Consider the following 55,468-nt stretch of genomic DNA (forward strand, 5'->3'; position numbering starts at 1 on the left):
CGCGCCCCGATCCTGAATCCACGAGAAGACGGCTGAGGAGATAAAGAAGATGTTCAAGAAGATCCTGATCGCCAACCGTGGTGCTCGCGCCGCAGGCGCGGTCGCGCCAGCGACAGATTGCATGGTGAACGGCGAAGCCGGGCACGCAGGCGAGTTCACCCCGGGAGCCCGCCATGTTTAAGAAGATCCTCATTGCCAACCGGGGTGAAATCGCATGCCGAGTGGCAGCGACTGCCCAGCGCCTCGGCATCGAGACGGTTGCCGTCTATTCCGACGCCGACCGCGACGCGCAACACGTGGCCGCCTGCGACGAGGCCGTGCACATCGGTGGGTCCGCGCCGCGCGACTCCTATCTGCAATGGGAGCGCATCCTTGACGCAGCCAAGCGAACCGGCGCGCAAGCTGTCCACCCCGGCTATGGCTTCCTGTCCGAGAACGAAGCCTTTGCCCAGGCCTGCGCCGATGCCGGCGTCGTCTTCATCGGCCCGCCGCCGAGCGCCATCCTGGCCATGGGCCTGAAGGCCGAGTCCAAGCGACTGATGGAAGCGGCCCAGGTGCCGCTGGTGCCGGGCTATCACGGCGCGGATCAGGACCCGACCCTGCTGAAAAAGGAAGCCGACCGCATCGGCTATCCCGTGCTGATCAAGGCCAGCGCCGGCGGTGGCGGCAAGGGCATGCGCGCGGTCTACAACGCCGGCGAGTTCGACGCGGCTCTGGCCTCGTGCAAGCGCGAGGCCACCAACAGCTTCGGCGACGACGCGGTGCTGATCGAGCGCTATGTGCAGAAACCCCGCCATATCGAGATCCAGGTCTTCGGCGATTCGCACGGCGACTGCGTCTACCTGTTCGAGCGCGACTGCTCGGTGCAGCGCCGCCACCAGAAGGTGCTGGAAGAGGCGCCTGCCCCGGGCATGACGCCCGAGCGCCGCGCCCAGATGGGCGAGGCCGCCGTGGCTGCGGCCAAGGCCGTCGGCTATGTCGGCGCCGGCACGGTGGAGTTCATCGCCGAGCAGGACGGCCGCTTCTACTTCATGGAAATGAACACGCGGCTGCAGGTCGAGCATCCGGTCACCGAGGCCATCACCGGCCAGGATCTGGTGGAGTGGCAGTTGCGCGTCGCCGCCGGCGAACCGCTGCCGCTCAAGCAATCGGAACTGCGCATGCACGGCCACGCCATCGAGGCCCGCATCTGCGCCGAGAACCCGGATGGCGGCTTCCTGCCTGCCACCGGCTCTCTGGACGTGGCGCGCTGGCCCGGCCATGTCGCCTTCCAGCGCGGCAATGTGCGCATCGACGCCGGCGTGCGCGAGGGCGATGCCATCAGCCCCTATTACGACTCGATGATCGCCAAGCTCATCGTCTGGGGCGAGGACCGCGCACAAGCGCTGGCTCGCCTGGACACCGCGCTGCGCGACACCCACATCGTCGGCCTGCACACCAATGTCGCCTTCCTGCGCCGCTGCGCAGCCACAGCCTCGTTCGCGGGCGCCGACCTCGACACCGGCCTGATCGAGCGCGAGAAGGCCGTGCTGTTCGACCAGCCGGGCCTGCCGCTGCGCGTCAGCGCCGCGGCCGTCGTCGCCCACACGCTGGCCGTGGAAGGCGCGACGCAGGGGACGGACCCGTGGAGCGCCCGCGACGGCTTCCGCCTGTTCGGCTCGGCCACGCGCCGCTTCGACCTGGAAGCCGGCGGCACGCATCACGAGGTGCTGCTGTCCCGCCATCACCGCGGCGGCATGACGCTGACGGTCGAAGGCGAGGCCATCGAGTTCGCCGTGCACAGCAGCGATGCCGAGACGCACGAGCTCTTCCTCGGCACCGATCGCATCCGCGTGAAGACCTATGCCCAGGGCGAGCGCGTCGCCGTCTTCGGCGCCGACGGCTCGGCCGTGCTGACCGAGGTCGACGTCATCGCCCATGCCGGCGACGGCCCGGCCGAGGGTGGCCGCCTGACCGCCCCCATGCCTGGCAAGCTGGTGGCCTTCCTCGCGAAGGCCGGCGACACCGTCACCAAGGGCCAGCCCCTGGCCGTCATGGAGGCGATGAAGATGGAGCACACCATCTCCTCGCCGCGCGACGGCAAGGTGGCCGAGCTGCTGTTCGCTGTCGGCGACCAGGTCGGCGATGGCGCCGAGTTGCTGAAACTGGAGGCCTGACCATGGCCCTGCCCTCGCACGTCAAGATCCTCGACGTCGGCCCGCGCGACGGGTTGCAGAACGAGAAGGAAAACGTCGCCACCGAGCACAAGGCGACGCTGGTCGCCATGCTGCAGGACGCCGGGCTGAAGGAGATCGAGGTCACCAGCTTCGTCAGCCCGAAATGGGTGCCGCAGATGGGCGACAACACCGCCGTCATGGCCGCCATCGAGCGCCGCGCCGGCGTGCGCTACTCGGTCCTCGTGCCCAACACCAAGGGCCTGGAGCCGGCGCTGGCAACGAAGCCCGACGAGATCCTGGTCTTCACGGCGGCCAGCGAAGCCTTCACGCAGAAGAACATCAACTGCTCCATCGCCGAGAGCCTGGAGCGCTTCGCCCCCGTCATCGCCGGCGCGCATGCCGCGGGCGTGAAGGTGCGCGCGGCCCTGTCCTGCTCACTGGGCTGCCCGTACGAAGGCGAGATCACGGCCGACCAGGTCGAGGCCGTCGTCAGGCCGCTGCGCGAGCTGGGCGTGGACGCCATCGACATCGCCGACACCATCGGCGTCGGCACGCCGCGCAAGGTGCAGGCCGCCATGGAGCGCGCGCTGAAGCACTTTCCACTGGCCGAGGTCTCGGGCCATTTCCACGACACCTATGGCCAGGCGCTGACCAATATCTACGCGAGCATGGAGCTGGGCGTGCACAGCTTCCACGCCAGCGTGGCCGGCCTGGGCGGCTGCCCTTATGCCAAGGGCGCGACCGGCAATGTGGCGACGGAGGACGTCGTCTTCATGCTCAATGGCCTGGGCATCGCGACCGGCATAGCCCTCGACAAGCTCGTCGATGCCGGCGCCTTCATCTCGAACGTGCTGGGCCGCCCGCCGGTGTCGCGCGTTGCGCGGGCGGTGCTCGCCAAGCGATCCGGTTAAAACTGAAACAGGCTTTCACCCCGATGGCAACGGGCCTGGCGGCCCGTGACCTTCGTTTACACGGGCGCTCCCGTGTCGGTTGTCACATCCCGCCTTACTGAAAACTGACCCGAGCGCGGCCGACCCCGGCTGTAATCCGCCCCGTCACACATAACAAGGACGTTGGGTTGGCCGGGGCGCATTGGAGACAACGATGCGGGCCACTCGCGGTAGGCCATGAACTTTCAGCCGCTGAGTCTGCACAAGACCCGCTTCCATGCGGGCAAGCCCACGCCGTTCGGCATCTTCGATGTCGGCGGACGTCTGCTGCTGGCACGCGGCCATCAGTTCGAGAGCAGCGAGCAGCTCGAGAAGCTGATCGAGCGCGAAGCGACGGTGGACGTGCGCGAGTTCGACGACACGGCACGCAAGATCGCCAACGCGCGGCGCGACCAGTTGCCCGCCTATTGGGACGAGAGCATGGGCGAAGTGGGCCGGCTGCTTCGCGCCAGCCCCAAGGGTGACTTCACCGAATCCCTGGACGAGGCTTCGCGGCCTCTGCTGGCCCTCATCGAACGCGACCCGGATCTCGCCATCCTGCAGGCGGTGCGCACCGAGGCTGTCGATGGCGGCCCGACGGCCTATGCCAGCCGCCATGCCGTGCACACGGCCACGGCGGCCTGCCTGGCGGCCACGCGCCTGGGCTGGTCGACGGCGCAGAAGCAATGCGTGCTGCGCACCGCGCTGACGATGAACATCTCGATGGCCGAGCTGCAGAACAAGCTCGTGACGCAGGTATCGCCGGTCACGACGATGCAGCGCGCCGAGATCCAGTCCCATCCCGAGCGCAGCGTCGCCATGCTGGAGATGGCCGGCGTGACGGACAGCGACTGGCTGGAGGCCGTGCGCCAGCATCACGAGGAGCACGACGGCAGCGGCTACCCGCTGCGGCCGGCCAAGATCAACGAAGTGGCCCAGCTGGTGCACAGCGCCGACTGCTTCACCGCCAAGCTCAGCCCGCGGCTGAAGCGGCCGCCCCTGCTGGCCGACGCGGCGGCACGGCTGCAGTACCAATGCGCCAAGGGCGACGCGCTGACGGCGGCCCTCATCAAGGAGTTCGGCCTCTACCCGCCGGGCTGCACGGTGCGGCTGAAGTCGGGTGAGGTGGGCATGGTGATGAAGCGCGGCGACAGCGCCAGCACGCCGGTCGTCGCCGTGCTGACGGACCGCCAGGGCAATCTGCGCATCGAACCCGCCAAGCGGGACACGGCAAAGCCCGAGTTCGGTATTGCAGCCGTGGTGCCGCTGGCCGGCCTGAAAGTTCGCGTCGGCCTGGAAAAACTCATCCAGGCCGTTCCGGACTAACTCCTCAGTTCCCAGAGCACGTTGACGATGCGCCAACGGCCATCCACCTGGGCCAGGTGCATGTAGTCGATCCAGGCCTCGGCATCGACGCGCACGCTGGCCGTGCGGCCGAAGACGTCGAGGATCTTCACGTCGGCGCGCTTGCCGGCTTCGGGCTTGCCGGCACGCGAGCGCGTGAACTGCACCAGGGTCATCGCGCCCATGTTCTGCAGCTCGCCGCGGCCGTCGGGCAGCCGCTTGACGATGCGCTTGGCCAGCTCGGGATGCAGCGACCGCTCCATGCGCGCGGCATCGCCGCCGTACCAGCCCTCGATGTAGTCGCGGGCACAGGCCTCGATGCCGGCGGCCTCGGGTTCGGGCGCCGCCGTCGCCGCGGTCGATGCGGCAGCCAGGGCCGCGCTGCTCATGAAGATGCGTCGTTGCAAGATGGGCTCCGTTCAGGCTGGAACGGCGCGCAGCATCGCAGCAAGGGCCAGGCGGCGGAAGTGACTTCCGGCTAGGTCAAGCGGTCCAGCGCGTTCTCGAGCTGGCCGCGCTCATGCTCGCCCATGCCGCGGCCGGCGCGGCGCAGGCGCTCGACGAGGCCGGCTTCGACGGGCTTGGCCGCGCTCATCTTCTGCGCCACGCGCAGCAGCACCTGCAGACGCTCGAAGTCGCCATCCATGCTCTCGGCGCTGGCCAGCACACGCTCCAGGCCCGCCATGCCCAGCCGGGGCCGGTCGAGCAGCTGGTTCAGGGCCTCGCGCCTCTCGAAGCCGCCGCCGATGCTGCCGGCGGCACGGGCATAGGCCTCGACCAGTTCGGCCTCATCGCCCTGCAGGCGGCGCGCGACGGCGCCCAGGGCCTCGCGCTTCTCGAAGTCGCCATGGATGCGGGCAGCGGCCTGGATGGCGGCCGCGAGCACGGCCGGCTGGGGCGTGGCCGACACCTGGGTGTCGATGGCCGTGCGCAGCTCGAAGTCGCCATCGATGCGGCCCAGGGCCTGGGTCCAGGCCGCCAGCACGGCCGGACTGTTGATGAGTCTGGGGGCAAGCGCGCCCAAGGCCTCGCGGCGCTCGAAGTCGCCGTCGATGCCGGCCGCGGCGTCCAGCCAGGCCAGCTGCTGGGGCTCGGCCAGCGGCTTGCGGGCGATGGCACTCAGGGCCTCGCGGCGCTCGAAGCCGCCCCGCAGACCGCTGGAGGCCGCGATGAGACGGTCCAGGGCCGCCGCTGGCAGCGGCGCATCCAGCTTGAGCGCCGCCTCGATGCGGCGGCGGCGCTGGAAGTCCTCCCGGGCACGCTCGACATCGGCCAGCACGGCATCCATGCCGCCCTTGGCGAACAGCTTGCGGGCGCGCACCAGCGGGTCGGTCAGGTTCTCGGCCATGCGCTGCACGGCCTGGGCCCACCACTGGCGGCCGGCCGCATCCAGGGCCTGGCTTTCATTGCCGACGCGGTACTCGCGCTCGATGCGGCCCTCGCCCATGGACTTCAGCACCATCTCGCGCAGCAGCCCGCCCTCGCGCTCCTTCACGGTGAGGGTGCCGGTCAGGGTCTGCACCTCGTCCTCGGCGTCGTTGAAGGCGACCTGGCCATCCAGCCTCACCGAGAAGCTGCCGCCGGGGTAGCGGCTGTACATGCGCGTGCCGCCACGCGAGGAGATGGACAGGTTGTCGGTCAGGCCGCCGAGGTCCAGGCGGTCGAGCAGGTTGCGCCCATCGGTGTGGCTGACGACGACGGCCGGCAGGGCCACCAGCGCAATCAGCATGACGCCGGCCAGGCCCCAGCGCAGGCCGCGGCGTTCGCGCGGGCCCTCGCCCTCGGGCCCGAGCAGGCGGCGCACGCGGGCCATCAGCGGTGAACCGGCGCTGGCGGCACCACAGGCCAGGGCCGGGCCGTGGCGGCCACCCTGGGTCTTCAAGGCCTCGGCGCAGCGCAGCAGGCTCTGGGCCAGGGCGAGGCGCTGGCTGGCGCGCTCGGCGGCGGCGGCATCGCAGGCCAGTTCGGCCAGCAGGTCCAGGCGCCGCAGCGCGATGCGGTTCAGGGCCTGCGGCCACAGCAGGGCCTTCATGGCGGCGGCCAGCAGGCGCCAGGCCGGGTCGCCGCGGCGCAGATGGGCCAGCTCATGGCCCAGCACGGCACGGGCCTCGTCGTCGGGCAGGTCCAGGCACCAGGCCGGCAGGCAGAGCACGCGGCCCGGCGCCAGCAGCGGGCTGGCCCAGCCGGCGCGCGCATGGCGCAGAGCCGGCAGCGGCACGGCCATGTCGGCGGCGAGCTGGGCGGCCAGGGCCTGCCAGCGCGCATCCGCCAGCTCGGGCAGGCGCCGCACGGCACGGCGCAGCCAGGCCCATTGCAGGGCCAGGCCTGCCAGCATCGGCAGGGCGCCCGCCAGCCAGACCGCCACGAAGCCGACGGCGAGGTCATGGGCCTCGGGCACCAGCGAGGTCGCGATCGGCAGGGCGCCCAGTTGCGCGCTGGGCAGGGCGACCACGGGTGCCTCGATGAGGAGGGGCTGGACGTCGGCCGGCGCGGCCGCGGCTTCCTGGACGATGGGCGCAGGGCTGGCCCTGTCGGCCGGCAGGACCGCGGGCGCGGACAGCAGCGGCAGGCTGGCGCTGACCAGGCCGCCCAGCAGGGCCAGGCGCCACAGCGTCTCCTGCGTCGCCGTGGACATGCCGGCCAGCCAGCCCACGCGCTCGGCCGCCCACAGGCCGACTATCAACAGGCTGCTGTGCAGCAGATAGCTGCACAGCCAGGTCAGCAGCACATCGGTCATCGCATTCATCGTGCTTCTCCCTTGCGTTGCTTCAGCAGCGCCTGCAGTTCGGCCAGTTCCTTGGCGTCGACGCCGCGCGCATCCAGCAGATGGCTGACGAGGGCGCTGGCGCGGCCGGCGAACAGGCTGTCGACCAGGCTGCCCACCATGGAGCGCTGCACCTCGCTCTCGCTGACCAGCGGCGTGTACAGCAGGGCCCGGCCCTCGCGGCGGCTGGCCAGCAGGCCGCGCTTTTCCAGCCGGGTCAGCAGCGTCGCCACCGTCGTGTGAGCCAGGTCGCGCTCGCCGCGCAGGCCCTCGGCGACTTCGGCCGTGCTGGCCTCGCCCCGCGCCCACAGCACCCGCATCAGGCCGAGCTGCAACTCGCTCAGCGACACGTCCCCACCACTACCGGTGTCCTCGTCCATGACGATCTTCTACAGTTGTCGTACTACAAATGTAGAAGATTCTTTCGGCCGTCGGCAAGTGCCTTTTGGCAGGGGTCAGGGCGGGTTCCTGAGCCGCTGGCTGAACCACCACAGAGGGCCGTCGGGTCGACGCAGCCAGCCGGGTGGGGTGGGTTTGGCGAAACCAAGGGTTTTCATCGCGGTCTCGCTGGAGCTGGGGTGGGGTTCAATGCTCGCATCCGGACTGCCACGCCGCCACACCATGAAGCTGCTTGCCGCCTGCGCCCTCGCCCTGCTCGCCGCCCTGTCCGCCCACGCCCAGGAGGCGCCCGCCGCCTACGACGCCGCCAAGGCCCAGGCCTGGGGGGCCAATGACCAGGGCCTGCGCTCCTATGTCTTCGTGCTGCTGAAGACCGGGCCGAAGAAGATGCCCGACGGCCCCGAGCGCGACGCGATGTTCAAGGGCCATTTCGCCAACATGGAGCGCCTGGCCAAGGAGGGGCTGCTCGTCTACGCGGGCCCGCTGGACGGCCAGAACGGCCTGCGCGGCCTCTTCATCTTCGCCACCAAGGACCTGGAGGTGGCCCGCAAGGCCGTCGAGACCGACCCCGTCATCGTCAATGGCGAGATGGTGGCCGACGTGCACCGCCATTTCGGCTCGGCGGCCCTGCTGTCGGTCAATGAGTGGCATCCCAAGCTGATCAAGCCCAAGCCCTAGCCTCGGGAAGGTCCCAGCCCCACAGCGCGGGGGCCCGCCCCGGATCGCGGCTGCCGAGCCGCTAAGCTGCCGCCCGTATTCAAGGGAGGCTTCCAACATGATCCTGGGCATCGACCTGGGCACCACGCACAGCGCGGCCGCCGTTTTTCGCGATGGCGCGCCGGTGCTGATCCCCAACGCCCACGGGGACTTCCTGACGCCTTCGGCCGTCAGCCTGGACGAGGAGGGCCACACGCTGGTGGGCCTGGCCGCGCGCGAGCGCGCCGGCCTGCATGCCCAGTCCACGGCCCTGGCCTTCAAGCGCTGGATGGGCAGCGACAAGCGCATCCAGCTTCGCACCGGCAGGCACGAGAAGTCGCTGCGCGCCGAAGAGCTGTCGGCCCTCGTGCTGCAGTCGCTGAAGGCCGATGCCGAAGCCTTCCTGGGCGAGCCGGTCACCGAGGCCGTCATCACCGTGCCGGCCTATTTCAACGAGGCCCAGCGCCGCGCCACGCGCACGGCGGGCGAACTCGCCGGCCTCAAGGTCGAACGCCTGCTGAACGAGCCCACGGCGGCCGGCCTGGCCTACGGCCTGCAGCAGCGCCCCGAGCACAGCAGCTTCCTGATCTTCGACCTCGGCGGCGGCACCTTCGATGTGTCGGTGCTGGAGTACTTCGAGGGCGTCGTCGAGGTGCGCGCCAGTGCCGGCGACACGCGCCTGGGCGGCGAGGACTTCAGCCGCGCGATCGCCCAGCTCTTCGCCCGGCAGGCCGAAGGGCTGAGCAGCGCCGAGCGCCAGGCCTGGCTGGAAAGCGAGACCTGGTGGCGGCTTGCCGAGCAGGCCAAGCGCGACCTGGGCGAGAGCGACAGTGCCGAGATGCGCACCCTCTGGCGCGACCGCCCCCTCGCCGCCACGCTGAGCCGCGCCGACTTCGAGGCCGGCTCCCAGGAGCTGCTGCAACGCCTGCGCCGCCCCATCGAGCGCGCCCTGGCCGATGCCCAGCTCGACCCAAGAAGCCTGGCAGAGGTCGTGCTGGTGGGCGGGGCCACGCGCATGCCCATGGTGCGCCAGCTCGTCACCCGCCTGTTCCAGCGCCTGCCGCTGCGCAACCTCGACCCCGACCTCGCCATCGCCATGGGCGCCGCCGTGCAGGCCGGCCTGAAGGCGCGCGACGCGGCCCTGGACGATGTCGTGCTGACCGACGTCATGCCCTACTCGCTGGGCATCATCGCGGCCACGGCCATCGGCGGCCGCATGGTCAACGACCGCTTCTCGCCCATCATCGAACGCAACACGCCGGTGCCGGTCTCGCGCGTGGAGCAGTACCGCACGCTGGGCGACCAGCAAAAGCACATCCTGATTGACGTGCGCCAGGGCGAGTCGCCGGTGGGATCCGAGAACCTGTCCCTGGGCAAGCTCGAGATCGCCGTCGCGCCCGCGCCCGCCGGCGAGGCCGGCGTGGACGTGCGCTTCACCTACGACGCCAACGGCCTGCTCGAGGTCGAGGCCCACGACTTCCCCGGCGGCAAGCGCCACGAGCTCATCATCGAGAGCCAGGGCGCGCGCCTGAGCCCGGCGGAGATCGCCACGACCCGCGAGCGCCTGCAGGCCTTAAAGCGCCATCCCCGCGACGAGCAGGACAACCGCTACCAGATCGAGCGCGCCAAGCGCCTGTTCGAGGACCGCCTCGGCAACGACCGCGTCATGCTGCAGGACTGGCTGGCCCAGTTCGAACTCGTGCTGCAGACCCAGGACCCGCGCGCCATCCGCGCGGCCCGGCAGCAGTTCAAGGAAGCGCTGGACAGCATCGACACCAGCTTCCGGTTCTGAGCCATGTGGGAGCAGGACTGGGCCCTGCTGGGCATCGCGCCGACAACCGATCTCGCCGCGATCAAGAAGGCCTATGCGCTGAAGCTGCGCGTGACGCGGCCGGATGACGATGCCGAGGCCTACCAGGCCCTGCGCGCCGCCTACGAGCGCGCGCAACAGTGGGCTCGCTGGCAGGCACTGGAGCCGCAGCAGGCCGGCGGGATCGAAATGCCGGCGGCGCCTGCCCCTGTCACCGCCCCCGAGCCGTCACCCGCCGCCGAAGCCGCGCCCCAGCCTGAAGCAGCCGCCCAGGCCGAAGAGCCTGCGCCGCCCGATGTCGAGCCCGAGGACCTGGTGGCCGAGGCGGACGCCCTGTGGCGCGATCATGGCATTGAGGCCCTGCATGCGGCCTGGCCGGACCTGAGCCGGCGCCTGGACGACATCCCGCTGGCGCGCCGCGCCGAGTTCTCGGCGGCGCTGGCGCATTGGGTGCTGAACCAGCCCGGGCTGCCCGATGAGCTGGTGTCGGCCCTGAACCAGCAGTTCGGCTGGCTCGACGACTTCCGCGCGGAGCGGCAGATCGGGCCGGAGCTGGTGCAGGCCCTGCACCACGCCCTCGACGGGCGCCTGCTCGGCCAGGTCGCCGGGCCGGAACTGCGCGGCCATGCCGCGCCGCTGCTGCATCTCTACCAGGTGCTGGACCGCTGGTGGGGCGCGGCCGCCCCGCTGCTGGCCGCCCTCATCGGCCCCGGGCTGCAGCGGCTGTACCGCGGCCTCGACGAGGGCAGCCTGCGCCGGCTCGGCCTGCGCCAGCGCGAGCAGCAGGCCCTGACGACGGCACTGGACATCTCCGCCGTGCTGCGCCTCGGGCTGTGCCTGCCGCCGCTGGCCCTGCTGGCCTGGATGCATCACGGCCAGGCCGAGAAACTGGGCTGGCCGGCCCTGGCCTGGCTGGTCTGCGGCCTGTGCGGCATGGGCTTCGCGTGGGGCGCCGCCGCCGCGCTGCGGCAGGGCCTGCTGCCCCAGCGCCTGGCGGGCCGCTACCACGCCGGGCTGCAGCGGCTGCGCCAGCGCCCCTGGGCGCCCTGGCTCGGGCTGGCCCTGCTGGCTGCCGCCGCCTGGCTGGCCTGGGCGCGCTATGGCGGCCATCACGCCTTGAGCAACGCCGAGAGCGTGCCCCTCACGCAAGCCATCGAGGGCGTGCAATCCATGCGGCTCATCGGGACGGACACGCTGCGCACCGGTTACTGGCTGGACCTGCTGGGCCCGCTGGCTCTCGGGCTGGCGGGCCTGGTCATCGCCTGGCCGCTGGCGGCCCTCAGTGGCCAGGTGCTGGCGGGGCAGGTGTTGCTGCTGACCTATCTGGTCCAGGTGGCCCTCGAAGGCGCCGACAACGGCCCCCTGCGCGGCCTGACCGGCCCTGACCTGCTGGACCTGGTGCAGGGCAATACGCCCGTCATCACGACCTGGTTCGGCTGCTGGGCCTGGCTCGTGCTGGGCGGCCTCGTCCACGAACAGCGTATCGCGGGAGTCGGCTGGCTGGGCTGGCTGCTGCGGCCGGCCACCAATGTGCTGGGCCTGGGCGAGCGCTGGGGCCTGCATCTGGCCGTCACGCCGGCCTTCGCGATGTGCGGCGTCGTCCTGCTGCTGAACCCCGAGATGCGACTGGCCACGGCGCTGTTCGCCTGGGCCATGCTCATCCTGCTGATCGGCCATCTGCAGGCGGCGCTGGAGAGCCGCGGCCTGCGCTGGCTGGCCCGCCTCGCCGGCAACGGCTGACGCCATGTGGGAACAGGACTGGACCCTGCTGGGCATCGCGCCGACGACCGAGCTGGCGGCGATCAAGAAGGCCTATGCGCTGAAGCTGCGCGTCACGCGGCCCGACGACGATGCCGCGGCCTACCAGGCGCTGCGCGCTGCCTACGAGAGAGCGCAGCAGTGGGTGAAATGGCGGCTCGAAGCGCCGCCGGCCGAAGCCCAGGATCTGCCCGCCCTCGCCGTCGAGCCCGCGCCCGCACCTGCTGCCGTCCCGGCGCAAGCGTCCGACGACGCCGCGCCCGCCGACCCGCAGGCCTGGGTCGATGAACTGCATGCACGCTGGCAGCAGCAGGGCGATGCCGCGGCGTTGGCCCACTGGCCGCGGATCCGGGCCTTGCTGGAAGACCAGCCGCTGTCGCAGCGCGGCGCCAGCTCCATCCGCTTCGCGCAATGGGTGCTGCAGCATCACACCCTGCCGGACGCGCTGGTGACCGAGCTGCTCACCTACTTCGGCTGGCTGGGCGACTTCCGCGTCGAACGGCAGCTGGGGTCCGCGCTGGCCCAGGCCCTGCAGCTGACCCTGCACGAACGCCTGGTGATCGCCAGGCCGCCCTCACCGGAAGAAGTGGACCGGGCGGAACCCCTGCTGCAGTTCAAGCGGCTGCGCCAGCAAGGACGCGGCAGCTTGGCCCTGCTGCTCGGCCTGGCCCTGCAGCCCCGGCTGTCAGCCCTGCTGGCCAGCTTCGGCCCCCGCACGCTGGGCCAGCTCGGCCTGGACCTCTACGACCGACGTCAGTTCGACCAGCTGACCACCGTGGCCTGGCTGGTCCGCGCGGCAGCTTTCCTGGCCGTCATTGGAGTCGTCTTCGGCTTGCGCTCGCCCCATCTGCCCGAGCCCGGCGCACTGGCCTTCTTCTGGGGGCTGGGCGCTGTCGTGTGGCTGGGCGCGGCCTTCTGCCTGAGCCTGTTCATGAACTACGGCTTCAGCATGCTGGGCCAGGGGCAGGCACCGCTGGCCGGGCCGCTGGCCCGCTGGCGCCGGCGTCGCAGCCAGCCTGTCGCCGGCCTGGTCCTCCTCGCCGTGGCCGCCCTGCTGGGCATGGCCGGCGATCGCCTCGAAGAGGCCACGACAGGGCTCACCACGTCACCCCACCTGCAGGCCCTGCTCGTCTGGGCGGCGTCGATGGCGCCCTGGCTGCTGGGTCTGGTCGCGGCGCTGCTCGCCTGGCCCCTGAAGCCCGTCGCGGGCACCCTCTGCATGGGGCTGGTGCTGCCCTTCTTCATCGGCGCGGTGTACACGGGCCTGGCGCCCGGCTCAACCTGCCTGGCCGCCAGCCTGCTCTATGTGCTGGTGGGCGCGGCGCTCTTCGAGGGCCGGCTGGCGGCCGGCGACGTCATCACGTCGAGCTTCAGGCCCGTGATCAACACGCTGACCATCGGCGTGCGCTGGGGCTGGCGCTTCGGCCTGCTGCCCGGCCTGCTGGCGCTGGCCTGCGTCTGCGGGCGCAGCGATGCGGTAGCCTGGGCCTTCGCGCTGCCGATCTGGATCGCGGCCACGCTGGTGCTGGGCTTTGGCCAGCAGCGGCTCGAGGCCTGGGCCCTGGCCCGCCTCAGCCGCGCTTGAGCACCTTGGGCACGGCGTTCGGCCTCAGCCGGTAGGCGTCCGGCATGCCCGAGCCCAGCAGCGGGCGCAGATAGAGGCGGAAGGCGTCGGTGACGTCGGTGCCGGCCTCGTTGATGAACTCGTCTTCCATGGTGCGCGTCTTGCCGGCCACGTCGGTGAGCGGGATCAGTTCGTAGTTCACCGAGTAATAGCCCACGCGCTTGATGGCGACCGAGCCGTCGCGGTCGCCGTGGAAGGCGTATTGCACGGCCTTCTCGCCGACCTCCCTGGCCTCGCGCTGGTCCACATCGCTCACGCAGCCGAGGAAGCTGCGCTGCAGATAGCCGAAGGTGTCGCCGCGCACGCGCTTGATGCCGAGCTTGGACTTGATCTCCTCGCACAGCAGGTCGGCCAGGGCGCCGGTGCCGCTGAGCTGCACATTGCCATGGGCGTCGCGCTCCAGCTCGCCCGCCAGCTTGGACAGCATGGGCGTGCCGGAGGCGTCGTGGATGCCTTCGCTGACGGCGATGACGCAGCGGCCGAAACGCTCGTAAGTGGCCTTCACGTCGCGCAGGAACTGCTCGGTGTCGAAGCTGCGCTCGGGCAGGTAGATGAGGTGGGGGCCGTCGTCATCGAACTTCTTGCCCAGGGCCGCGGCAGCCGTCAGGAAGCCGGCATGGCGGCCCATGACGACGCCGACATAGACGCCCGGCAGGGCGGCGTTGTCGAGGTTGGCGCCGGCAAAGGCCTGGGCCACGAAGCGCGCCGCCGAAGCAAAGCCGGGCGTGTGGTCGTTGCCGACCAGGTCGTTGTCGATGGTCTTGGGAATGTGGACGCAGCGCAGCGGATAGCCGGCCGCCTGGGCCTCCTCCGACACGATGCGCACGGTGTCGGAAGAGTCGTTGCCACCGATGTAGAAGAAGTGCGTGATCTCGTGCGCCTGCAGCACCGTGAAGATCTCGCGGCAGTAGGCCGCATCGGGCTTGTCGCGCGTCGAGCCCAGGGCCGAGGCGGGCGTGCCGGCGACCAGCTCGAGGTTGTGGCTGGTTTCCTGCAGCAGGTCGACGAAATCCTCGTTGACGATGCCGCGCACGCCATGCCGCGCGCCGTAGACGGCCGCCACGCCGGCCTGGCGTCGCGCCTCCAGCACGACGCCGACGAGGCTCTGGTTGATGACGGCGGTGGGGCCGCCACCTTGGGCGACGAGGATCTTCTTCGCGAGACTCATGAGCGCTCCTGGGCTGTCGACGAGGACGGCGCAGTTTAGGGGCGCGGGAGTTTCATCGCGGTTTCAAGCGCGCAGCGCGGCCACCTCGGCGCGATGCCTTTCGCCCCAGTCGCGCAGGCTCAGCAGCACGGGCTTGAGACTCTCGCCGAAGGGCGTGAGGCGGTACTCGACGCGCGGCGGCACCTCGGCGTAGACGGTGCGCTCGACGATGCCGTCGGCCTCGAGCTCGCGCAGCTGCATCGTCAGCACACGCTGGGTGATGCTGCCGAGCTCGCGCTGCAGTTCGTTGAAGCGGCGCATGCCGTGCAGCAGGTGGAAGAGGATGACGGCCTTCCAGCGGCCGCCGATGACCTCCAGCGTGGTCGACACGGTGCAGGCGCGCCAGGCCGGCGCGGCGTCTTCGAGCGAGGCGTCCAAGGTGTCCTCCGTGATACCGAGGCAGAAGATTGTGCGTACTTCACAGCGACGGCGCCGCGTGGGAGGCTGACGGCCTTTCTTGAGGAGTGCCCAATGAGTTCCGAACTGCCGACGATGCGCGCCATCCGCTATGAGCGCACCGGCCCTGCCCGCGAGGTGCTGCGCCTGGAGGCCGTGCCCCTGCCCGAACCCGGCCCCAGCGAGGTGCGCGTGCGCGTCCATGCCTCGGGCGTCAATCCGTCGGACGTGAAGAGCCGGCGCGCCCCGCAGATGCGCCACCCGCAGGTGACACCGCACAGCGATGGCGCCGGCGTCATCGAGGCCGTGGGCGCAGGCGTGCCGGCCGGCCGCGTGGGCGAGCGCGTGTGGCTGTTCAACGGGCAATGGAAGCGCCCCTTCGGCACGGCCGCCGAATACGTCGTGCTGCCGGACCGGCTGGCCGTCCCCCTGCCCGAGGGCGTGGGCTTCGAGATCGCCGCCTGCCTGGGCATCCCGGCGCTGACGGCCTGGGAGGCCGTGCATGGCGAGGACGCCGTGGACGGCGAGACCCTGCTGATCCAGGGCGGCGCCGGCGCGGTGGGCCATCTGGCCGTGCAATTCGCGGCGCGGGCCGGCAAGCGCGTCATCGCCAGCGTCAGCTCGGCCGACAAGGCCGCGCTGGCCCTGGCAGCGGGGGCTGAGGCCGCCATCGACTACCGCGGCGAGGACGTCGCAGACCGGATCGCCGAGCTGACGGGCGGGCGCGGCGTGGACCGCGTCATCGAGGTCAATCTCTCGGCCAATGCCGCGCTGTACACGCGCATCGTCCGCCCCGGCGGCCGCATCACGGTCTATGGCTCGGACAACTGGCAGGCCGTGCTGCCGCTGGTGGACTACCTGGTCCACGGCCTGGCGCTGCGCTTTTTCATCGTCTACGAGCTGAACGCGCGGCAACTGGCCGCGGGCATCACAGGTGTGCATGCGGCGCTGGCCGCAGGGCTGGACGTGAAGATCGCCGCGCGCTTTGGCCTGGCCGACACGGCCGCAGCCCACGAGATGGTGGAGGCCGGCCGTCAGGTCGGCAACGTCGTCGTGCTGCCTGGCACCTGAGCGCTCAGCGGCTGGTGTGATTTGCGGGCCGAGCGTCGGGCCGCCCCTAGCCGGCCCGCGTTGGGCGATGTGCTTGCCGGCCAATCCGGCAAGCATCGCCGTCCCCTCGGGGGCTGAGGCCGGACTCAAGAGGCCCAGTGGGCCTCTTGTGCCTGCCGAAGGGCTGCGGCACTGCCGCAGCGCGGTCTGCAAGACCGACCAGACTTGCCCGCGTTCAGCGCGGCAAGCTGGGCGGGGGGCTCATTTCGGCATCCAGGTTTCCAGCTGCTCCGCGGGCATGGGCCGGGCAAACAGCCAGCCCTGGCCTTCATGGCAGCCCAGTCCGATCAGGTACTGGCGCTGCTCCTCGGTCTCGATGCCCTCGGCGATGACGGTCAGGCCCAGGCCGCGGCCCAGGTTGATGACCATCTGCGCGATGGTGGAGCCGGCGGACGAGGCCTGCGCCTCCTGCACGAAGGCGCGGTCGATCTTGAGCCGGTCGACCTGCAGCTGGCGCAGCTGGCTCAGGGACGAGAAGCCGGTGCCGAAGTCGTCGATGGCGACGCTGAAGCCGAGCTGCTTGATGTCGGCCAGCACGCGCAGCACGAGGTCGGCGTCCTCCATGGCCATGGACTCGGTGATCTCGAGCTCGATGTGCTGGCCGTTGACGCCGCAGTCGCCCAGCGAGCGGCGCAGCATGTCGATGAAGCCGGGGTGGCGGAACTGGGCCATGGACACGTTGACGGCCATGCGGAAATCGGCGTGGCCCAAGGCCTGCAGCCTCTTCAGCTGAGCACAGGCGGTGCGCATGACGAACTCGCCGATGGGGATGATGAGTCCGCTCTGCTCGGCCAGCGGGATGAACTGGTCGGGCGGGATGAAGCGGCCGTCCAGCGTCTTCCAGCGCAGCAGGGCTTCGGCACCGATGACGCGGCCAGTCTCGAGGCTGACCTGGGGCTGGTAGACGACGAAGAGCTGGCTTTCCTCGAAGCCGGTGCGCAGGCCCTTGAGCAGCTTGAAGCGCTCGCGGGCGTCGCTGCCCATGGCCGCGGAGAAGTATCGGGATGAGCCGCGCTGCTGCTGCTTGGCGCGCTTGAGCGCGATCTGGGCATCGAGCAGCAGCTCGGACCCGACCGCCGTGGATTCACCCAGGCGCACCAGGCCGGTGGTGGCGGACAGCTGAAGGCGCTCGCCGGCGACGACGAAGGGGTCGGCGAAGACGCCGCTGACGGTCTCGGGGCAGACCTTGGCATGCTCGCCGAGCACGCCGAAGGTGTCGGCACCGACGCGGGCCATGGCCGTGTTCAGGCCCAGCATCTCGCTCATGCGGTGCACGACCGCCTGCAGGACCTGGTCGCCGAAATGGTGGCCGAAGGCGTCGTTGATGTCCGAGAAATCGTCGATGTCGATCAGCGCGAGCGTGACACCGGATGGGTCCTTCAGGTTCTTGTCGAGCAGCTCGACGAAGCGGTTGCGGTTGGGCAGGCGCAGCAGCGGGTCGTTGTAGGCCTGGTCCAGCAGCTGGCTGTACAGCACGACGTTCTCGAAGCCGACGGCAATGTTGGAGCAGAAGGCGCGCAGCAGCTGCTGGTCGAGATCGTCGAGCTCGCGGCCGACGTCGACCAGGGCGGCCATCGCGCGGCCCTGGCCCATGCCGAAGTACAGGACGGTGCCGTCGTCGTAGAGGTTGCGCTCCTCCTGCAGGCAGCGCTCCAGGCGGTCGCGCACGGTGGCGATCTTGACCTGGGCCAGCGGCCGGTCGATCAGGCCGCTGTACTGGCCGGCGGCCGCGACGATGCGGACCTCGTCGCCGGTCTCGCCGCCCACCTGGGCGCAGACCAGGCCCTCCGGCAGGATGCCCAGCAGGGCGCAGAGCTGGGTGACGACGCCTTCGGCGAAGCGGCTCAGGCCGCGCATGCGCGACAGCGACGTGCTGCTGTCGACGATCATCTCCAGGCCGCGGCGGTTGGCCTCCAGCGCGCAGATCTGGCGGTAGGAGCGCACGGCTGCGGTCAGCACCGTGTACAGCCGCGTGCGGGTCAGCTCCGACTTGGTCTTGTAGTCGTTGATGTCATAGGCCTGCACCGTCTCGATCTCGGGCGCATAGCCGGGCTGGCCGGTGCGCAGCACGATGCGCACGGCGTTGAGGCGCAGCTCGTCGCGGATGTGGCGCACCAGCTGCAGGCCGGCGTCCTCGCTCTCCATGACGACGTCCAGCAGCACGACGGCGAGGTCGTCCTCGCTGGCGAGCAGCTGGCGGGCCTGGGCCGCCGAGGAGGCGTGCAGGAAGATGAGGGGCTGGCCTTCGACGGTCAGGCCCTGCATGGCCAGCTCGGTGGCCTTGTGAACGTCGCCGTCGTCGTCGACGATGAGGATGCGCCAGGGCCGGTCGTGCGGGCGGTGATCCGCTTCGGCATGCTCGGGTTCATCGAGCAGCTCGAGCAGGTCGTCGTCTACGGCTGGCGTTTCTTGCATGGGGGGCGAGGGCTCCGGGCGCGGGCGAGGGCCACGTGAGCGGCAGCCTCGTCGATCAAGAGCCGCAAGCGTAGTGCATCCGCGCAGCAGCCGCCACGAAAAGCGCGGGCAAATGTCCCGCTGCTCGCCTTATCGCTTACCGGGTTTGCCCGGACGCGACGGGCTGTTACGAGCTGCGCCCGTCACCCGCGGCGGCAGGCCGGTGTGCTGGGTCAAGAGCTGCCCCTTGCGAGGCGTGGCCGCTTTCATCGGGGCTTTTGCCGCCGGCTTGGCCGTGGTGGAGTTCTTGCGCCGGGCGCTTTCGTAGCTGCCATCCGTGACCGGCTGATAGCTCGGGATCAGGTGGTGCTTGCCGTTGCCGATCAGGTCGGACCGGCCCATGGCCTTGAGGGCCTCGCGCAGCAGCGGCCAGTTGTTGGCGTCGTGGTAGCGCAGGAAGGCCTTGTGCAGGCGGCGGCGGCGCTCGCCACGCACGATGTCCACGCTCTCGCCGCGTGTCTCGTCACGGCTGATGCCCTTCAGCGGGTTCTTGCCGGAGTGGTACATCGCCGTGGCCGTGGCCATCGGGCTCGGGTAGAAGGTCTGGACCTGGTCGGCGCGGAAGCCGTTCTTCTTCAGCCAGACGGCGAGGTTCATCATGTCCTCGTCGCTGGTGCCGGGGTGGGCGGCGATGAAGTAGGGAATCAGGTACTGCTTCTTGCCGGCGGCCGCGCTGGCAGCCTCGAACATTTGCTTGAAGCGGTCGTAGCTGCCGATGCCCGGCTTCATCATCTTGGACAGCGGGCCGTTCTCGGTGTGCTCCGGCGCGATCTTCAGATAGCCGCCCACATGATGCGTCACCAGTTCCTTCACGTACTCGGGCGATTGCACGGCCAGGTCGTAGCGCAGGCCGGAGCCGATGAGGATCTTCTTGACGCCCGGCAGCGCACGCGCGCGGCGGTACATCTTGATCAGCGGGTCGTGGCTGGTGTTCAGGTTCGGGCAGATGCCCGGGTAGACGCAACTGGGCTTGCGGCAGGCAGCCTCGATCTCGGGGCTCTTGCAGCCGATGCGGTACATGTTGGCCGTCGGGCCGCCCAGGTCCGAGACGATGCCGGTGAAGCCCTTGACCTTGTCGCGCATCTCCTCGATCTCGCGGATCACGGAGTCTTCCGAGCGGCTCTGGATGATGCGGCCCTCGTGCTCGGTGATGGAGCAGAAGGTGCAGCCGCCGAAGCAGCCGCGCATGATGTTGACGCTGAAGCGGATCATTTCCCAGGCCGGGATCTTGGTCGCGCCGTCATGGCTGCCGGTGTCGTCCGCGTAGCTGGGGTGCGGCGCGCGGGCGTAAGGCAGGTCGAAGACATGGTCCATCTCCGGCGTCGTCAGCGGGATGGGCGGCGGGTTGATCCAGAGGTCGCGCTCGCCGTGGCGCTGCACCAGGGCGCGGGCATTGCCCGGGTTGGTCTCCAGGTGCAGCACGCGGTTGGCGTGGGCATACAGCACCGGGTCGCTCTTGACCGTCTCGTAGGCGGGCAGGCGCACCACGGTGCGCTCGCGCGGCGGCATCGCGATGCGGCCGGTCTTGTGGATCTTGATCGGCTTGGGCGCGTCCGGCGCGTCGTTGGACGCGCAGGCCTTGTTCTCTTCGATGATCTGGTAGGGGCTGATCAGCTCGTCGATGCGACCCGGGCGGTCCACCTCGGTCGAATCGAGCTCGAACCAGCCCTCGGCCGTCGGGTCGTCGTCGCGGCGCATGAAGGCGGTGCCGCGCACGTCGGTCAGCGCCTCGATGGGCTCGCGGCGCGCCAGCCGGTGGGCGATCTCGATGATGGCGCGCTCGGCGTTGCCGTAGACCAGCAGGTCGGCCTTGCTGTCCACCAGCACGGAGCGGCGCACCTTGTCCTGCCAGTAGTCGTAATGGGCGATGCGGCGCAGCGAGGCCTCGATGCCGCCGATGACGATGGGCACGTCCTTGAAGGCTTCCTGGCAGCGCTGGGTGTAGACCAGGGTCGCGCGGTCGGGGCGCTTGCCGCCCTCGCCGCCCGGCGTGTAGGCGTCGTCGCTGCGGATCTTCCGATCAGCCGTGTAGCGGTTGATCATGGAATCCATGTTGCCGGCCGCGACGCCGAAGAACAGATTGGGCTTGCCCAGGGCCTTGAAGGCGTCGGCGCTGTTCCAGTCCGGCTGGGCAATGATGCCGACGCGAAAGCCCTGGGCCTCCAGCGTGCGGCCGATGACGGCCATGCCGAAGCTGGCATGGTCCACATAGGCATCACCGGTGACGATGATGATGTCGCAGGAATCCCAGCCGAGCTGCTCCATCTCCGCCCGGCTCATGGGCAGGAAGGGGGCGGGACCGAAACGCTTGGCCCAGAAGGGGCGGTAAGCGGTCAGGGCCTTCGGAGCGGTGACGGGCAGTGCGGACATAAGAGGTGGATTGTCGACGGCAGGCCCAGAAAGCACAAAGCCCGCGCGGGGCGCGGGCTCGGGGCACTAGGCCGGGGCGTGAATTACAGCGCGCGGATGTTCGCGGCTTGCAGGCCCTTGGGGCCCTGCTTCACTTCGAATTCGACCTGGGCGCCTTCGGCCAGCGTGCGGAAGCCGCCGTTGTTCTTGATTTCGCTGTGGTGGGCGAACAGGTCCTTGCCGCCGTCAGCGGGCGTGATGAAGCCGAAGCCCTTGCCGTCGTCGAACCACTTGACGATGCCGGATTGCATGGTGCTCATGAGAGTTTCCTTGGTGTTGTTGAATCAAATTCGCCCTCAGCCCGAGCGGCTGCGGCAAAACACAACACACAAGATCAGACAGGACGGGCGCCGGCGGCGATTGCCAGCCGAAGGATGGGATTGTAGGGGCAGGCCAGCTGCCCCTTGACGAGCCGTGTCAGGCAGGCATCAGCATAGGGATGGCGACGGCCGCGTTGCGGGCCCGGGCGCCACCCTGGATGCGGCTTTCCTCGAAGACTTCGCAGGCGCAGTCGCGGCAGGCGCCACAGGCCGTGGCCACGCGCAGGTCGTCCTGCAGGGCCTCGAAATTCGGGCAGCCCGACGACGCCGCAATGGCGATGTCACGGTCGGAGACGCGGTGGCAGACACAAACAATCATGGGTGCGAAGTCTAATGCGAATCGATCTCATTTGCAAAAAGAGCGGTTTTGCCGAAGGGCTTTCGCTCGCGATACTGGCGGCAAATTCACGAATCTGGAGCCCTCCATGAAAGGCGACCCCCAAGTCATCGCCCACCTGAACGCCCAGCTCAAGCTCGAGCTGACCGCCATCAACCAGTACTTCCTGCATGCCCGCATGCTGAAGAACTGGGGCCTGATGAAGATGGCCAAGCATGAGTACGAGGAGTCCATCGAGGAGATGAAGCACGCCGACAAGCTCATCGAGCGCGTGCTGACGCTGGACGGCCTGCCCAATCTGCAGGACCTCGGCAAGCTCTACATCGGCGAGAACGCCGTCGAGACGATGGAATGCGATCTGAAGATCGAGAAGATGGGCTACGCCCACCTGAAGGATGCCGTCGCCTACTGTGAGAGCGTGCGCGACTACGTGTCCCGCGAACTTTTCGTCGCCATCCTGGACGACACCGAGGAGCACATCGACTACCTCGAGACGCAGCTGGAACTGGTCAACACCGTCGGCCAGCAGAACTATCTGCAGTCACAAATGGAGGAATGAAGCCCCTCGCCCGGTCCTGTTTCGGCTGAACGCCGGCAGGCCTGGTCGGCCCCCCCCCGAGGGGACGGCGATGCTTGCGGCATCGAGCCGCAAGCACATCGCCAGACGAGCCGGCTCGGGAACTGGAGTCGGACACAAGCAGTCCCTGCGGACTGCTTGTGCCTACGGAAGGACATTGGCCTCTGGCCAATGGCAGGCCCAGCGCTCGGCCCGAATTACTCTGCTTCACCCGACGGTGTCCATCCGCCGGGCCTGCACGGCCTGGGCTGCCACACCGAACAGGCCGGCGCCCAGGTGGTGCAGGGTGTGCAGGTCGGCGTTGTCCGCCGTGGGCGGGAGCCAGCGCCCCTCCTTGAAGATGCGCTCATCGGCCTGGGCCGACACCACCTCGCCGAAGAAGCAGTCATAGGCCAGCTGGGCGTGCGGCTCCTCGATCAGGCGGCATTCCAGATGCGCCACGCAGCCGCGCAACAGCGGCAGCGCCAATACCGGGCCGGCGTCCGCTTCCAGCCGGTAGCGCTCGAACTTGTCGCCCTCGACCCCGCTCTCGCTGCCCAGCGTGTAGACGATGTCCGCCTGGCTGGCGCCGGGCACGCTGAGCACGAACTGCCCCGAGGCCGTCACCAAGCCGCGCGTGAAGGTGCTCTTGTCGATGACCACCACGATGCGCGGCGGCGTGAACTCAACCGGCATGGACCAGGCCGCGGCCATCAGATTCCGGCGTCCTTCATGGGCGCTGCCCACCAGCACGGTGGGCCCATGGTTGACGAGACGGCTGGCGTGGCGGAGTTCAACGGGTTTCATCATCGTTCGCGTGCGCTGTCGGGCCAGGGTTCGTAGGGCACCCGCTCGCCGCCCGGGCCCAGGCAGTAGCCGCCCGAGGCGCTGGTCCAGACCGGCAGCCAGCTGGGTTCCAGCACCATCGGGGCGCCATCGCGCAAGAAGCGGGTCACCTGCCCTTGCGACGCGCTAAAGCTCAGGCTGATGTCCAGTTGCCGGCTCCGGCCCGCCACTCGCGACCTGACCGCCGCGACGGGGGCATCGATGATCAAGGGCTCGGCGACCGCCTCCCGCAGCGCGACATCGGCCGCGGCCAGTACGGCCTCGGCCTGCCGGACATTGATCTGGTACTTGTGCGGGCCTGCCTTGCAGGTGAAGAGCAGGCCCTCGTATTCGACGCCGCCATGGCGGTCCAGCCTGACGCGATAGGACGGGCAAGTGCCTTCGCAGGTCGAGAGCTTCCATTCGACAAAGTCGCCCGGCTGCAATTCAGCCCCGGCATCCACACGCCCGCCCAGGGCCTCGACGACCTGCAGCTCCTGGCGCGACGGCAGCAGCGCCCCGCTGCAGAACAGGAACATCGCCAGCATCAGGCCGCCGAACAGCAGCAGCAGGGCCGGGAACGTCGGCACCACGAGCAGCGCCGGTGGTTCTTCTTCCGTGGACCTGGCCTTGAAGACGTCCACGGCGCGCCCTCAGAGGAAGCGCTCCAGCAGCTTCTTGGAGTGCTTGTCCAGGGCCCAGCGGTCGGCCACCTGCAGCTGCACGCCGTGGGTGGACGTGATCAGCAGCCGCCCCTCTTCCAGGCGGCGGATGTCTTCCTCGCTCTTCAGCACGAAATCGACCTCGCCGCGGTCGGTCTCGATGCGCCAGGTGCTGGGCGTGGCAAAGGTGTTGACCGAAATCAGGCGCTTGAGCGTCGGGTGGAACTCGCGGGCGGCCAGCTCGGCCTCCAGCAGGCGGCGCGGGCCCTCGGGCAGGGCCGACAGGCGCTCCACCCAGGCGAGCTCATGGCCGTGCGAGCCGACCAGGGACAGGCCCTCGTCGGGCGCCGAGATGGGATGGGCGCGTACCGGCGTAACGGCCACATGGGTGTCGCCGTTCAAATCGGTCAGCAGCAGCCGGCCGTGGGCATCCAGACGCAGGTCGCGAAAGGGCAGCGTGCTCATTCAGGACTCCGTGGCGCTGGCGATCAGGTCGAGCTCGACCGACGCATTCTTGGGCAGCTGCAGCACGCCGACCGAGGTGCGGGTGTGGGCACCGGCCGGGCCCAGCACGCGCCAGATCAGGTCGGAGGCGCCGTCGGCCACTTCGCTCTGCTGGGTGAAGCCGGCCTCGCAGTGCACGAAGACCGTCACCCTCAGCACGGCCTGCAGCCTGTTGAGGCTGCCCAGCTCCTGGCGCAGCAGGGTCAGCGCGCGCAGCGCACAGATGGCGGCGGCCCGCTTGGCGCGTTCCATGCTCACTTCGGCGCCGACGACACCGGTCACGGCGATGTGGTCGCCGATGCGCGGGATCTGGCCGCTGAGGTAGAGGGTGCGGCCATCGCGCACCAGCGAGGTGTAGCGGCCGCCGATCTGCAGGGGCTGACTGGGGTCGAAGCCATGCTCAGCGCAGGCCGCGTCCAGCTCCAGGTCTCGTTCGCTTGTCGTCATGTCAGTCGTCCACTTCAGGCGTTGGCGGTATGGGCGCTGGGGTTGGGGGCGACTTCGTGGTCTTCCAGGTCCTCCTGGTCCACGCGGCGGGCCTGGGCTTCCCAGAGGCGCCAGTAATGGCCCTGCATGGCGATGAGCTCGTCGTGCGGGCCCAGCTCGACGATCTCGCCACGGTCCATGACGACGAGGCGGTCGGCCTTGCGCAGCGTGGACAGGCGGTGGGCGATGGCAATCGTCGTGCGGCCCTTCACCAGGTTGTCCAGGGCGCGCTGGATTTCCTTCTCCGTCTCGGTGTCCACCGCGGACGTGGCCTCGTCCAAGATGAGGATGGCCGGATCGATCAGCAGAGCGCGAGCGATGGAGATGCGCTGGCGCTCGCCGCCCGACAGGCCCTGGCCGCGCTCGCCCACCAGGCTGTCATAGCCATGCGGCAGGCGCAGGATGAACTCGTGGGCATGGGCGGCGCGGGCGGCGGCGACGATCTCGTCGCGGGTCGCGTCCGGCTTGCCATAGGCGATGTTCTCGGCGATGGTGCCGAAGAACAGGAAGGGCTCCTGCAGCACCAGGCCGATGTGGCGGCGGTAGTCGGACACCTTGACGCGGCGCAGGTCCACGCCGTCGACCTTGATGGCGCCCTCGGTCACGTCGTAGAAGCGGCAGATCAGGTTGACCAGCGTGCTCTTGCCCGAGCCGCTGTGGCCCACCAGGCCCACCATCTCGCCGGGACGGATGTCCAGGTTCAGCGAGCGGATCACCGAGCGCGAGCCATAGCGGAAGTTGACGCCCTGCATGGAGATGGCGCCGGTGACGTTCTCGAAGGCCTGGGGGTTGACCGGGTCGGGCACGTTGGAGACGTGGTCGAGGATGTCGAAGATGCGCTTGGCGCCGGCGGCGGCCTTCTGCGTCACCGACACGATGCGGCTCATCGAGTCCAGCCGTGCATAGAAGCGGCCGATATAGGCCAGGAAGGCCGTCAGCACGCCGACCGTGATGCTCTGGTGGGCGATCAGCCAGATGCCGATGCCCCAGACCACCAGCAGGCCCATCTCGGTCAGCAGGGCGACGGTGGGCGTGAACAGGCTCCAGGTCCTGTTCAGGCGGTCATTGACCTGCAGGTTCTTGGCATTGGCCTCCTTGAAGCGCCGCGCCTCGCGCGCCTCCTGGGCGAAGGCCTTGACGACGCGGATACCGGGGATGGTGTCGGCCAGGATGTTGGTGACCTCGCCCCAGACGCGGTCGATCTTCTCGAAGCCGGTGCGCAGCCGGTCGCGCACCAGGTGGATGAGCCAGGCGATGAAGGGCAGCGGCACCAGGGTGGCCAGGGCCAGGCCGGGGTGGATGCTGAACAGGATCACCGAGGTCATGCCCAGCATCAGCACGTCGGTGATGAAGTCCAGCGCATGCAGGCTCAGGAACACGCTGATGCGGTCGGTCTCGGAGCCGATGCGGGCCATCAGGTCGCCGGTGCGCTTGCTGCCGAAATACTCCAGCGACAGGCCGAGCAGATGCTCGAAGGTGGCCGTGCGCAGGTCGGCCGCGATACGTTCTGACACCAAAGACAGCAGATAGGTCTTGGCCCAGCCCAGGCCCCAGGACACCAGGGCCGCGCCGAACAGGCCGCTGAGCAGCCACATGACGAGGCCGGGATCGATAGCCTGGCCGTTCTGGAAGGGGATGAGCACCCGGTCCATCAGCGGCATGGTCAGGTAAGGCGACACCAGGGTGGCCCCGGTGGCCCCCAGCATCAGCGCGAAGCCCAGCAAGAGCTGGCCCTGGTAGGGCCGGGCGAAGCGCCACAGCCGCAGCAGCACCCAGGTGCTGGGCGGCGCGCTGGTCTCGCCGAAGTCGAAGGCCGAATCCTCGCCCTCCTCCTCCTGCTCGCGCACCGCATGGCCCGACACCCGCTCCACCTCGCGGTCGAAGGCGTCGACAAAGCGCACCGCCGTGGGGTTGCAGGCCAGGGTGAAGCGCCAGCGCGCCAGGCGCTGGTGGGAGTCGAACAGCTCCATGAAGGCCAGGCCGCCATGGTCGCTGAGCTTGAGCACCTGGCCCGGCGCCAGCGGAAACTCGCTCCAGGTCCCTTGGCCGGGTTCGAAGGCCAGCAGGCGTGAATTCGTCAGCGCGACAAGCCCTTGGGCGAAGCGGCCCTGGGCGTCCAGGTCAACCTCTTGCGTGGCCACCACGTTCTCGCCAGCCAGAAGCCGCCCCTGCAGGGCAGCCGTTTGTGGATGAGGCGTGGTCACGGGAGGTTGGTCTTGCATGTTGTTGTTCGCTCTTACGGACGCAGCCGATTCTCCTTCATGACTTCGGCGCACAATTCCACGCGCTTGCCGTGCCTACCCCCTACCTCATGAGCAAAAAAGAAGACATCCGCCTGCTGCGCGTCAACTACCTGCGCGGGCCCAATATGTGGACCTACCGGCCGGTGCTGGAAGTCTGGCTGGACCTCGGCGAACTGGAAGACCACCCCAGCCACCTGCTGCCCGGCTTCAACGACCGCCTGACGGCCGCCCTGCCCAATCTCATCGAGCACCACTGCGGCGTCGGCGAGCGTGGCGGCTTCCTGGAGAGGCTGCGCGAGGGCACCTGGTGCGGCCATGTGCTGGAGCACATCGTCATCGAGCTGCTGAACCTGTCCGGCATGCCCACCGGCTTCGGCCAGACGCGCAGCACCAGCCAGCGGGGCGTCTACCGCATGGTGTTCCGGGCGCGCGACGAGCAGGTCGCGCGGGCGGCCCTGGCTGAGGGTCATGCCTTGATCATGGCCATGATCAACGATGTGGCATTCGACGTGCCCGCTGCCGTCGCCCGCGTGCGGGACAAGCTCGACGACTGCTACCTCGGGCCCTCCACCGCGGCCATCGTGGCCGCCGCCACCGACAGGCGCATCCCCCACATCCGCCTGAACGACGGCAATCTCGTCCAGCTCGGCCACGGCCAGCGCCAGCGCCGCATCTGGACGGCCGAGACCGACATGACCAGCGCCATCGCCGAAGGCATCGCCGGCGACAAGGACCTGACCAAGACCCTGCTGAAGGCCGTCGGCGTGCCGGTGCCGGACGGCCAGGAGGTCAAGAGCGCCGCCGCCGCCTGGGAAGCCGCCCAGGACATCGGCCTGCCTGTCGTCATCAAGCCCAGCGACGGCAACCATGGCCGTGGCGTCACGCTGGACATCCAGAACGAGGCCGACTGCGCCGCCGCCTTCAAGCTGGCGGACGAGGAAGGCTCCTCGGTGCTGGTGGAAAGCTATATCCGCGGCAACGAGCACCGCATCCTGGTGGTCGGCGGCCAGGTGGTGGCCGCCGCGCGCGGCGAAGCCGCCTGGATCCACGGCGACGGCACGCACAGCGTCGCCCAGCTGATCGACCTGCAGATCAACACCGACCCGCGCCGCGGCCTGACCGAGGACTTCCCCCTCAACAAGATCATCCTCGGCGAGGACCCCGTCGTGCTGCTGGACCTGCAGCGCCAGGGCGTCACGCCCGAGAGCGTGCCGGCCCAGGGCAAGGGCGTGCTGATCCAGCGCAACGGCAATGTCGCCATCGACTGCACGCCTGAGGTCCACCCCGAGGTGGCGCATGCCGTGTCGCTGGCGGCCCGAACCATCGGCCTGGACATCGCCGGCGTCGACCTCGTCACCGAGGACATCTCCAAGCCGCTCTCCGAGACCGGTGGCGCCATCGTCGAGGTGAACGCCGGCCCGGGCCTGCTGATGCACCTGAAACCCGCCGGCGGCGCGCCCCAGCCCGTGGGCCAGGCCATCATCGACCACCTCTTCGCCGAGGACGAGTCGGGCCGCATCCCCATCGTCGGCGTGGCCGGCTCGCGCGGCGGCCACCAGATCTCCCGCCTGGTCGCCTGGCTGCTGCACCTGAACGGCCGCCATGTCGGCCTGGCCTGCCGCGATGGCCTCTTCCTCGGCACGCGCCGTGTCGAGAAGAAGAACAGCGCCCGCTGGGACGCCGCCCACCGCCTGCTGATGAACCGTGGCGTCAATGCCGTCGTCGTCGAGAACGACCCCGCCTCCATCCTGCGCGATGGGCTTGCCTATGACCGCGCCCTCGTGGGCGTTGTCACCGACATGGACGGCATCGAGGCCCTGGCCGAGTTCGACGTGCAGGACAGCGACCAGCTCTACAAGGTGCTGCGCACCCAGATCGACGTCGTGCTCAGCGACGGCGCCAGCGTGCTGAATGCCGCCCACCCGCGCCTCGTGGACATGGCCGAGCTCAGCGACGGCGAGGTCGTCTTCTATGCCGAAGACGGCGGCCTGGAAGCCGTCCAGCACCACCGCGACCGTGGCGGGCGCGCCGTCTTCCTGCGCGGCGGCGCCGCCGTGCTGGCCCAAGGGCCCGCCGAGACCCCCGGCGCCAACATCGACGCCCTGCTGCGCCGCTTCGGCGCCCAGGCCACCGACGCCTCCACGCTGCTGGCTGCCGTCGCCACCGCCTGGGCCCTGGGCATCTCGCCCGAGCTCATCGCGGCCGGCCTCGACACCTTCGTCCCCGCACTCCACCTCGCATAAACAGAACATGGACGTTTCCCGCACCCGTGCCCTGCGCGGCCCCAATATGTGGAGCCGCCACACGACCATCGAGGCCGTCGTGCACTGCCAGGACGCCGAGCGCTCGCTCGAACGCCTGCCCGGCTTCGAGGCCCGCCTGCGCCAGCTCTTCCCCACCATCGGCGAGCTGCGCACCGACACCTCCCTGGCCCAGGTGCTGGAGCAGGCCACGCTGGCCCTGCAGGCCCAGGCCGGCTGCCCGGTCACCTTCAGCCAGACCCATGTCACGCCGGAGGCCGGCACCTACCAGATCGTCATCGAGTACAGCGAGGAAGACGTCGGCCGCCTGGCCTTCGAGCAGGCGCTCAAGCTCGTGCTGGCCGCGCTGAATGGCGGCGAATTCGACGCCGATGCCGTGCTGGCCCAGCTGCGCGAGCTCGACGAGGACATCCGCCTAGGCCCCTCCACCGGCTCCATCGTCAACGCCGCCCTCGCCCGTGGCGTGCCCTATCGCCGCCTCACGCAAGGCAGCCTGGTGCAGTTCGGCTGGGGTGCCAAGCAGCGCCGCATCTGGGCCGCCGAAGTCGACGCGACCAGCGCCGTCAGCGAATCCATCGCCCAGGACAAGGACCTGTGCAAGCGCCTGCTGCAGGCCGCCGGCGTGCCGGTGCCCATCGGCCGCCCGGTCGAGTCCGTCGATGACGCCTGGGCCGTGGCCGAGGAGATCGGCCTGCCCGTCGTCGTCAAGCCGCAGGACGGCAACCAGGGCAAGGGCGTCACCGTCAACGTGACGACGCGCGAGGGCATCGAGGCCGCCTACAAGGCCGCCGACGAGATCGGCCAGGTCATGGTCGAGAAATTCCTGCCGGGTGGCGACTACCGCCTGCTCGTCATCGGCGACAAGCTCATCGCCGCCGCCCGCCGCGACCCGCCCCACGTCATCGGCGACGGCGTGCACACGGTCAAGCAGCTGGTCGACAAGGTCAACGCCGACCCGCGCCGCGGTGACGGCCACGCGACCTCGCTGACCAAGATCCGCTTCGACGACATCGCCGTCGCGCGCCTGACCCAGCAAGGCCTGGCCCCTGAATCCGTGCCGGACAAGGGCCAGCGCGTCATCCTGCGCAACAACGCCAACCTGTCCACCGGCGGCACCGCCACCGACGTGACGGACGACGTGCACCCCGAAGTCGCTGCCCGCGCCATCGCCGCGGCCCAGGTCGTCGGCCTGCATGTCTGCGGCGTCGACGTCGTCGCCGAGAGCGTGCTGCGCCCGCTGGAGGAGATCCACGGCGGCATCGTCGAGGTGAACGCCGCGCCGGGCCTGCGCATGCACCTGAGCCCGAGCTTCGGCAAGGGCCGCAATGTCGGCGAGGGCATCGTCGGCCATCTGTTCGGCTCGGGCCCCAAGGCCGAGGACGGCCGCATCCCGGTCGTGGCCGTCACCGGCACCAACGGCAAGACGACGGTCACCCGGCTGATCGCCCACATGTTCGCCAGCTGCGGCCTCAAGGTCGGCATGACCAACACCGACGGCGTCTATGTGGACGGTCGCCAGATCGACAGCGGCGACTGCTCCGGCCCCAAGAGCGCCCGCAATGTGCTGATGCACCCCGATGTGGAAGCCGCCGTGCTGGAAACCGCCCGCGGCGGCATCCTGCGCGAGGGCCTGGGCTTCGACCGCTGCCAGGTCGCCGTCGTCACCAACGTCGGCGCGGGCGACCACCTGGGCATGAACTTCCTGCACACGGCGGAAGACCTGGTGCTGGTCAAGCGCGTCATCGTGCAGAACGTGGCCCCCAACGGCTATGCGGTGCTGAACGCCACCGACCCGCTGACGGCCGGCATGGCCGCCGTCTGCCCCGGCCAGGTCATCTACTTCGCCGCCGACCGCCACCACCCGCTGATGGCCACCCACCGCGCCCAGGGCAAGCGCTGCGTCTATGTGGACGGCGACCAGCTTGTCGCCGCCCAGGGCGTGTGGCGCGAAAGCATTCCGCTGCGCGACGTGCCGCTGACGCGAGGCGGCCTGATCGGCTTCCAGGTCGAGAACGCCATGGCCGCCGTCGCCGCGGCCTGGGCCGTGGGCCTGGACTGGGACACCATCCGCCGCGGCGTCGGCAGCTTCGCCAACGACGCCGACAACGCGCCGGGCCGCTTCAACGTGATGGACTATCGCGGTGCGACCGTCATCGCCGACTACGGCCACAACGGCGACGCGATGAAGGCGCTGGTGGGTGCTGTCGCCGCGCTGCCGGCCAACAAGCGCAGCGTCGTCATCAGTGGCGCCGGCGACCGCCGCGACGAGGACATCCGCGTGCAGACCGAGATCCTCGGCGCCGCCTTCGACGAGGTCATCCTCTACGAAGACGCCTGCCAGCGCGGCCGTCAGGCCGGCGAGGTCGTGGCCCTGCTGCGCTCGGGGCTGGAAGGCGCTTCGCGCACCAAGCACATCGAGGAAATCGTCGGCGAGTTCACGGCAATAGACCGCGCCCTGTCCAAGCTGCAGCCGGGCGACCTCTGCCTGGTGCTGGTGGACCAGGTGGAAGCAGCGCTGGCCCACCTGGCCAAGCGCATCGCCGAAGGCTGAGCTCGGACATAAGACGCGCAGTGGGCGTCTTATGCCTAGCGAAGGGCCAAGTCACTGACTTGGCGCGGCCTGCCAGGCTAGCGGTATTTGCCGAGCAGGCGATTCAGTTCGCCCTCGCCGACCAGTCCCTGGATGGCGGCGTTCAGCGCCGCCAGGCCCACCGGGCTGCTCGGCGACAGCGCGCACTGGGCCATCACCTCGGACACGACCAGCGGTGAGTGCAGCGGCAGCTTGAAATGGCCGATGCGCTGCTGGTACTCCAGCACGCGCCGGCCGGTCAAGGCATGGCGGATGCGGCCCAGCTCCAGCTTCTGCAGATTGGCGACCGCGTCGGGCGCGTCATCGCGCATGAAGCCCGAACGCAGCGCATCGGCCATCTCGGGGTAGACGTAGCCGCGCACCGTGCCCACCGGCTGGCCCGCCAGCGCCGTCAGCCCGGCAGGGGCCGGCACGGCGGCCGCGCTGATCAGCAAGGCCTGGTCGGGCAGGAAGGGCCGGCTCCAGGCGAAGGCACCGGGCAGCCAGTCGCTCTGGTAGTCGCACAGCAGGTCACCCTCGCCGCGCTGCAGGGCCTCGGCCAGGCGCTTGCGCGGCACCGGCCTGGCCACCAGCTCGCGGCCCAGGCGGCGGGCCAGGGCCTGGCCCAGGTCCAGATGCAGGCCCTCCATGACTCGATCGGCTTCGATGCGCGCCTGGGGCATCAGCGCGCTGGTCTCCACCAGCATCACCAGGGGCCGCGCGGGTTCGGCGGCGAAAGCGCCGCGCAGCAGCAGGCCGAGCAGACTGCCCAGCACCCAACGCCGCCCATGACCCCGCACGCCCGCCATGGGTCGGCATCATGCCGCGCCTGCCAAGACCAGCGCACGGCCGGGTGGATGGCCGGCGCCAGGAACGTGACCAGCGCACGAAAAGCAGCCGGCCAGCCCCCCTGAAACGGGGGTGCTCTCGCTAGACTGGCCGGCGCCCTCCCAACCCGCCCATGAAGTCCTGCCTGCTGCCTATCGCCCTTGCTCTGGCCCTCGCTCTGGCCGCCCCGCTCGCCCAGGCGCAGACCGAGGCCCGCACGGCGATGCCGGGCACGGCACCGATTCCCGCCGATGACCGCCTCTACCGCGACCTCGGCGGCAAGGAGGCCATCCAGCGCTTCACCGACGACTTCTACGACCGCATGCTGCAGGACGCGCGCATTGCGCGTCATTTCGACGGCATCAACATGAAGCACCTGAAGCGCGTGCTGGCCGACTATTTCTGCGTCGTCGCCGGCGGCCCCTGCACCTATGACGGCGTCGGCATGAAGGACGCCCACACCCATCTGGGCATCGACCGCGCCGCCTTCAATGCGCTGGTCGAGAACCTGCAGTGGGCCATGGACGCCGCCCAGGTGCCCTTCGCCACGCAGAACCAGCTGCTGGCCCGCATGGCCTTCTTCCACCGCGACATCGTCACGAAGTGAGCAAGCCGGCCCATCATCGCGAGGGCGGTTTCCAGAACAACCACGGCGATTTCGAGCCCAGATCCCTGGCCGAGGTGATCCGCTGGAAGTGGAACGCCGCACGGCTGGGCCTGCCCCGCAGGCCGCAGACGCCCATCCCCACGCAGGCGGCCGACCTCGGCTTCATCCGCGCCAATCACGGCACCGCCCAGCAGCCGGCCGTGACCTGGATAGGCCACGCCACCGTGCTGGCCCAGTTGGGCGGCGTCAGCCTGCTGACCGACCCGATCTTCTCCGAGCGCGCCTCGCCCTTTTCCTTCGCCGGTCCCAAGCGCGAGCAGCCGCCCGGCGTGGCCCTGGCCGACCTGCCGCATGTGGACGCGGTGCTGGTCTCGCACAACCATTACGACCATCTCGACCTGGCCTCCTGCCGCGCGCTGGCCCGCCAGCCCGGCGGCAGCCCGCTGTTCGTCGTGCCGCTGGGGCTCAAGACCTGGTTCCAGGCCCGCGGCGTCGAGCGGGTCGTCGAGCTGGACTGGTGGCAGTCCGAGCGCCTCGGTGCGCTGGACATCGTCCTGGTGCCGGCCCAGCACTGGTCGGCGCGCGGCCTGAACGACCGCATGAAGACGCTGTGGGGCGGTTTCGCCGTGTTCGCGCCCGACTGCCAGCTCTTCTTCGCCGGCGACACCGGCTATTCGCGCGATTTCGCCGACATCCGCGAGCGTTTCGCCGCGAGGCAGCAGGACGGCGGCTTCGACATCGCGCTGATCCCCATCGGCGCCTACGAGCCGCGCTGGTTCATGACCAGCCAGCACGTCAACGTCGAGGAGGCGATCAACATCCATGCCGACCTCGGCGCGAAACGCTCCCTAGGCGTCCACTGGGGCACCTTCGAGCTGACCGACGAGGCCCTGGACGAACCACCGCGCCAGCTCGGCGCCCAGCGGCCGGCGCGCGGGCTGGCCGAGGACGACTTCTTCACCCTGGCCATCGGCGAGACGCGGCGCCTGCCGGCGCGCAACAGTTCTTGACGCGGGGCGCAAGCCGTCCGACACCTGCGCGAGCGTCCTGCCTTTAGGCTGGCGCGATGTTCAGCCGCATCCGCCTCTACCTCCGCCAGCTCGGCCCCGGACTCATCACCGGCGCGGCGGACGACGACCCCAGCGGCATCGCCACCTACTCCCAGGCCGGCGCGCAGTTCGGCTACTCCATGCTGTGGAGCCTGGTGTTCACGCTGCCGCTGATGACGGCCATCCAGATCGTCAGCGCGCGTATCGGCTACGTCACCGGACAGGGCCTGGCCGCCAACTTCAAGCGCGCCTTCCCACGGCCGGTGCTGCTGGCCCTGGTGGGCCTGCTGCTGGCGGCCAACACGCTGAACATCGCCGCCGACATCGCCGCCATGGCCGAGGCCGTGCGGCTGCTGGCGGGCGGCTCGGCCGATGCCTATGCCCTGGTCTTCGGCATCGCCTGCGCCGCCATGCAGGTCTTCCTGCCCTACCAGAGCTATGTGCGCTGGCTCAAGTGGCTGACGCTGGCCCTGCTGGCCTATGTGGGCGTCATCCTGGTGCTGGGCCTGGACTGGGGCGAGGTGCTGGCCCGCACCCTGCACCCCGACATCCGCTGGAACCGCGACACCCTGCTGATGCTCGTCGCGGTGTTCGGCACGACCATCAGCCCCTACCTCTTCTTCTGGCAGGCCAGCCAGGAGGTGGAGGACCGTGCCGCCGGCGCCGGCGAACCGCACACGGCGCAGGAGGTGAAGCAGCATCTGCGCCGCATCAAGCTGGACACCAACATCGGCATGGGCTTCTCCAACCTCATCGCCTTCTTCATCATGCTGTCCACCGCCGCCACGCTGCACGTCGCGGGCGTCACCGACATCCAGACCTCGGCCCAGGCCGTCGAGGCCCTGCGCCCGGTCGCCGGCCAGCATGCGGCCCTGCTGTTCGCCCTCGGCGTCATCGGCACCGGCATGCTGGCCGTGCCCGTGCTGGCGGGCTCGGCCGCCTACGCGGTGGCCGAAGTGGCCGGCTGGCGCGGCTCGCTGAACCTCAAGCTGGAGCGGGGCGAGGGGCGCGGCTTCTATGGCGTGATCGCCGCCGCCACGCTGGGCGGCGTGGCGCTGTGCTTCACGCCCATGGACCCGGTCAAGGAGCTGTTCTGGTCGGCGGTCTTCAACGGCGTGACGGCCGTGCCCATCATGGTCGCCATGATGGTGCTGGCCTCGCGCCCGTCCATCATGGGCGGCCATGCCATCGGGCCGCGGCTGCGCGCGATGGGCTGGCTGGCCACGGCCGTCATGGCCGTCACCGTGCTGGCACTGGCGCTTGCCTGATCTCGTGGCGAGCCTGGCGCAGCACCTCGCGCGAGGAATGCAGGGCCAGGCTGGCCATGCCCACGGCGACCAGCAGGTCCGGCCAGGCCTGGCCCGTCAACGCCACGCCGCCGGCCGCGGCGACCACGGCCACATTGCCCAGCGCGTCGTTGCGGCTGCACAGCCAGACGGCGCGCATGTTGGCGTCGCCCTCGCGGAAGGCATAGAGCATCACCGCGACGCCGACATTGGCCGCCAGCGCCAGCGTGCCGACGATGCCCATGGTCGCGGCCTGCGGCGGCTCGCCTGAGAAGGCCGCCCAGGCCGCGCGCGCCAGCACGCCGATGCCGAACAGGGCCATGGCCCAGCCCTTGACCCAGGCCAGGCGCGCCCGCCACAGCAGGCCGGCCGACAGCACGGCCAGCGAGGCGCCGTAATTGGCCGCGTCGCCGATGAAGTCCAGCGCATCGGCCCACAGCGACAGCGAGCCGGCCTTCCAGCCCGACGCGATCTCGACGACGGCCATGGCGGCATTGATGAGCAGCGCGGCCCACAGCACGCGGCGGTAGCGCGGCGAATCGCCGGGGTTGTGGTCGTCGTGATCGTGATGGTGTTGGCAGGCGTGGCTCATGGACAAAGACCTTGGCTGGAAACTGCCGCCATTGCAAACCCTGGAGCCACTCCAGAGTCAAGCGGAGAATCGTCACATGCGTATCGGTGAACTTTCCCGCCTGACCGCCACCCCGGTGGACACCATCCGCCATTACGAGCGCGAAGGCCTGCTGCCGCCGCCCCCGCGCACCGACGCCGGCTACCGCGTCTATGGCGCTGCCGACGCCGAGCGCCTGCATTTCATCCGCCGCTGCCGCTCCCTCGACATGAACCTGGCCGAGGTGCGCGCCCTGCTGGCCCTGCAGGGCGGCGGGCATGGCGGCGAGGCGCATGCGCTGCTGGACGAGCACATCGGCCATGTCGCCGCGCGCATCGCCGCACTGCAGGAGTTGGAGAAGGAATTGCGCGCGATCAGGGCTCGCTGTCAGGGCGACGAACCCGCCTGCGCCATCCTCGAAAGCCTGGCCGAGCCGGGGGCCGAGCTACCCGCCAAAAGCCATATCGGACACAGCCACTGAAGCCGCCGCTTGCGGCCGGCTTCTCCTCCAGCGACTGCCGCGGAACTGGCTTTGCCAGGGCGCTGGCAGCTGCCAAGGCCAGAGGCCTTGTCCTTCGCCAGGCACAAACAGTCCTCAGGACTGTTTGTGTCCGGGCTCAGCCCCCTCGAGGGGGCCGGCGAAGCCGGTAGGGGGTGGTCTATTGAACGCGGCAGACCTTCAGCATGTTCGTGCCGCCCGGGTAGCCCATCGGCTCGCCGCAGGTGATGGCATAGGTGTCGCCGGGCATCAGCACGCCGCGCTCGACGAGGATCTTCTCGGCGGCGGCCAGGGCCTGGTCGCGGTCGTCGAACTTGTCCATCAGCAGCGGCAGCACATTGCGATACAGCGCCATCTTGCGCTGGCTGACCGGCTGGGTGGTCAGGCCGAAGATGGGCACCTGGATGCGGTGTCGGCTCATCCACAGCGCCGTCGAGCCGGACTCGGTCAGGGCCAGGATGGCCTTGCAGCCCAGGTGGTAGGCCGTGAACAGCGCGCCCATGGCGATGGACTGGTCGATGCGGCCGAACTGGCGGCCGGCGAAGTCGGTGTCGAGACTCACGAACTCGGCGCGCTCGGCTTCCAGCGCAATGGCGGCCATCTGCTCGACGGTCTCGATGGGGAAGCGGCCGGCGGCCGTCTCGGCCGACAGCATGACGGCGTCGGTGCCGTCCAGCACGGCATTGGCCACGTCGCTGACCTCGGCGCGCGTCGGCACCGGGTTGACGATCATGGACTCCATCATCTGCGTGGCCGTGATGGACACCTTGTCCAGCTCGCGGGCCATCTTGATCATGCGCTTCTGCAGCGCCGGCACGGCGGCGTTGCCGACTTCCACGGCCAGGTCGCCGCGCGCCACCATGATGCCGTCGCTGGCCTTCAGGATGGCTTCGAGATGGGGGATGGCCTCGTAGCGCTCGATCTTGGCGATCATGGCCGGCTTGTGGCGATAGGGCTCGCCGGCCACATTGGCCAGCTGGCGGGCCATCTCCATGTCGGTGGCGTTCTTGGGGAAGCTCACCGCCAGGTATTCGCACTGGAAGGACATCGCCGTCTTGATGTCCTCCATGTCCTTGCCGGTCAGGGCCGGGGCCGTCAGGCCGCCGCCCTGCTTGTTGATGCCCTTGTTGTTGGACAGCTCGCCGCCGAGCTTGACGGTGGTGTGGACCTGGGCGCCACGCACATGGTCGACGGTCAGCACCAGCAGGCCGTCGTTGAGCAGCAGGGTGTCGCCGGGCTTCACGTCGCGCGGCAGTTCCTTGTAGTCGAGGCTGGCGATCTCCTGGTTGCCCGGCTCGGTGCGGTCGGCATCGAGGATGAAGGGCGCGCCCGGGATGAGCTCGATCTTGCCGCCCTCGAACTTGCCGACGCGAATCTTGGGGCCTTGCAGGTCGGCCATGATGGCCACCGACTTGCCGACACGCGCCGCCGCTTCACGGACCATGGTCGCGCGGTCGATGTGGTCCTGGGCCTTGCCGTGGGAGAAGTTCAGCCGCACGACGTCGACGCCGGCGCGGATCATCTTCTCCAAAATCTCCGGCGTGTTGGAAGCAGGGCCGAGGGTGGCGACGATCTTGGTGGCGCGGGTCATGGCTTGTCTCGAGTTTCTTGGCGGCGCGGAATTATGTTCCGCCGCATCCCGCCGAAGTTTCGCCTCGTTTCAAGCCAGCGCCTTCTCCATGAAGACGCTCAAGGGGTCAGGCGCGTAACCGCCGAAGGGGTCGCGGTCCACATAGCCCAGGCGCCGGTACAGGGCCAGGGCCTCCGGCTGGTGGATGCCGGTTTCGAGCCGGGCCAACCGCAAGCCGCGCCCGGCCAGGTCGGCTTCTAACTGCGCCATCAGCTGCCGCGCGACGCCACGGCCGCGTTCGCTGTCCAGCACGAAGACGCGCTTGATCTCCCCATAGCCATCGGCCTCGAAGCACTTGACGCCGCCGCAGCCGACGAGGCGCTCGCCGCGCCACGCGCCGAAGAAGCTGCCGCCCGGCGGACGCAGGCCGTCGGCCGGCTCGAAATGGTTGCTCTCGCTTGGATAGAGGGCGCTCATATAGGCCTCGGACAGGGCCATCAGGCGCTGGGCATCGGGGTGGCCGGGGTCGAGCGTGGCGAGGCGAACGGGCAGGTCGGCGGTCATGGTGGTTCGATACCAGTTACAGGGCGGGCACCGTCATCGCGAGCAGATAGCGCGCGGGCTCAGTGCCAGGGTTGGTGAAGACGGTGCGGCCGATGCAGCGGAAGCTGATGGAGTCGCCCGCCGCCAGCTCGAAGGCCTGGCCCTGCAGGTTCAGGCCCAGGCGGCCGTCGAGCAGGCAGAGGTGGTGCTCCAGCCGCGACACGGTCGGCTCCTCGTAGACCAGCTCGGCACCGGGCGCGAGGCGGCCCTCGATGACCTCGGTGGCGAAGCCGGCCAGCGGCGGGCAGCGCATCAGGCGCTCGAAGCCGCTCTGCACGTCATGCCAGCGCGGCTGGTCGGCGGCGCGCAGCAGGCGCACCGGCAGGGTCTCGGCTTCGGCCAGCAGGCGGCTCAAGGGCAGGCCATAGGCGCGCGCCAGGCGGGACAGCAGCGTCGCCGTCGGGCTGGTCTCGGCGCGCTCCAGCCGGCTCAGCGTCGCACGGCTGACGCCGCTTCGGGTGGCCAGTTCGTCCAGCGACCAGCCGGCCTGGGTGCGCAGCGCGGCCAGTCTCTCGGCCAGTTGGCGCTCGAACTGGCCTACTTCGTTCAAATCGGAGAATTCTTCTCTCATATGAGAATATGCTAGCCGATATGAAGGACAAACACACAGCCCCTCTTGTTGCCGCACTCGCCGTCGTGCTGACCTGGGGGCTGAACTTCCCGCTGTCCAAGGCCTTGTTCAACCAGGTCGGGCCGGCCGGCTTCCTGGGCCTGCGCTATCTGCTGATGCCGTTCTGCGCCATCGTGCTGCTGTGCTGGCGCTTCGGCCTGCGCTGGCCGCGGCTGGACCGCGGCGAGGTCTGGCCGCTGGTCAGGCTGACCCTGATCGGCCAGGGCCTGCACCTGCTGCTGTCGGCCTATGGCATGCAGGGCTCGACCGCCTTCAGCGCCAGCGTGCTGCTGGCCTGCGGCCCGGTGTTCACGCTGCTCATCCTGCGCTTCAGCGGCATCGAGACCCTGTCGCGCGGCCAGGTCGCCGGCGTGGCCATGGCCGCAGCGGGCGCCCTGCTGTTCACGTCGGACAAGCTGCTGGCCGCCGACTGGCATGCCGGCCTGGGCGACCTGACCCTGCTGGTCGCCGCCGCCCTGTTCAGCTACTACACGGTGGCCAGCAAGCCCTTGATCCAGCATCACGGCGGCGTGACGGTGCTGGGCTATGGCAGCCTGATCTGCACCCTGCCCATGCTGTTGTGGTGCGCGCCGGAGCTGCTGGCGCTGGACTGGCCGGCCCAGCCGGCGTGGATCTGGCCGGGCCTGGCCTGGCAGGTCATCGGCGGCGGCTTCCTGGGCTGGCTGGCCTGGGGCTGGGCCAATGAGGAGCGCGGCGTGGCCCGCACCGCGCCGCTGATCTATCTGATGCCGCTGATCGCCGGCCTGGCGGCCTGGGCCTGGGGCGGCGAGACCTTCTCGCTGCACAAGATCCTGGCGGCCGCCCTCATCCTGGCGGGCGTGGCGTTGGCGCAATTCGGTGCGGCCGGCTTGTGGCCGGCGCGTCGCCCGCTGGACAGCAACGTCGCCGGCTAGGGAGTCGCGCGGGGCGCCCCCATGGCGTCATCCAGGGCCCGCATCTGCCGGTCCGGCGTCGCCTTGCTGCAGAAGAAGTGGCGCCCTGCCCCGGGAGGCGCGTCGGGGAAGTGGCGCAGCTCCAGGGCCGCGCCGGCATCGCCCAGCTGCTTGATCAGGGCCTCGCCTTCCTCCGCGGTGAACAGGGTCCCGTCGGCCACACCCAGCAGCACCAGGCGGGCGCGGGCCATGCTGTTGTCCGATGAACGGATGATCCGGGCGCTGCTGGCCGCCAGGGCCTTGTCGGTCTCGTCGCCGTAGGAATAGCCATGGCGCAGCGCCAGCGTGACCGCGGGCGACTGCACGACGGCGGCGAAGCGGTGCATGTCCTTGAGCCGGCCATCCCTGCGGATCATCAGGCTCTGGGGCGGGCTGCTGTAGATCGGCAGGCGCGAATACTTGCCGACCTTCTCGCGCTCGGCCGTGCGGTACAGGCCCAGGGCGCAGGCGGGCTCGGCGTTGCGCGTGATCAGGGCGACCTGGCGGGCCACCGGCGCCTCGCGCAATTCCACCGTGATGCCGGCACGCTGCAGGACGGCCGTCGCCGGCGCCCCCTGGACACCCGTCAGCTGCTGATCCTGACGGCTCATCAACGGCGGCCTCTCCTCGTAGTACAGCACCAGGTCGGCGGCCGCCGCCCGGCCAGCCGCGCAGGCCGCCAGCAAGGCGAGCAGCAGGCTGAGGGAGGGGCGAGCGCTCGGATTCACGGCAGGCAGGGTAGCCGGCCTGCCGTCCGCTGCAAACCCCGCGCCCCCTGGACTCAGCGGCGCACCCCGTTGGCCTCGGCGACGGCCAGGGCCGTCATGTTGACGATGCGGCGCACCGTCGCCGACGGCGTCAGGATGTGCACCGGCCGGGCCGCGCCGAGCAGGATGGGGCCCACCGTCACGCCATGGCTGGCGCTGATCTTCAGCACATTGAAGAGGATGTTGGCGGCATCCAGCGTCGGCAGCACCAGCAGATTGGCAGCGCCCGTGAGCTTGCTGTCGGGCAGGAAGGCCTGGCGCACGCTCTCGGACAGGGCGGCGTCGCCATGCATCTCGCCGTCGCACTCGACCTCGGGATGCGCCGCGGCGAACAGCTCGTGGGCGCGGCGCATCTTCAGCGCCGAGGGGCGCGTCGACGAGCCGAACATGGAGTGGCTGACGAAGGCCAGCTTGGGCGGCAGGCCGAAGCGGCTGACCTCATCGGCGGCCATCGCGGCGATGTCGGCGAGCTCTTCGGCGTTCGGATCGTCGTTGACGAAGGTGTCGGTGATGAAGAGCGTCATGCTCTCCAGCATCAGCGCGTTCATCGTCGCGAACTGGCGCGCGCCCGGCGCGAGGCCGACGAGTTCCCGCACCTGCTCCAGGTGGCGGTCGAAGCGCCCCACCATGCCGCAGATCATCGCGTCGGCATCGCCGAGCTCGATGGCCAGGGCGCCGATGGCCGTGTTGGAGCGGCGCACGGCCGATTTGGCCATCTCGGGCGTCACGCCATTGCGCTTCATGCGTGCGTGGTAGGCCTCCCAGTAGAGGCGGAAGCGCGGGTCGTCCTCGGGGTCGATGACGGCGACGTCGTCGCCGAGCTTCAGGCGCAGGCCGGCGCGCTGGATGCGCGAGGCCAGCACCTCGGGGCGGCCGATCAGCGTCGGCTTGCACAGGCCTTCGTCCAGCGCCACCTGCACGGCGCGCAGCACGCGCTCGTCCTCACCCTCGGCATAGATGACGCGGGCCGGCGCGGTCTTGGCGGCCGAGAACACCGGGCGCATGAACATGCCGGTCTGGTAGACGAAGCGCTCCAGCGACTGGCGGTAGGCGACCAGGTCTTCCACCGGCCGCGTCGCCACGCCGTCGGCGGCCGCAGCCGCAGCGACAGCGGGCGCGATGCGCAGGATCAGGCGGGCATCGAAGGGCTTGGGAATCAGGTAGTCGGGGCCGAAGGCCAGCTCCTGGCCGGCATAGGCCGCGGCCACCTCGTCACTCGTCTCGGCCTTGGCCAATGCGGCGATCTCGCGCACGCAGGCCAGCTTCATGCCCTCGGTGATCTTGGTCGCGCCGCAGTCCAGCGCGCCACGGAAGATGTAGGGGAAGCACAGGACGTTGTTGACCTGGTTCGGATAGTCCGAACGGCCCGTGGCGACGATGCAGTCGGGCCGCACGGCCTTGGCCAGCTCGGGGCGGATCTCCGGCTCGGGGTTGGCCAGGGCCAGGATGATGGGCTGGCTGCCCATCGTCTTGACCATCTCCGCGGTCAGCACGCCGGCGGCCGAGCAGCCGAGGAAGACGTCGGCGCCGGCCACCACATCGGCCAGCGTGCGCGCACTGCTGATCTGGCAATAGCGCTGCTTGGACTCATCCAGCTTGCCGGCCTTGGCGTCTTCGCGTTCGCTCTGGATGACGCCGCGCGAATCGCAGACGAAGACGTTCTCGCGCTTTAGCCCCAGGCCCACCATCACGTCCAGGCAGGCAATGGCAGCCGCGCCCGCGCCCGACACCGCGACCTTGACGGCGGCGATGTCCTTGCCCACCAGCTCCAGGCCGTTCAGCAGGGCCGCCGACGAGATGATGGCCGTGCCATGCTGGTCGTCGTGGAAGACCGGGATGTTCATGCGCTTGGACAGCTCGCGCTCGATGTAGAAGCACTCGGGCGCCTTGATGTCCTCGAGGTTGATGCCGCCCAGCGTCGGCTCCATCGCGGCAATGATGGCGATCAGCTTGTCGGGGTCGCGCTCGGCCAGCTCGATGTCGAAGACGTCGATGCCGGCGAATTTCTTGAACAGGCAGCCCTTGCCCTCCATGACCGGCTTGGCGGCCAGCGGGCCGATGTCGCCCAGGCCCAGCACGGCGGTGCCATTGGTGATGACGCCGACGAGGTTGCCGCGCGAGGTGAAGTCGGCCGCCAGCGACGGGTCGCGCTCGATGTCCAGGCAGGGATAGGCCACGCCCGGCGAGTAGGCCAGCGACAGATCGCGCTGGTTGGAGAGGGCCTTGGTCGGCGTGACCGAGATCTTGCCGCGCGTCGGGCTGCGGTGGTATTCCAGGGCAGCGTCGCGCAGTGCGGCTTCGGCAGGGGACAAGGGAGCGTTGTTCTTTTCCATGAGGGCGGGTCTCCAGGGGTAACCCCGTAGATTACGCCGCGTTTCATGGCCTGCGCGATGCAGGTTTCTTGGCGATCTATGCCGAAGCCGATATCACCCGGTCGCGGCCCTCATGCTTGGCGCGGTACATGGCCTGGTCGGCCTCGCGCAGGGCCGTGTCCACATCGGCCGGCGCCGCGGCCTGGGCCACGCCCCAGCTGGCCGTCACCTGCAGGCCAGCCGGCCATTCGGTGCGCGCCAGCACCTGGCGCAGGCGCTCGGCCACGGCCACGGCCTCCTCGGCCGGCGTCTGCGGCATGACGATGACGAACTCCTCGCCGCCCCAGCGCGCCAGCATGTCATCGCGCGGCAGGTTGGCGCGCAGGGTGCGGGCCAGCAGCACCAGCACCTGATCGCCGACCTCGTGGCCATGCTCGTCGTTGACGCGCTTGAAGTGGTCGGCATCGACGAACACGACCGACAGCGGGAAGCTCATGTCGCCCTGCACCTGCATCAGCAGCTCCAGCGCGCGGTTCAGGCCGTCGCGGTTGGCGACGCGGGTCAGCGGGTCGCGCAGGGCCATCTTCTCCAGCGCGCGCGAGCGCTTCATCGAGCGCTTGAGGCGGCCGTGCACCGTCCAGCTTTCCCAGGCCAGATAGCCCAGCAGGCTGAACATCCACAGGCCGACGAGGCCGAGGCGGAAGGTCTCGGGCGGCACCCAGTCGCCCACCAGTTCGGCGCGGTCCACGCGTATCAGATGTTTGCCGGGCGCCACCTTGCCACCGGTACTGAAGCTGATGATGCGGATGCTGTTCAGTTCCGGCCCGACCAGGGACACGGGCAGCGCGTGCGTCTGGGCCCACCAGGAGCTGACGACGAACTGCGACAGCCGCAGCTCCACCGGCTGGGGCTGGGCGCTCGGCGAGAAGATGACTTCCTGCGGCTTGAGGTCCTCGGCCTCGCCCTGGCGCGAATAGGCCGGGTTGTAGTTGCGCAGGAAGACGCGCACCTGGGCCGGGCCGCCATCTTGGGTCGGTCCTTCGGCCCGCAGCCACAGGCGGATGTGGCTGAAGTTGCTCAAGTCCAGGTCGCCGTCGCGCATCTCGATCTGCAACTCGCAGAACGGCCACTCGAAGCCCGGCTTGATCTCGCAGCCCATGGTCAGCGGACCGCCCGCGGGCGCGTCCAGCGTCGCCTCGCTCTTGCCGCCGCTGCCGCGGTCGTCGACCAATTCCAGATGCTGGCCCGCCCCGCGCCCATCGAGCACGAGATGACGCGTCATCCAATGCTCATTGGCGTAAAGGCCCAGCAGCGTCGTGACGACGAGCAGGGCGAGCAGCCAGCGGAGGACCATCCGGCCATTGTGCTGGCCGGCGTCATCAAACCGTCATAGGGCCCTGCCCGGGGGCGTGAAATCGGTCCGGCTCAGAACAGGCGCGTGGCGGGTATCGCGGCCAGGGCGGCGCCCAGCTTCGGCGCCAGGCCTTCCGTCGTGTAGCGGGTCAACACCAGCCGCAACTGCCCTGGCGGCGACACCCAGGACAGCCATTCATGGGCGAAGTCGGCCAGCGAATCCTCGTCGAGCTGCAGCGCCTGTGCAGCGGCTGCGTCGACACGCAGCAGCAGCACAGCAGCCTCGTAGGACACGTCCTGGACCTTCGTCGCCTGACCAAACAGCCAGGCCTCGCGCACCGCAGGATGCTCTCGCAAGGCAGCGCCGAGCGCTGCGCAGTCGGCGGCCTCCAGGGGTGCGGCACCGACCCTGCCCTGCTCGCGCTCGGCGGCGAGTTCTTCCAGCGCGGCTTCCTGGCGTGCATGCACCAGGCGCAACCGGCCTTCATTGCGGCGCTGCTCCTCGGCGCCGGCGCCCAGGTCCTCCGCCACCAGCCAGGCCGTGGCCGCATCGCGCTCGGCCGTCTTGTGGGAACGGCAGGCTTCCAGCAGCTGCCGCGCTGATTCGTGGCGATGCGCCCGGATCTCGACGCGTGCACGCAGCAGCAACTCCAGCGGCGAATCTCCGAGCCCCTGAACCAGTGCCTGCGTGGGCTCACCCAGCGTCAGCGCCAGCTTCAGACGCCGCGCCGGCGTGGCCTGCGGCCCCGGCGCCAACCCATTGAGCAGGCGATGGCCGATGCGCCAGTGCAGCCGGGCCAGGGCAAGGTCGGCCGGCGCCCCCCGGTCAAGGGCTTCAGGCAACCAATCAGCGGCAGCCGGCACCGACGGCCAAGGCACGTCCTGGGCCACCACGCCTAGAGCGGCAAGCCGCTGAGCCAAAGGCGGATGGGTGCCGGCGCCGGCGGTGTCCCGCACCTCATCTACGCCCAGCGCCGCCTCGCGCCAGGCTGCCACCTCGCGCGCCAACAAGTCGGCAGGAGGCTCAGCAAACTCGCGCATCAGGCGCCGCCGAGTCGCCTCGCCGATCAGGGCGCGCGACGGATGCAGCCGCTGCAGCAGCACAAGCGCCCGCGCCAGCTCGGCGGGCCCGGCGACCTGTGCCGCCAGCGCATCGGCTTCGAACTCGCAGCGGCGCATGTGCGCAAAGCTGAGCCGGTCGAACCAGGGCAGGAAGCGGTTCGCGAAACCCGCCGCCGCTCGCTCCCAGGCCGAGCTGTCTGCGGCCAGAGCCCCACCCTCCTCCAGCCGGCTCAAGGCCTCCCAGGATTGGCGGGTGCGGTACAGCCAATGGCCCAGCCGGCCGTGGCGGTGGGAGAAATGCCCGAGCTCATGGGCAATCACAGCCTCGGCCGCTGGCACATCCAGCGCCACCAGCAGCGGCCGCCCCAGCACCAGCACTCGCCGCACCGGGCGCAGCGACACGCCCCGGTTGAGCTCCAGCGCGCCGGCATTGGGTTCGTCGTCGAGCGCGATGGCATGCACGCGCGGCGCCTGCAGGGCATCGGCCAGCGCATGCACCCGTTCAAACAGCCGAGGCGCGTCTTCCGGCCGCAGTTCATGCGGCGGCGAGGGCTGGCGCGGTTGCAGCACCCAGGCCAGCACCAGGGTGGCCACGAGCGCCATGCCGGCGATGAAGGCGTTGCCCCACCAAAGCGCAGGCAGCCCCAGCATCAATGCCAGGGGCAGCAGCCAGAACAACTGGTTCAGCGCCGCCGCGCCCAGGGCGACGGCGGCCAGCAGCGCAGGCGCCGGTGCGCTGCTGCGCGGCATCAGGCCGCAGCGCGCTTGCTGAGGATCTCGAAGGCCGGCAGGGTCTTGCCTTCCAGCACTTCCAGGAAGGCGCCGCCGCCGGTGGAGATATAGCCGACGTCCTTTTCGATGCCGTACTTGGCGATGGCCGCCAGCGTGTCGCCGCCGCCGGCGATGCTGAAGGCGCTGCTGTCGGCAATCGCGCGGGCGACGGTCTCGGTGCCCTTGGCGAAGGCGTCGAACTCGAACACGCCGACCGGGCCGTTCCAGACGATGGTGCCGGCCGCCTTGAGCTGCTCGGCCAGGATGGCGGCCGTCTGGGGGCCGATGTCCAAGATGAGGTCGTCGTCGGCCACATCCGTCGCAGGCTTGACGGTGGCCTCGGCATCGGCCGAGAAGCTCTTGGCGCAGACCACGTCGACGGGGATGGGCACGGCGGCGCCGCGCGCCTTCATGGCTTCGATGACGGCCGTGGCCTCGCCGAGCAGATCGGGTTCGGCCAGCGACTTGCCGATCTTCAGGCCGGCGGCCAGCATGAAGGTGTTGGCGATGCCACCACCGACGATGAGGCCGTCGACATTGGCCGACAGCGACTTCAGGATGGTCAGCTTGGTCGAGACCTTGGAGCCGGCGACGATGGCCACCAGCGGGCGCTTGGGCGCGGCCAGGGCCTTGGTGATGGCGTCGATCTCGGCAGCCAGCAGCGGGCCGGCGCAGGCGACGGGCGCGAACTGGGCGATGCCATAGGTCGTGCCCTCGGCGCGGTGGGCGGTGCCGAAAGCGTCGTTGACGAAGATGTCGCAGAGCGCGGCCATCTTGCGCGCGAGTTCCTCGTTGTTCTTCTTCTCGCCCTTGTTGAGGCGGCAGTTCTCCAGCATGACCAGTTGGCCCGGCGCGACGCTGACGCCGTCCACCCAGTTGGCGACGACGGGGATGTCGCGGCCCATCAGCTCGCCCATGCGCTTGGCGACGGGGGCCAGCGAATCCTCGGGCTTGAACTCGCCTTCGGTCGGGCGGCCCAGGTGGGAGGTGACCATGACGGCGGCACCGGCCTTCAGCGCGGCCTCGATGGCCGGGATGGAAGCGCGGATGCGGGTGTCCTCGGTGATGTTGCCGGCGTCGTCCTGCGGCACGTTGAGGTCGGCGCGGATGAAGACGCGTTGGCCAGAGACCTTGCCGGCGGCGATCAGGTCGGAGAAGCGGATGACGTTCATGGTCGGGCGGAGGCAGTTGGTGAAAAACTGCCGCGATTCTCTCCGCCCCGCGTTCCGGCGCGGTTACCAGCCGAGGCCCAGCTTCAGGGGGAGCATCACCGCCATGCCGACGAGGATGGTGCCGAGGATGCCCTTGCGCCAGAAGTAGTAGGCCGTCGCGGCCACTGCCGCCGGCCAGCGGGCGTCCTGCCAGGTCGTGATGACCTGGCCCTGGGTCATGAAGATCTCGGGCGCCACCACAGCGACGAGGGCGGCCAGGGGCGCCACCTTGAGCAGCTCGCGCAGCCAGTCGGGAATGGGTAGCGGCTTTTCGCCGATCATGAAGAAGCCGCGCGTCAGCGCGGTGATGGCGCCCAGGCCAAACAGGGCGATCCAGATCATCCATTCGCTCATCGGGCGGCCTTTCGGCTGTCCAGCCACCAGCCCACGGCGCCCGCCGCGACGATGGCGCACAGGATGTTGAGCTTGAGCGGCAAGGCGTAGGTCGCGATCGACACCGCGCCGGCCGTCAGTGCCACCCACCACAGCGTCTTCTCGTTCAACAGGGAATACGACAGCCCCAGCAGCGCCAGCACCCCGGCGAAGCCGATGCCCCAGTGCGTCGGGATGCTGTCGGCCAGCAGGATGCCGGTGAAGGAGCAGACCTGCCAGGTTGGCCAGTTGACGGCCACGCCGCCCCAGAAATAGCGCCGCTGCTCCGGCAGCGGCACCGGGTCGGGGTAGCGCTTCACGAAATAGACGAAGTTCAGGTCGGCCGCGAAATAGGTCAGCGTGAGCCGCCTGGCACGCGGCAGATGGCCGAAGTAGTTGCGCCATTGCGCGCTGAAGATGACGAAGCGCAGGTTGACGCAGAAGGCCGTGGCCAGCAGCACCCACAGCGGAGCGCCGGCGGCGATCAGCGGCAGGGCCGTCAGCTGGGCGCTGCCCGCGAACACCAGCAGCGACATGCCCATGGCCAGCGGGATGCTGAGGCCGCTTTTCACCATGGTGACGCCGGTCACCAGGCCCCAGGCGGCCAGCCCCAGGGAGGGGGAGGCCATGTCGCGCGCGCCTTGGCGGAAATCAGGGTCGGCTGCAAGCGCGCGCAGCCTGGAGGTCCAGCTCATGCCGCCATTGTGGCGGCAGGACGGGTTTCCCCTGACTTCGCCAGCCTTTGAGCTGGTCAGCTGGCTGGCGAAGCCCGGGGCGGTTCATCAGTTGCCGATGCGGCGGACCTTGCCGCTGCCGGCGACGTTGGAGCTGATCTCCGGCGAGCCGGCGTACTTCACGTCGCCGCTGCCGGCGATGGTCACGTTCAGGCGCTTGGTCGCATTGACCTGGGCGTCGCCGCTGCCGGCGATGCTGACCTTGACGTCCTCGGCCACCAGGTCGGCGGCCTTGACATCGCCGCTGCCGGCGATGGTCACCTGGGCGTTGGCGCAGCGGCCGGCCGCGACGATGTCGCCGCTGCCGCTGACCTTCATGCCCAGGCGCTCGGTGTCCAGGCTGGCGAAGCGGATGTCACCGGAGCCGGCGATCGCAGCGTCGACACCGGCCGTCTTCATCGCTTCGACCTTGACCGTGCCCGAGCCGGCGACGGCGATGGAGCGCAGGCTCGGCATCTCGATGGTCAGGATGGGGTTGGTGGAGCTGTGCACGTTGACGCCCTTTTTGGGCGAGATCTCCAGCGTGCGGCCCTTGCTGCCTTCGACGACGCGGGTTTCGATCAGGGGCAGCAGGTTGCGGTCGGCCTTGACCTCGACCTTGTTGCCCGCGCCCTGGCGGATGACGACATTGAAGCCGCCGGTCAGGGCCACGCCGTCGAAGGCGCCGGTGTCGCGGGCCTCGGTGGCGATGTCGCCATTGCCGTTGACGCGCTCGCTGTTGATGGTCCAGCTCCAGGCCTGGGCGGAGCCGCTGAACACGGCGGCGGCGACGAGACCGAGGGCGCCGATGCGGGAAAACTGGCGGCGGGAGAAGTTCATGTCGGGCTCCATCTGGGTTGTGATGGTTCCCATGGTGCCGGGCCGCCGCGGGCGCCGCCCGGGGGAGGTGACGATGCGCAGGAACGGGGGCGCGAAATGCGGCTGCGTGCGCCGGATCAGTGGGCTTTGGCCTTGTCGCCGCCCTTTTCAGCGGGCTTCTCAGCGGCTTTTTCCGCCGGCTTGGCCTCGGCCTCGTCCTCCTTGGGCTTGACCGAGCCCGGGCGCGGCACGACGGGCGCCACGCCCTCGAGCTTGTTCTCCCGCATGTACTCGTCCATCTCGCGCCAGCCGGTGTAGACGGCCGCCTTCTGGGCCTTGGGGTTGAGGACGTAGCAGTCCTCGATGGCGCGCATGGCGTGGCGGCAGGCGCTGCCGACGGCCTTGCCCTCGGCCTCCTTGGCGGCGGCCACCTTGGCGGGGTCGTCGATGCCGAGCTGCTCGCAGGCGGACAGGGCGGCGAGCAGGGGCAGGGCAAGAAGAAGGCGCTTCATGGGCTCAGCTATCGGCTGCGGGCGCGCCAACTTGAGATCGCACCGGCTCAACGCTTCACCATGGCGAGCAGGCGCGTGACGCGCTCCTCGATCGGCGGGTGGGTGGAGAACCAGCCGCGCCAGCCGCCGCCTGACAGCGGATTCATGATCATCATCTGCGCCGTCTCGGGGTGGGCCTCGGCCGCCGCGAGGGGGATGCCCTGGGCGTAGCGGTGGATCTTGTCCAGGGCCGAGGCCAGCGCGGCCGGGTCGCCGGAGATCTCGGCACCGCCACGGTCGGCCTCGAACTCGCGGGCGCGGCTGATGGCCATCTGGATCACGCCGGCGGCAATGGGCGCCAGGATGGCGATGGCGATGCCGGCCAGCGGGTTGGTCGGGCGGCCGTTCTCGTCGCGGCCGCCGAAGAAGGCGGCGAAGTTGGCCAGCATGGAGATGGCGCCGGCCATGGTCGCGCTGATCGTGCTGATCAGGATGTCGCGATGGGCCACATGGGCCAGCTCGTGGGCCATGACGCCGCGCAGCTCGCGCTCGGACAGCACGCGCAGGATGCCGGTCGTCGCCGCCACGGCAGCGTGCTCGGGATTGCGACCGGTGGCGAAGGCGTTGGGGGCGTCTTCCTGGATCAGGTAGACCTTGGGCATGGGCAGGCCGGCGCGCTGGGCCAGTTCCTTCACCATGCCGTAGAACTGCGGCGCCGAGCTCTCGTCGACCTGCTGGGCGTTGTACATCTTCAGCACCATGTCGGCCGAGAACCAGTAGCTGAAGAAATTCATGCCGATGGCGACGACCAACGCGATCAGCATGCCGGTCTGGCCGCCGATGTAGGACCCGATGACCATGAACAGCGCCGTGATGGCGGCCATCAGGACGGCAGTCTTCACGAGGTTGAACATCTCAGTACGCTTTCGAAGTGACAGGTGACATGGCAGATGGTGCCATGTCGGCCTGGTTCAAGCTTCGAAGCGCTCGCCCACGGCGATCGGGCGCGCCTGCAGGAAGGCTGATGCCGGGCCGCGCTTGCCGCCGGCGCGCTGCAGTTCGGTGAGCTTCAGGGCGCCCTCCCCGCAGGCGACGACCGGGCCGGGAGCGATGACCTCGCCCGGCGCGCCGCTGCCAGCGACGACTTCGACGCGCCAGACCTTGACCGCCTCGCCCGCCAGCGTCGCGACGCCGCCCGGAAAGGGATCGAAGGCCCGCAGGCGGCGCTCGATCTCGGCGGCGGGCTGCTTCCAGTCGATGGCGCTCTCGGCCTTCTCGATCTTGTGGGCGTAGGTGACGCCTTCGGCCGGCTGGGGCGTGCGCACCAGGCTGGCAGCCTGCAGAGCCTCGACGATGAGGCGGCCGCCCTGGTCGGCCAGCCGGTCATGCAGGACGGCCGTGGTGTCGTCGCCACGGATGGGCTCCCGGCCGACCAGCAGCATGTCGCCGGTGTCCAGGCCCGCGTCCATCTGCATGATGGTGATGCCGGTCTCGGCGTCGCCGGCCTCGATGGCGCGGTGGATGGGCGCGGCGCCGCGCCAGCGCGGCAGCAGGGAGGCGTGGATGTTCAGGCAGCCTCGGCGCGGGGTGTCCAGCACCCATTGCGGCAGGATGAGGCCATAGGCGGCGACGACCATGATGTCGGCATCCGCCGCCAGCAAGGTCTCGCGGGCCGCCGCGGCGTCGGTGGCGTATTTGCCGTCCAGCCTCAGGCCCTGGGGCTGGGCCACCGGGATGCCCGCCGCCACGGCGCGCTGCTTGACCGCCGACGCCTGCAGCTTCATGCCGCGCCCGGCCGGACGGTCGGGCTGGGTCAGCACCAGGGGCACGGTGAAGCCGGCCGCCAGGATGGCGTCCAGCGCGACCGCGGCGAACTCGGGCGTGCCCGCAAAGACAACTCTCATCAGAGCCGCTGGTTGCGCTTCTTGGCTTCCAACTCTTCTTCGCGCGTCTTCTTGACCATCTTGGTCTTGATACGGTCGCGCTTGAGCGGGCTCAGGTATTCGACGAAGACCTTGCCCAGCAGGTGATCCATCTCGTGCTGCACGCAGACGGCCAGCAGGCCGTCGGCCTCGAATTCATAGACCTCGCCGTCACGGTTGGTGGCCCGCACGGTGACTTCGGCGTGGCGGGGCACCTTGTCGTAGATCTGCGGCACGGACAGGCAGCCTTCCTCGCCGTCGACCATGCGCTCGCTGGTTTTCACCAGCTCCGGGTTGATCAGCACGCGCGGAGTGTCGCGATCCTGCGACGTATCGATGACGACGACGCGCTCGTGCACATCGACCTGGGTCGCGGCCAGGCCGACGCCGTCGGCGGCGTACATGGTTTCCAGCATGTCGTCGACAAGCTGGCGGATGCGTTCGTCCACGGCCGCCACGGGCTTGGCGACGGTGTGCAGACGCGGATCGGGGTAGCGGAGGATGTGCAGTTGGGCCATGGCGCCTTGTAAGCACTCGCAAACGAGCGCTAGCGGTTGTTGGTTGCCCCCGTTGATTGCGGGCAGAATCGCCTGGATTTTCGCCGATCCGGCAATCCCCTCGGAGACCGCGCCCGATGCCCGCTGCCCGCCCCGCCCAAATTTCTGTCCTTGCGGCCTGTCTGACCCTTGCGACAACCACGGCCTGGGCCCAAGCCAGCCAACTGCCCATCACGCCCGAGCAGCGTCGCGTGGCCGAGCAGGTCGCCAGTGCCGGCGTGCCCCTGTCCGAACTGGCGCCCAATGCGCCCGACCAGCATGTGGTCAAGGCCGGCGACACGCTCTGGGACATTTCCTCGCTGTTCCTGAAGAGCCCCTGGCGCTGGCCCGAGCTCTGGGGCATGAACCGCGACCAGATCCGCAACCCCCACCTGATCTACCCGGGCCAGGTGCTGATGCTGGTCAAGGCCGACGGCCGCGCCCGGCTGCAGATGGGCCAGAACGTCGGTGGCAGCGGCGCCGCCAGCGGCACCGTCAAGCTGCGTCCGCAGATGCGCATCTCGGCCCTGGATTCCAGCCCGATCCCGACCATCCCCCTGCACCTGATCCAGCCCTTCCTGACCGATGCCGTCGTCTTCGAGACCGACGCGCTGGCCGCGGCGCCGCGCATCGTGGCCGCCCAGGAAGGCCATGTGGTGCTCGGCCAGGGCGACCTGGCCTATGCCCGCGGCGACTTCGGCCAGGGCACGGATTTCCGCATCTTCCGCACCGCCCGCCCGCTGATCGACCCGACCACCAAGGAAGTGCTGGGCTTCGAGGCGCCCTATGTCGGCACCGCCGAGCTGACCCGCGCCGGCGAGAACCGCCCCTTGCCTGACGGCAAGGTCGAGATCGTGCCGGCGACCATGGTCATCCGCCAGGTGAAGCAGGAGGTCGGCATCGGCGACCGCCTGGCACCGGCCCCGGCGCGCAACCTGGAGCGCTATGTGCCGCATGCGCCCGACAAGGACATGGCGGGTCAGATCGCGGCCGTCTATGGCGAGGCCCTGATCGCCGGCCAGAACCAGATCGTCGCGCTGAACCGCGGCAAGCGCGATGGCGTCGAGCGCGGCCATGTGTTCGCGCTGTGGCGCGACGGCGCCCGCGTCGTGGACAAGACCTACGAGAAGGCCCAGGCCATCAAGCTGCCCGACGAGCGCCACGGCGTCCTGTTCGTCTTCGAGGTCTATGAGCGCGTGTCCTATGCGCTGATCATCTCGGTCAAGGAACCCGTCAAGCCGGGCGACCGCTTCACCCAACCCTAGAACATGGAGCCCCTCGCCCAGTCGCGCCCCGCTGAACGCGGGCGCACCTGGTCGGTCCCCCGAGGGGACGGCGATGCTTGCCGGATCGACCGGCAAGCACATCGCCACGGCGGGCCGGCTCGGGAGCGGCCCAGCGCTCGGCCCGCAAATTGGTGAAATGCTCAGCGACACCGAACTGGCGGCCTGGCTGCGGCTGACCGAGAGCGTCGGCCCGGCGGCAGCGCGCCGGCTGCTGGCCATGGCGGGCAGCCCGCAGGCCGTCTTCGAGTTGCCGGCCGTGGCCCTGGGCCAGGCGCTGTCCGGCAAGCAGCGCGAATCCTTCAACCGGCCGCCAGAGCATCTGGCTGAACTGATCGCCCGGGCAACGACCTGGCTGGCCGAGCCCGGCCACGACCTGCTCGTGCTCGGCGATGTGGACTACCCGGCCCAACTGCTGGCCACGGCCGACCCGCCACTGCTGCTGTGGCTGCAGGGCCGGCGCGAGCTGCTGGCGACGCCTTCGCTGGCCATCGTCGGCAGCCGCAACCCGACCGCCCAGGGGCGCGACAACGCACGCGCCTTCGCACGCGCCCTGGCCCAGGCCGGCTACACCATCGTCTCGGGCCTGGCCCTGGGCGTGGACGCCGCGGCCCACGAGGGCGCGCTGGAGGCCGCAGGCGCCACCATCGCCGTCGTCGGCACCGGCCTGGACCAGGTCTACCCGCGCAGCAACGAGAAACTGGTGGCGCGGCTGCTGGAGGCCGGCGGCCTCATGGTGAGCGAATACTCACTGGGCACGCCAGTGCTGCCCGGCAACTTCCCGCGCCGCAATCGCATCATTGCCGGGCTGGCCCGGGGCTGCCTGGTCGTCGAGGCGGCGGTGCAGTCGGGCTCGCTGATCACGGCCCGCCAGGCCGTCGAGGCCGGCCGCGAGGTCTTTGCCATTCCCGGCTCCATCCATTCGCCGCAAGCGCGCGGCTGCCATGCGCTGATCCGCCAGGGCGCCAAGCTGGTCGAATCGGCCGCGGATGTGCTGGAGGAGCTGGCGCCGTCGGGCGCCGCCCGCCCGGCAGCCGAGATCTTGGAAGTGGAAACGCCGCACGAACTCCAGGCCCTGCTGGACGCCATGGGCTTCGATCCGGTCAGCCTGGACGCGCTGATGGCCCGCTGCGGCTGGCCGGCGGCCGAGCTGAGCGCGGCCCTGCTGGAGCTGGAACTGGACGGCCAGGTGGCCCGCCTGGCGGGTCAGCTCTTCCAGCGCCGTAGAGCGGGATGACGAGCTTAACCCCGGATATCAGAGCCCGATCCGAGGGGTTATTCGCGTCCGAGGCCCGCCAGACCCTGGGCTATCATCCCCTCACGATGTTCGATGTCCTGGTTTATCTCTACGAGACCTATTGGCGCCCGGACGCCTGCCCCGACCACGCGCAGCTCGCGCGCAAGCTGACGGCGGTGGGCTTCGAGAACGACGAGATCCAGGAG

General features: G+C 69.8%; 51 protein-coding genes (1 of these 51 cut by a window edge). 20 read left to right on the plus strand and 31 right to left on the minus strand.

What is annotated here, in order from left to right; all coding sequences use genetic code 11:
• The first annotated feature begins 49 nt into the window (after positions 1 to 49).
• The 4 genes from AC07OY_RS24855 to AC07OY_RS24870 all read left to right on the plus strand — a co-directional run bounded on the left by AC07OY_RS24855 (position 50) and on the right by AC07OY_RS24870 (position 4,411).
• Positions 50 to 181: a hypothetical protein gene (locus AC07OY_RS24855; RefSeq protein ID WP_495045269.1), complete on the plus strand. Its 132-nt coding sequence runs from the start codon at positions 50 to 52 to the stop codon at positions 179 to 181.
• Positions 174 to 2,156 (plus strand): acetyl/propionyl/methylcrotonyl-CoA carboxylase subunit alpha, encoded by a 1,983-nt coding sequence (locus tag AC07OY_RS24860; RefSeq protein WP_495045270.1) that lies wholly within the window; start codon positions 174 to 176, stop codon positions 2,154 to 2,156. Before AC07OY_RS24855 ends, AC07OY_RS24860 begins: the two co-directional genes overlap by 8 nt.
• Positions 2,157 to 2,158: 2 nt before the next feature.
• The gene (locus AC07OY_RS24865) at positions 2,159 to 3,067 is read left to right on the plus strand and encodes a hydroxymethylglutaryl-CoA lyase (RefSeq protein WP_495045271.1); all 909 of its coding nucleotides are present in this window, start codon (positions 2,159 to 2,161) and stop codon (positions 3,065 to 3,067) included.
• A 216-nt stretch (positions 3,068 to 3,283) separates the two neighbouring features.
• Complete coding sequence (locus AC07OY_RS24870) at positions 3,284 to 4,411, plus strand: HD-GYP domain-containing protein (protein WP_495045273.1); 1,128 nt, start codon at positions 3,284 to 3,286, stop codon at positions 4,409 to 4,411.
• Here the strand turns inward: AC07OY_RS24870 and AC07OY_RS24875 are convergent.
• The 3 genes from AC07OY_RS24875 to AC07OY_RS24885 all read right to left on the minus strand — a co-directional run bounded on the left by AC07OY_RS24875 (position 4,408) and on the right by AC07OY_RS24885 (position 7,573).
• The gene (locus AC07OY_RS24875; RefSeq protein WP_495045274.1) at positions 4,408 to 4,836 is read right to left on the minus strand and encodes a nuclear transport factor 2 family protein; all 429 of its coding nucleotides are present in this window, start codon (positions 4,834 to 4,836) and stop codon (positions 4,408 to 4,410) included. The genes AC07OY_RS24870 and AC07OY_RS24875 overlap by 4 nt on opposite strands.
• A 71-nt stretch (positions 4,837 to 4,907) precedes the next feature.
• Positions 4,908 to 7,175 (minus strand): M56 family metallopeptidase, encoded by a 2,268-nt coding sequence (locus AC07OY_RS24880; protein WP_495045275.1) that lies wholly within the window; start codon positions 7,173 to 7,175, stop codon positions 4,908 to 4,910.
• Positions 7,172 to 7,573, minus strand: a complete 402-nt coding sequence (locus tag AC07OY_RS24885; protein ID WP_495045276.1) for a BlaI/MecI/CopY family transcriptional regulator — start codon at positions 7,571 to 7,573, stop codon at positions 7,172 to 7,174. Before AC07OY_RS24885 ends, AC07OY_RS24880 begins: the two co-directional genes overlap by 4 nt.
• A gap of 241 nt (positions 7,574 to 7,814) precedes the next feature.
• On the opposite strand from AC07OY_RS24885, the gene AC07OY_RS24890 reads away from it, so the two are divergent.
• The 4 genes from AC07OY_RS24890 (at position 7,815) to AC07OY_RS24905 (ending at position 13,441) form a co-directional block, all read left to right on the plus strand.
• Positions 7,815 to 8,270 carry a YciI family protein gene (locus AC07OY_RS24890; protein WP_495045277.1) on the plus strand — a complete coding sequence of 152 codons (456 nt, stop codon included), beginning with the start codon at positions 7,815 to 7,817 and terminating at the stop codon, positions 8,268 to 8,270.
• Positions 8,271 to 8,367: 97 nt separating this feature from the next.
• The gene (locus AC07OY_RS24895; protein WP_495045278.1) at positions 8,368 to 10,080 is read left to right on the plus strand and encodes an Hsp70 family protein; all 1,713 of its coding nucleotides are present in this window, start codon (positions 8,368 to 8,370) and stop codon (positions 10,078 to 10,080) included.
• Between the two features lie 3 nt (positions 10,081 to 10,083).
• Positions 10,084 to 11,838: a hypothetical protein gene (locus AC07OY_RS24900; RefSeq protein ID WP_495045279.1), complete on the plus strand. Its 1,755-nt coding sequence runs from the start codon at positions 10,084 to 10,086 to the stop codon at positions 11,836 to 11,838.
• Between the two features lie 4 nt (positions 11,839 to 11,842).
• Entirely contained in the window at positions 11,843 to 13,441 is a 1,599-nt protein-coding gene (locus AC07OY_RS24905; protein WP_495045280.1) for a hypothetical protein, read from the plus strand.
• Here the strand turns inward: AC07OY_RS24905 and AC07OY_RS24910 are convergent.
• Both AC07OY_RS24910 and AC07OY_RS24915 read right to left on the minus strand, forming a co-directional pair.
• Positions 13,428 to 14,648, minus strand: a complete 1,221-nt coding sequence (locus AC07OY_RS24910) for a 6-phosphofructokinase (protein WP_495045281.1) — start codon at positions 14,646 to 14,648, stop codon at positions 13,428 to 13,430. The genes AC07OY_RS24905 and AC07OY_RS24910 overlap by 14 nt on opposite strands.
• 63 nt (positions 14,649 to 14,711) lie before the next feature.
• Positions 14,712 to 15,065: a winged helix-turn-helix transcriptional regulator gene (locus AC07OY_RS24915; RefSeq protein ID WP_119041290.1), complete on the minus strand. Its 354-nt coding sequence runs from the start codon at positions 15,063 to 15,065 to the stop codon at positions 14,712 to 14,714.
• A 93-nt stretch (positions 15,066 to 15,158) separates the two neighbouring features.
• On the opposite strand from AC07OY_RS24915, the gene AC07OY_RS24920 reads away from it, so the two are divergent.
• A complete protein-coding gene (locus AC07OY_RS24920) occupies positions 15,159 to 16,154 on the plus strand; it encodes an NADPH:quinone reductase (RefSeq protein ID WP_495045282.1) in 996 nt (331 codons plus the stop codon).
• 240 nt (positions 16,155 to 16,394) lie between these two features.
• Here the strand turns inward: AC07OY_RS24920 and AC07OY_RS24925 are convergent, their stop codons facing one another.
• The 4 genes from AC07OY_RS24925 to AC07OY_RS24940 form a co-directional block, all read right to left on the minus strand.
• Entirely contained in the window at positions 16,395 to 18,608 is a 2,214-nt protein-coding gene (locus tag AC07OY_RS24925) for a putative bifunctional diguanylate cyclase/phosphodiesterase (RefSeq protein WP_495045283.1), read from the minus strand.
• 129 nt (positions 18,609 to 18,737) lie between these two features.
• Positions 18,738 to 21,017 carry a YgiQ family radical SAM protein gene (locus AC07OY_RS24930; RefSeq protein ID WP_495045284.1) on the minus strand — a complete coding sequence of 760 codons (2,280 nt, stop codon included), beginning with the start codon at positions 21,015 to 21,017 and terminating at the stop codon, positions 18,738 to 18,740.
• Between the two features lie 83 nt (positions 21,018 to 21,100).
• Positions 21,101 to 21,307, minus strand: a complete 207-nt coding sequence (locus tag AC07OY_RS24935) for a cold-shock protein (protein ID WP_199702093.1) — start codon at positions 21,305 to 21,307, stop codon at positions 21,101 to 21,103.
• Between the two features lie 166 nt (positions 21,308 to 21,473).
• Positions 21,474 to 21,695, minus strand: a complete 222-nt coding sequence (locus AC07OY_RS24940; RefSeq protein WP_495045285.1) for a (2Fe-2S)-binding protein — start codon at positions 21,693 to 21,695, stop codon at positions 21,474 to 21,476.
• A 106-nt stretch (positions 21,696 to 21,801) separates the two neighbouring features.
• On the opposite strand from AC07OY_RS24940, the gene bfr reads away from it, so the two are divergent.
• Positions 21,802 to 22,272, plus strand: a complete 471-nt coding sequence (bfr, locus tag AC07OY_RS24945) for a bacterioferritin (protein ID WP_495045286.1) — start codon at positions 21,802 to 21,804, stop codon at positions 22,270 to 22,272.
• Positions 22,273 to 22,497: 225 nt separating this feature from the next.
• Here the strand turns inward: bfr and AC07OY_RS24950 are convergent, their stop codons facing one another.
• From AC07OY_RS24950 to AC07OY_RS24970, 5 genes are read right to left on the minus strand one after another with little or no spacing between them, the layout of a single operon-like run.
• Complete coding sequence (locus AC07OY_RS24950; protein ID WP_495045287.1) at positions 22,498 to 23,079, minus strand: flavin reductase family protein; 582 nt, start codon at positions 23,077 to 23,079, stop codon at positions 22,498 to 22,500.
• Positions 23,076 to 23,738 (minus strand): DUF6438 domain-containing protein, encoded by a 663-nt coding sequence (locus AC07OY_RS24955; protein WP_495045288.1) that lies wholly within the window; start codon positions 23,736 to 23,738, stop codon positions 23,076 to 23,078. The genes AC07OY_RS24950 and AC07OY_RS24955 overlap by 4 nt, the downstream gene beginning before the upstream one ends.
• 9 nt (positions 23,739 to 23,747) lie before the next feature.
• Positions 23,748 to 24,221, minus strand: coding sequence for a cyanophycin metabolism-associated DUF1854 family protein (locus tag AC07OY_RS24960; protein WP_495045289.1), 474 nt, complete (start codon positions 24,219 to 24,221; stop codon positions 23,748 to 23,750).
• Entirely contained in the window at positions 24,222 to 24,707 is a 486-nt protein-coding gene (locus tag AC07OY_RS24965; protein ID WP_495045290.1) for a RidA family protein, read from the minus strand.
• 14 nt (positions 24,708 to 24,721) lie between these two features.
• The gene (locus tag AC07OY_RS24970) at positions 24,722 to 26,968 is read right to left on the minus strand and encodes a cyanophycin metabolism-associated ABC transporter (RefSeq protein ID WP_495045291.1); all 2,247 of its coding nucleotides are present in this window, start codon (positions 26,966 to 26,968) and stop codon (positions 24,722 to 24,724) included.
• A gap of 89 nt (positions 26,969 to 27,057) precedes the next feature.
• Between AC07OY_RS24970 and AC07OY_RS24975 the strand changes: the two genes are divergently transcribed.
• Together AC07OY_RS24975 and cphA are read left to right on the plus strand one after the other, a co-directional pair.
• Positions 27,058 to 29,232, plus strand: a complete 2,175-nt coding sequence (locus tag AC07OY_RS24975) for a cyanophycin synthetase (RefSeq protein ID WP_495045292.1) — start codon at positions 27,058 to 27,060, stop codon at positions 29,230 to 29,232.
• A gap of 7 nt (positions 29,233 to 29,239) precedes the next feature.
• Entirely contained in the window at positions 29,240 to 31,801 is a 2,562-nt protein-coding gene (cphA, locus tag AC07OY_RS24980; protein ID WP_495045293.1) for a cyanophycin synthetase, read from the plus strand.
• Positions 31,802 to 31,878: 77 nt separating this feature from the next.
• Here the strand turns inward: cphA and AC07OY_RS24985 are convergent, their stop codons facing one another.
• Entirely contained in the window at positions 31,879 to 32,628 is a 750-nt protein-coding gene (locus AC07OY_RS24985) for a substrate-binding periplasmic protein (RefSeq protein ID WP_495045294.1), read from the minus strand.
• Positions 32,629 to 32,780: 152 nt separating this feature from the next.
• Between AC07OY_RS24985 and AC07OY_RS24990 the strand changes: the two genes are divergently transcribed.
• The 3 genes from AC07OY_RS24990 to AC07OY_RS25000 are packed head-to-tail and all read left to right on the plus strand — an operon-like array spanning position 32,781 to position 35,571.
• Complete coding sequence (locus AC07OY_RS24990) at positions 32,781 to 33,254, plus strand: group I truncated hemoglobin (protein ID WP_495045295.1); 474 nt, start codon at positions 32,781 to 32,783, stop codon at positions 33,252 to 33,254.
• A complete protein-coding gene (locus AC07OY_RS24995; RefSeq protein WP_495045296.1) occupies positions 33,251 to 34,264 on the plus strand; it encodes an MBL fold metallo-hydrolase in 1,014 nt (337 codons plus the stop codon). Before AC07OY_RS24990 ends, AC07OY_RS24995 begins: the two co-directional genes overlap by 4 nt.
• A gap of 56 nt (positions 34,265 to 34,320) precedes the next feature.
• Entirely contained in the window at positions 34,321 to 35,571 is a 1,251-nt protein-coding gene (locus AC07OY_RS25000; protein ID WP_495045297.1) for an NRAMP family divalent metal transporter, read from the plus strand.
• On the opposite strand, the gene AC07OY_RS25005 is transcribed toward AC07OY_RS25000, so the two are convergent.
• A complete protein-coding gene (locus AC07OY_RS25005; RefSeq protein WP_495045298.1) occupies positions 35,543 to 36,181 on the minus strand; it encodes a cation efflux transmembrane domain-containing protein in 639 nt (212 codons plus the stop codon). The genes AC07OY_RS25000 and AC07OY_RS25005 overlap by 29 nt on opposite strands.
• Here AC07OY_RS25005 and AC07OY_RS25010 point away from each other — a divergent pair.
• Positions 36,180 to 36,680 carry a Cd(II)/Pb(II)-responsive transcriptional regulator gene (locus tag AC07OY_RS25010; RefSeq protein WP_495045299.1) on the plus strand — a complete coding sequence of 167 codons (501 nt, stop codon included), beginning with the start codon at positions 36,180 to 36,182 and terminating at the stop codon, positions 36,678 to 36,680. The genes AC07OY_RS25005 and AC07OY_RS25010 overlap by 2 nt on opposite strands.
• A gap of 178 nt (positions 36,681 to 36,858) precedes the next feature.
• On the opposite strand, the gene pyk is transcribed toward AC07OY_RS25010, so the two are convergent.
• The 3 genes from pyk to AC07OY_RS25025 all read right to left on the minus strand — a co-directional run bounded on the left by pyk (position 36,859) and on the right by AC07OY_RS25025 (position 39,421).
• A complete protein-coding gene (gene pyk, locus AC07OY_RS25015) occupies positions 36,859 to 38,289 on the minus strand; it encodes a pyruvate kinase (protein ID WP_495045300.1) in 1,431 nt (476 codons plus the stop codon).
• A 69-nt stretch (positions 38,290 to 38,358) separates the two neighbouring features.
• A complete protein-coding gene (locus AC07OY_RS25020) occupies positions 38,359 to 38,832 on the minus strand; it encodes a GNAT family N-acetyltransferase (protein WP_495045301.1) in 474 nt (157 codons plus the stop codon).
• A gap of 16 nt (positions 38,833 to 38,848) precedes the next feature.
• A complete protein-coding gene (locus tag AC07OY_RS25025; protein WP_495045302.1) occupies positions 38,849 to 39,421 on the minus strand; it encodes a helix-turn-helix domain-containing protein in 573 nt (190 codons plus the stop codon).
• Positions 39,422 to 39,462: 41 nt separating this feature from the next.
• Here AC07OY_RS25025 and AC07OY_RS25030 point away from each other — a divergent pair, with 41 nt between their 5' ends.
• Entirely contained in the window at positions 39,463 to 40,395 is a 933-nt protein-coding gene (locus AC07OY_RS25030; RefSeq protein ID WP_495045303.1) for a DMT family transporter, read from the plus strand.
• On the opposite strand, the gene AC07OY_RS25035 is transcribed toward AC07OY_RS25030, so the two are convergent.
• The 12 genes from AC07OY_RS25035 to def form a co-directional block, all read right to left on the minus strand.
• Positions 40,392 to 41,141 carry a transporter substrate-binding domain-containing protein gene (locus AC07OY_RS25035; RefSeq protein ID WP_495045304.1) on the minus strand — a complete coding sequence of 250 codons (750 nt, stop codon included), beginning with the start codon at positions 41,139 to 41,141 and terminating at the stop codon, positions 40,392 to 40,394. The genes AC07OY_RS25030 and AC07OY_RS25035 overlap by 4 nt on opposite strands.
• A 53-nt stretch (positions 41,142 to 41,194) precedes the next feature.
• Entirely contained in the window at positions 41,195 to 43,513 is a 2,319-nt protein-coding gene (locus AC07OY_RS25040) for an NADP-dependent malic enzyme (RefSeq protein ID WP_495045305.1), read from the minus strand.
• A 76-nt stretch (positions 43,514 to 43,589) separates the two neighbouring features.
• On the minus strand, positions 43,590 to 44,846 hold the full coding sequence (locus AC07OY_RS25045; RefSeq protein ID WP_495045306.1) for a GGDEF domain-containing protein: 1,257 nt from the start codon (positions 44,844 to 44,846) through the stop codon (positions 43,590 to 43,592).
• A gap of 71 nt (positions 44,847 to 44,917) precedes the next feature.
• The gene (locus AC07OY_RS25050; RefSeq protein ID WP_495045307.1) at positions 44,918 to 46,657 is read right to left on the minus strand and encodes a M48 family metallopeptidase; all 1,740 of its coding nucleotides are present in this window, start codon (positions 46,655 to 46,657) and stop codon (positions 44,918 to 44,920) included.
• A complete protein-coding gene (locus AC07OY_RS25055) occupies positions 46,657 to 47,850 on the minus strand; it encodes a phosphoglycerate kinase (protein ID WP_495045308.1) in 1,194 nt (397 codons plus the stop codon). The genes AC07OY_RS25050 and AC07OY_RS25055 overlap by 1 nt, the downstream gene beginning before the upstream one ends.
• A 63-nt stretch (positions 47,851 to 47,913) precedes the next feature.
• On the minus strand, positions 47,914 to 48,243 hold the full coding sequence (locus tag AC07OY_RS25060) for an AzlD domain-containing protein (RefSeq protein WP_495045309.1): 330 nt from the start codon (positions 48,241 to 48,243) through the stop codon (positions 47,914 to 47,916).
• Positions 48,240 to 48,956: an AzlC family ABC transporter permease gene (locus AC07OY_RS25065; protein ID WP_495045310.1), complete on the minus strand. Its 717-nt coding sequence runs from the start codon at positions 48,954 to 48,956 to the stop codon at positions 48,240 to 48,242. Before AC07OY_RS25065 ends, AC07OY_RS25060 begins: the two co-directional genes overlap by 4 nt.
• A gap of 87 nt (positions 48,957 to 49,043) precedes the next feature.
• The gene (locus AC07OY_RS25070; protein WP_495045311.1) at positions 49,044 to 49,814 is read right to left on the minus strand and encodes a head GIN domain-containing protein; all 771 of its coding nucleotides are present in this window, start codon (positions 49,812 to 49,814) and stop codon (positions 49,044 to 49,046) included.
• A 116-nt stretch (positions 49,815 to 49,930) separates the two neighbouring features.
• Positions 49,931 to 50,305, minus strand: coding sequence for a hypothetical protein (locus AC07OY_RS25075; RefSeq protein ID WP_495045312.1), 375 nt, complete (start codon positions 50,303 to 50,305; stop codon positions 49,931 to 49,933).
• Between the two features lie 47 nt (positions 50,306 to 50,352).
• Positions 50,353 to 51,198, minus strand: coding sequence for a zinc metalloprotease HtpX (gene htpX, locus AC07OY_RS25080; protein ID WP_495045313.1), 846 nt, complete (start codon positions 51,196 to 51,198; stop codon positions 50,353 to 50,355).
• Between the two features lie 57 nt (positions 51,199 to 51,255).
• Complete coding sequence (fmt, locus tag AC07OY_RS25085) at positions 51,256 to 52,188, minus strand: methionyl-tRNA formyltransferase (protein ID WP_495045314.1); 933 nt, start codon at positions 52,186 to 52,188, stop codon at positions 51,256 to 51,258.
• Positions 52,188 to 52,724, minus strand: coding sequence for a peptide deformylase (gene def, locus AC07OY_RS25090; protein WP_495045315.1), 537 nt, complete (start codon positions 52,722 to 52,724; stop codon positions 52,188 to 52,190). The genes fmt and def overlap by 1 nt, the downstream gene beginning before the upstream one ends.
• A gap of 116 nt (positions 52,725 to 52,840) precedes the next feature.
• Here def and AC07OY_RS25095 point away from each other — a divergent pair, with 116 nt between their 5' ends.
• The 3 genes from AC07OY_RS25095 to AC07OY_RS25105 form a co-directional block, all read left to right on the plus strand.
• A complete protein-coding gene (locus AC07OY_RS25095; RefSeq protein WP_495045316.1) occupies positions 52,841 to 54,007 on the plus strand; it encodes a LysM peptidoglycan-binding domain-containing protein in 1,167 nt (388 codons plus the stop codon).
• Between the two features lie 157 nt (positions 54,008 to 54,164).
• Positions 54,165 to 55,262, plus strand: a complete 1,098-nt coding sequence (gene dprA, locus AC07OY_RS25100; protein ID WP_495045317.1) for a DNA-processing protein DprA — start codon at positions 54,165 to 54,167, stop codon at positions 55,260 to 55,262.
• 86 nt (positions 55,263 to 55,348) lie between these two features.
• On the plus strand, positions 55,349 to 55,468 hold the 5' end (the start) of the coding sequence (locus tag AC07OY_RS25105; RefSeq protein ID WP_495045318.1) for a Smg family protein. 333 nt of this gene lie beyond the right edge of the window; 120 of the gene's 453 nt are visible here — the first part of the coding sequence; it begins with the start codon at positions 55,349 to 55,351; its stop codon lies beyond the right edge, outside the window.

This window comes from Roseateles sp. GW821-FHT09H10 (genome assembly GCF_059415865.1).

What these genes read in the sequence shown, in the direction of transcription:
- AC07OY_RS25095 (WP_495045316.1), top strand. Translation starts at nt 52,841, where the DNA reads ATGCCCGCTGCCCGCCCCGCCCAAATTTCTGTCCTTGCGGCCTGTCTG.
- AC07OY_RS24870 (WP_495045273.1), top strand. Translation starts at nt 3,284, where the DNA reads ATGAACTTTCAGCCGCTGAGTCTGCACAAGACCCGCTTCCATGCGGGC.
- AC07OY_RS24920 (WP_495045282.1), top strand. Translation starts at nt 15,159, where the DNA reads ATGAGTTCCGAACTGCCGACGATGCGCGCCATCCGCTATGAGCGCACC.
- AC07OY_RS24950 (WP_495045287.1), bottom strand. Translation starts at nt 23,079, where the DNA reads ATGATGAAACCCGTTGAACTCCGCCACGCCAGCCGTCTCGTCAACCAT.
- AC07OY_RS24860 (WP_495045270.1), top strand. Translation starts at nt 174, where the DNA reads ATGTTTAAGAAGATCCTCATTGCCAACCGGGGTGAAATCGCATGCCGA.
- bfr (WP_495045286.1), top strand. Translation starts at nt 21,802, where the DNA reads ATGAAAGGCGACCCCCAAGTCATCGCCCACCTGAACGCCCAGCTCAAG.
- AC07OY_RS25055 (WP_495045308.1), bottom strand. Translation starts at nt 47,850, where the DNA reads ATGAACGTCATCCGCTTCTCCGACCTGATCGCCGCCGGCAAGGTCTCT.
- AC07OY_RS25040 (WP_495045305.1), bottom strand. Translation starts at nt 43,513, where the DNA reads ATGGAAAAGAACAACGCTCCCTTGTCCCCTGCCGAAGCCGCACTGCGC.
- AC07OY_RS24885 (WP_495045276.1), bottom strand. Translation starts at nt 7,573, where the DNA reads ATGGACGAGGACACCGGTAGTGGTGGGGACGTGTCGCTGAGCGAGTTG.
- AC07OY_RS24925 (WP_495045283.1), bottom strand. Translation starts at nt 18,608, where the DNA reads ATGCAAGAAACGCCAGCCGTAGACGACGACCTGCTCGAGCTGCTCGAT.
- AC07OY_RS25045 (WP_495045306.1), bottom strand. Translation starts at nt 44,846, where the DNA reads ATGGTCCTCCGCTGGCTGCTCGCCCTGCTCGTCGTCACGACGCTGCTG.
- AC07OY_RS25000 (WP_495045297.1), top strand. Translation starts at nt 34,321, where the DNA reads ATGTTCAGCCGCATCCGCCTCTACCTCCGCCAGCTCGGCCCCGGACTC.
- AC07OY_RS25010 (WP_495045299.1), top strand. Translation starts at nt 36,180, where the DNA reads ATGGACAAAGACCTTGGCTGGAAACTGCCGCCATTGCAAACCCTGGAG.
- AC07OY_RS24985 (WP_495045294.1), bottom strand. Translation starts at nt 32,628, where the DNA reads ATGGCGGGCGTGCGGGGTCATGGGCGGCGTTGGGTGCTGGGCAGTCTG.
- AC07OY_RS24975 (WP_495045292.1), top strand. Translation starts at nt 27,058, where the DNA reads ATGAGCAAAAAAGAAGACATCCGCCTGCTGCGCGTCAACTACCTGCGC.
- AC07OY_RS25065 (WP_495045310.1), bottom strand. Translation starts at nt 48,956, where the DNA reads ATGAGCTGGACCTCCAGGCTGCGCGCGCTTGCAGCCGACCCTGATTTC.
- AC07OY_RS24855 (WP_495045269.1), top strand. Translation starts at nt 50, where the DNA reads ATGTTCAAGAAGATCCTGATCGCCAACCGTGGTGCTCGCGCCGCAGGC.
- AC07OY_RS25075 (WP_495045312.1), bottom strand. Translation starts at nt 50,305, where the DNA reads ATGAAGCGCCTTCTTCTTGCCCTGCCCCTGCTCGCCGCCCTGTCCGCC.
- AC07OY_RS24890 (WP_495045277.1), top strand. Translation starts at nt 7,815, where the DNA reads ATGAAGCTGCTTGCCGCCTGCGCCCTCGCCCTGCTCGCCGCCCTGTCC.
- AC07OY_RS24940 (WP_495045285.1), bottom strand. Translation starts at nt 21,695, where the DNA reads ATGATTGTTTGTGTCTGCCACCGCGTCTCCGACCGTGACATCGCCATT.
- AC07OY_RS25005 (WP_495045298.1), bottom strand. Translation starts at nt 36,181, where the DNA reads ATGAGCCACGCCTGCCAACACCATCACGATCACGACGACCACAACCCC.
- pyk (WP_495045300.1), bottom strand. Translation starts at nt 38,289, where the DNA reads ATGACCCGCGCCACCAAGATCGTCGCCACCCTCGGCCCTGCTTCCAAC.
- htpX (WP_495045313.1), bottom strand. Translation starts at nt 51,198, where the DNA reads ATGTTCAACCTCGTGAAGACTGCCGTCCTGATGGCCGCCATCACGGCG.
- dprA (WP_495045317.1), top strand. Translation starts at nt 54,165, where the DNA reads ATGCTCAGCGACACCGAACTGGCGGCCTGGCTGCGGCTGACCGAGAGC.
- AC07OY_RS24910 (WP_495045281.1), bottom strand. Translation starts at nt 14,648, where the DNA reads ATGAGTCTCGCGAAGAAGATCCTCGTCGCCCAAGGTGGCGGCCCCACC.
- fmt (WP_495045314.1), bottom strand. Translation starts at nt 52,188, where the DNA reads ATGAGAGTTGTCTTTGCGGGCACGCCCGAGTTCGCCGCGGTCGCGCTG.
- AC07OY_RS24865 (WP_495045271.1), top strand. Translation starts at nt 2,159, where the DNA reads ATGGCCCTGCCCTCGCACGTCAAGATCCTCGACGTCGGCCCGCGCGAC.
- def (WP_495045315.1), bottom strand. Translation starts at nt 52,724, where the DNA reads ATGGCCCAACTGCACATCCTCCGCTACCCCGATCCGCGTCTGCACACC.
- AC07OY_RS24960 (WP_495045289.1), bottom strand. Translation starts at nt 24,221, where the DNA reads ATGAGCACGCTGCCCTTTCGCGACCTGCGTCTGGATGCCCACGGCCGG.
- AC07OY_RS25050 (WP_495045307.1), bottom strand. Translation starts at nt 46,657, where the DNA reads ATGCCGCGCAGCAGCGCACCGGCGCCTGCGCTGCTGGCCGCCGTCGCC.
- AC07OY_RS24970 (WP_495045291.1), bottom strand. Translation starts at nt 26,968, where the DNA reads ATGCAAGACCAACCTCCCGTGACCACGCCTCATCCACAAACGGCTGCC.
- AC07OY_RS24880 (WP_495045275.1), bottom strand. Translation starts at nt 7,175, where the DNA reads ATGAATGCGATGACCGATGTGCTGCTGACCTGGCTGTGCAGCTATCTG.
- AC07OY_RS24905 (WP_495045280.1), top strand. Translation starts at nt 11,843, where the DNA reads ATGTGGGAACAGGACTGGACCCTGCTGGGCATCGCGCCGACGACCGAG.
- AC07OY_RS25020 (WP_495045301.1), bottom strand. Translation starts at nt 38,832, where the DNA reads ATGACCGCCGACCTGCCCGTTCGCCTCGCCACGCTCGACCCCGGCCAC.
- AC07OY_RS24935 (WP_199702093.1), bottom strand. Translation starts at nt 21,307, where the DNA reads ATGCAATCCGGCATCGTCAAGTGGTTCGACGACGGCAAGGGCTTCGGC.
- AC07OY_RS24990 (WP_495045295.1), top strand. Translation starts at nt 32,781, where the DNA reads ATGAAGTCCTGCCTGCTGCCTATCGCCCTTGCTCTGGCCCTCGCTCTG.
- AC07OY_RS24900 (WP_495045279.1), top strand. Translation starts at nt 10,084, where the DNA reads ATGTGGGAGCAGGACTGGGCCCTGCTGGGCATCGCGCCGACAACCGAT.
- AC07OY_RS25070 (WP_495045311.1), bottom strand. Translation starts at nt 49,814, where the DNA reads ATGAACTTCTCCCGCCGCCAGTTTTCCCGCATCGGCGCCCTCGGTCTC.
- AC07OY_RS24895 (WP_495045278.1), top strand. Translation starts at nt 8,368, where the DNA reads ATGATCCTGGGCATCGACCTGGGCACCACGCACAGCGCGGCCGCCGTT.
- AC07OY_RS24965 (WP_495045290.1), bottom strand. Translation starts at nt 24,707, where the DNA reads ATGACGACAAGCGAACGAGACCTGGAGCTGGACGCGGCCTGCGCTGAG.
- cphA (WP_495045293.1), top strand. Translation starts at nt 29,240, where the DNA reads ATGGACGTTTCCCGCACCCGTGCCCTGCGCGGCCCCAATATGTGGAGC.
- AC07OY_RS25060 (WP_495045309.1), bottom strand. Translation starts at nt 48,243, where the DNA reads ATGAGCGAATGGATGATCTGGATCGCCCTGTTTGGCCTGGGCGCCATC.
- AC07OY_RS25030 (WP_495045303.1), top strand. Translation starts at nt 39,463, where the DNA reads ATGAAGGACAAACACACAGCCCCTCTTGTTGCCGCACTCGCCGTCGTG.
- AC07OY_RS24930 (WP_495045284.1), bottom strand. Translation starts at nt 21,017, where the DNA reads ATGTCCGCACTGCCCGTCACCGCTCCGAAGGCCCTGACCGCTTACCGC.